We start from the raw sequence: 56,547 nt of genomic DNA, 5'->3' as shown, positions 1-56,547 counted from the left end.
GAGAGAGAGAGAGAGAGAGAGAGAGAGAGAGAGAGAGAGAGAGAGAGAGAGCCGACAATCGCTGCGCGCAATTCGCTCCTGCGCGTGTCGAGTCCCCATTGCGGCCTGCGGATTGCGAAGAACGTGACTTCACACACATGTCTTGCCGCCATCACATCATCGTCAATGTCATGCCGCTAAAAAGCGGCCCCGCAAAGTGATCGCACTTCGACATGCAGCCTCGACGAGATCAGACGCATGACGAGCGGCGTGAGCTGCAACGACCGTCCCACGAGAGGAAGCGACATGAGCGTCTCGTCCCCCATCCTTACGGCTCGCCCCTTCGACAAGGCACGTGCGGGTACCGCGAGCTTCTGGCTTGCCCTTCTGCTCGGTGCCGCAGCACCGGCGTTGGCCCAGGCTCAAACGCCGGATTCCGTCGTTGCCATCGTGAACGGCCAGAAGATTCTCGAGAGCGATATTCAAGTCGCCGACGATATCCTCGGCCGTAACCTTCTCACGCGCGAACCCCTCGAGCGCCGCGACACCCTCGTGAAGATCCTGATCGACGGCGTGCTGCTGTCTCAGGCCGCCAAGGATCGCAACATCGTGGACGAGGCGGACCTGCAGCGTCGTATGACGTTTGCGCGCAATCAGGGGCTGTCCAATCATTTCCTGACGGTCGTCGGGCAGCAAGCGGTGACCGAGGAGGCGATGCGCAAGGCCTACGAGGAAGTCGTGGTGAAGGGAGCGCCGACCGAACCGGAGCTGCATCTGCGACATATCGTCTTCATGATCGCGCCTCCCGCGGACGATGCCGCCGTGAAGGCAGCGGAGCAGAAAGCGCAGGCGGCGATTGCACGGATAAACAAGGGCGAGGACTTCGCAGTCGTGGTCGCCGACATGTCCGAAGATCCCGTGACCAAGAACCGAGGGGGCGACTACGACTGGCGCGCGCGCGGCGAGATGGGCAAGGAATACGCCGAAATTGCCTTCAAGCTGAAGAAAGGCGAGGTGTCCGCACCATTCAAGACGGCGGTCGGCTGGCACATCCTGAAGCTCGATGACATGCGGACCCGGCAGCCTGCCGCCTATGACAAGGTCCGCGACCGCCTCGCCGTTCTCGTTGCGAATGCCGCACAGCTGGAACTCGTCGACAAGATTCGTTCCGAGGCCAAGATCGAGCGCGTCGACCAGCCGCAGGGAGCGGACAAGGCAACGGTCGGCCGCAAATAGCGTGTGGCGATGACCTGCCCCATCGGCCACGCACGCCCGTCGAACAGCGCTGCGGGGCATCCACGATGACGAAGGTTCGATTGGCCATCCTGCTGCACTGTCTGTGGAGTGGGACCGCAACTGCGCAGCCCGTCATGTTCTGGTTCAACGACCCCGTTGGCCCGGATGAGACCGTCCTGGTCACCGGTGCGGATCTCGATCAGATCACATCGGCGACCGTGGCGCGGATAACGGACGTGCCGGGTCGCGGCGCCGGACAGGAAACGACCGTCCCAATTCTGCAGTCCAATCCGCTCTCCCTCAAATTCGTGGTCCCGAAGGACTTCAGCCCCGGTCTGTACCGGTTCGCACTGACGCATGCGCAAGGCGCAATCACAGGACGGATCAATCTGCCAACCGTCTACTGGAGGCAGGGAGATCTCGGCGATGATGCATCACCGGGCGGCTGGCTTCAGGTGTTCGGCCGCAACATCGTTCGCGACGCCGGACGGGTACACTTGTCGCTGATTGCGGAGGAAAACCAGGGCCGGATTGATGCTCCTTTCGTCAAAGGCGATATGTGGCGTGGCATCTTTCGCATCCCGAAGGACGTCAGACCCGGACGCTATGCACTGCGGCTCGCAAACGGCGATGGTGGTGAGAGCGAGTCCGTCGATGCGGGCGCCCTCACCGTCCGCGTTTCGGCGCCGATGACCGAGCAGGAGTATGATGTCCGGGCCTACGGCGCAAACGGAAATGGCCGTTTCGATAGTACCCGGGCGATCAAGGCTACGATCGATGCGGCAAATGAAGCTGGCGGTGGCACGGTCTATTTCCCGCGGGGGCGATATCTCGTCTCCGACATGATCAGCATTCCGCCCGGAGTGAAGCTCAGAGGAGAACGTACGGATCTCGTCAATCTCCTCTGGCCCGACTTCGAAAGCCTGCCGGCCGCCTTGATCCGCGGCACCTCGCGGTTTGCAATCGAGGATGTCACGATCTACGCCTCCAACCACCCGCATGTCATCGCCGGAGGATTCCAGTTCGGCGAGCAACAGGCACCTGGCGCCGGTGATATTGCCATCAGGCGCGTTCGCATTCGAGCCTCGGCCTTTCGGGGCCTGATGGAGCCGGACGCCGCCCTTCGTCGCATGAACGATTTTCAGCGTACCTACGCCGCCGCGGCGCCGGACAGCATTCGGTTGAGCGGCGACCGCATCGAGGTCACGGATTGCGATGTCCTGGGATCTGGACACTCACTGAGGCTGTTCAAGGCGAGCAACGCCGTCGTCACCGGCAACATCCTGATCAACGGGCGCTACGGCGCCTATTCACTGGTCGGATCGCGCCAGGTCATCTTCGAGAACAATACCGTGTCCTCGGCCGATCTTCAGGCCAGCGGTGGCGGCATCACGACCCTGTCGAAATCCGTCAGCGCCTCCGAAAACATCTTCATCGGCGGCAACACGTTCAAGGCCATCTACGGGCTCGACCGGGAAGCGATGACGACGGACGGGCCCGGCGGCTATTATTTCGGGCACGCACGGAGCACGATGCCCGATGGATTGTCGCTGCGCGACCGCCCAAATCCGTATCCCGCAAGTCTCGACTGGACGAACGCCGCCGTCATGGTGGTGAACGGCCGCGGCACCGGCCAATATGCCCGCCTCAAGGCGCGCGACGACAAGCCCGGCGGTCTGTCGATCACGCTCGATCGGCCGCTTCCGGTGCCGCTCGACGAAACCTCGGAGATCACGGTCACCCAGGCCCAGCAGAACTACCTCGTCATCGGCAATTCGTTCGAGGACACCGGTGTCGCCGCCCAGGCCTATGGAACGGCCCTGGGCCATGTCATCGCGGGCAATCGCTCGAACAGGACCAGCGGCTTCGCCGCCTTCGGTCTGTCCTACGAGCAATTCCAGCCCGTCTGGCGAACGCAGTTTCTCGGCAATCACATCCTCGAAGGCAACGTGTATCGCGCAGGCCCCGAACGTTCGGTCTTTTCCAACGAGGCTTCGATCCTGGTGCGCGGAAACCAGACCGCGACGAGCGCGAACCGCCCGCCAATGGTTCAGGCGATCGTCATCCGCGGCAATCGACTGGATCAGGATGCGCACATCGAGATCAGGGGATTTGCCCCCGCTTCGCCAGGCGTTCGCGACGTCGTCATCGAGGACAACATCACAGGCGCATCGCGCGAGGGTCTGACGATCGATCGCGGCGTCGCGTGGTGGATCGCCCGCAAGAACGAAGAGAAGCGCATCCAGAAGTAGCGCAGCCTGCGTCCGGCGCCGCCCCAGTCACCTAAATGATAAGTTCCGTTGTTAGTTACCCTCTTGCTGCCCCGCCGGTTCTCATAACAGCAACAATGCTCTCCGTCCCGTCCTGACGCATCATCGAAAGACCACCCTGATGACCGCAATCCTCGGCCTGAACCTCAACCATCCCGATGCCTCCGCGGCGCTCGTTCTCGATGGCAAAGTGGTCGCTGCCGCTGCCGAGGAACGCTTCGGCCGGCGCATCAAGCATGATCCGTCCTTTCCGCAGAATGCGATCCGCGCGGTTCTTTCCATGGGCGGCATCTCGGCAAAGGAGCTCGACTTCATAGCGGTCGCCCGCGACCCTTCGCAGAACCGGGCGGCACAGGTCTCCTATGTGCTGCGCAATCCCATCTCTGGCGGCATGGCCGCAATGGAGCACATGCGCCGCGCACGGGTCGATCTCAGCATCAGCGACATGGTCGCAGAGGCCGGCGGACAGGCCCCGGACGCGGTCAAGGCGAAGCTGGTGAATGTCGAGCATCATCTCTCGCACATTGCGAGTTCATATTACTGTTCGCCGTTCGAAAGTCTCACCGCCGGATTTTCGTATGACGGCAGCGGCGACTTCACCAGCATGATGGCCGCCCGCTGCGAGGGCACCCGCATCGAAGTAATCGACCGTGTCCACCTGCCCCACAGCCTTGGCTTCTTCTACACGGCCTGCTGCCAATTCATCGGCTTCGACGGTTTCGGCGAGGAGTACAAGGTTATGGGGCTCGCCCCCTACGGCACCGACAAATATCTGGGCGAGATGCGCGAGCTCGTCGAAACGAGGTCGGATGGCTGGTTCAAACTGACCGACGGCTACTTCGGAATGCACCGCGGCGGCGAAGGCGGCAAGATGGACGACAACCATCGCATCGATATGCTTCGCCTGTTCACCGACAAATGGACCGCCAGATTCGGTGCCCCGCGGGAGCGGAGCGCAGAAATGACGCAGCGGGAGAAGGACATCGCCCGCTCCTGCCAGATGCGGTTCGAGGAGATCTCGCTTCATTGTTTCAATCGATTGCACGACCTCGTGCCGTCCGCGCAGATTGCCTATGCCGGCGGCTGTGCACTCAACGGCGTCATGAATGCGCGTTTGCTGCGCGATACGCCATTCCAGCAGGCCTATATGCAGCCCGCTTCCGCGGATGACGGCCTCTGCGTGGGTGCGGCTCTGTGGGCCTGGCACAATGTCGCGGGCGGACGTGAGCGGTTTCACATGACTCACGCCTATTGGGGACCTGCGCACACCGACGAGACCATGCGCCGCGCGGCGGAGCAGTCTCAGTGCCCGATGCGGGAGCTGCCTGCCGGGCAGGTCCCGAAGGCGGTCGCGGCCCTGCTGAATGCCGGTCTGGTCGTGGGCTGGTACCAAGGGCGCTCCGAGTGGGGCCCGCGCGCACTCGGCAATCGCTCCATTCTCGCCGACCCGACGCGTCCTGACATGAAGGATGTGATCAATGCGAAGATCAAGCGGCGCGAGAGCTTCCGCCCGTTCGCGCCCAGCATCCTCCAGCCCGCAGTGGCGACCTATTTCGAACAGGACGTCTTCAGCCCCTTCATGATGCACGTCGTCAAGCTGCGGCCGGAGTGGCGGGAGAAGCTCCCGGCCATCACCCATGTCGATGGGACGGGCCGTCTGCAGAGCATCGCGCGCGAGACAAACCCGCTCTATTATGAGCTGATCGAAAGCTTCGGCGCGTTGTCGGGCATCCCCATCGTGCTCAACACCAGCTTCAACGAGAACGAACCGATCGTCGATACGCCGGAACAGGCGATGAGCTGCTTCCTGCGGACCGGTCTCGACGCGATTTGTCTCGGCCGCTATCTCGTGGTGAAGGCCGAGCACGCGCATCTCCTGCCCAATGCCTGAGAATGCTGTGCGGACATCACAGAAATTGATGCTCGGTCGATCTACCGTGCAACCGCCCGTCGATCAGGCGGGCAATGCCGACGTCGTCCGGTAAGCCTCATAGGCGCGCCGCAGCCCCTCCTCCAGCGAGGTCGTGGCGCGCCAGCCGAGACTGGCGAGGCGACTGACGTCGAGCAGCTTGCGCGGCGTGCCGTCCGGGCGGGCAGGATCGAAGGCGATCTCGCCGCGATAGCCGACGATTTCGGCGACGATGCGCGCAAACTCGGCGATGCTGATGTCCTCACCGGTGCCGATATTGACGAGGTCGGGAGCCGAGTAGGTCTTCATTAGATGCACGCAGGCATCTGCCATGTCGTCGACATAGAGGAACTCGCGCCGGGGCGTGCCGGTACCCCACACCACAACGCTTTTCGCGCCCGCGACCCTGGCCTCGTGGAAGCGCCGGATCAGCGCGGCGACGACATGGCTGAACTCGGGATGATAATTGTCGCCGGGGCCGTACAGATTGGTCGGCATCACGTTGATGAAGTCGCTGCCGTACTGGCTGCGATAGGCCTCCGCCATCTTGATCCCGGCGATCTTGGCGATCGCATAGGGCTCGTTGGTCGGCTCCAGCGGGCCCGTCAGCATGGAGTCCTCGCGGAGCGGCTGGGCGGCCAGCTTCGGATAGATGCAGGAGGAGCCGAGGAACATCAGCTTCTCGGCGCCGCTCTGATGCGCGGCGTGGATCACATTGGATGCGATCGCGATGTTGTCGTAGATGAACTCGGCGCGCAGCGTGTTGTTGGCGACGATGCCGCCGACTTTCGCCGCCGCGAGGAAGACGACCTGCGGCCGCAGCTTCGCGAACCAGTCGAACACGGCGGCCTGGTTGCAGAGATCGACCTCGCGCCGGTCCGCCGTCACGAGATCGACGTCCTCCCGCGCCAGTCGGCGCACCAAAGCGCTGCCGACCATGCCGCGATGGCCGGCGACGTAGACGCGTTTGCCCTTCAGCTCAAACAGTGCGCTTGCCATGGCCCGCATCCCGCTTCGCCTCGGCCAGATCGCTCGCGACCATCTCCTCGACCAGTTGCGCGAAGGTGCGCTTCGGCGTCCAGCCCAGCACCTTGCGCGCCTTGCTGGCGTCGCCGACCAGGATGTCGACCTCGGTCGGACGGAAATAGGTCGGGTCGATCTTCACGACCGTCTTGCCGCTCTTTTCGTCCACGCCGGTTTCGCCGACGCCCTTGCCGCGCCATGCGATGCGGCGGCCGACCTGCGCGAAGGCCAGTTCCACCATCTCGCGCACCGAGCGCGTCTCGCCGGTGGCGAGCACGAAATCGTCCGGCTTGTCGGCCTGCAGGATCCTGTGCATGCCCTCGACATAATCCCGGGCGTGGCCCCAGTCGCGCTTGGCCTCGAGATTGCCGAGATAGAGCGTCTCGTCCAGACCGACCTCGATGCGCGCCACGGCGCGGGTGATCTTGCGCGTCACGAAGGTCTCGCCCCGGATCGGGCTCTCGTGGTTGAACAGGATGCCGTTCGCGGCAAACATGCCGTAGGCTTCGCGGTAGTTCACCGTGATCCAGTACCCGTAGAGCTTCGCGACGCCATAGGGCGAGCGCGGATAGAACGGAGTGGTCTCCTTCTGCGGAATCTCCTGCACGAGGCCGTAAAGTTCGGACGTCGAGGCCTGGTAGAACCGCGTCTCTTTCTCCATGCCGAGGATGCGGATCGCCTCCAGCAGGCGCAGCACGCCGATGGCGTCGGCATTGGCCGTGTATTCCGGGCTTTCGAAGCTGACTGCCACATGGCTCTGGGCGGCGAGATTGTAGATCTCGGTAGGCCGGATCTGCTGCACCAGGCGGATCAGATTGGTGGAATCGGTCATGTCGCCGTAATGCATCAGGAACGGTACGTCGCCGACATGCGGGTCCTGGTAGAGATGGTCCACCCTTGCCGTGTTGAACGAGGATGAGCGCCGCTTGATGCCGTGCACGACATAGCCGACCGACAACAGATATTCGGCGAGATAGGCGCCGTCCTGTCCGGTCACGCCGGTGATGAGAGCGATCCGCTTAGTCATGTCTCACACCTCACTCCTGCAGATTCGCGATACCGGTTGCCGCGGTACCTTGGGCTTGTTTGACGCACCGATCGAGCCGGTCACCCGGCTGCGTATCAGGGTCGATTCTGCGCGCAATCGCCTCACAACGGCTCGCATGCTCAGAACTGGAAATAGATGAACTCGGCATGACCAAAGATGCCGAACAGGATGATGTAGTACGCTAGCGCAACGCCCGCGCCTGTCGAAAGCCAGCGCATTTGGCCAAGCGCCTGGAGCCGCTGCGGGCGGAACGCCAGGAGGAAATCGACCAGGAACAGGATGAGCAGCGAGACCCCTAGCATCGCCAGTTCCACGCTCGATAGCCCGAGCATCTTGAGCGTACCATAGGACATCGGACCGAACTCACCCAGGCTTCGGAACGCGATAAATGCGTTCGCAAGGCTGGTCGACCGAAAGAACACCCATCCTGCCAGCACGATCGTTATCATCCAGACCCAGCCAAGCAGCCGTCGGGCGGGCGCTCCCAACCAGAGCTCCGGCCTCACGGTCCTCGTGAATGCGCGTTCGAGCACCAGACCGATACCGTGCAGCACGCCCCAGGCCGCGAAGGTCCACGCAGCGCCGTGCCAGATGCCGCTGACGGCGAACACGATCATCAGATTGCGCGCGGTGGTCCGCTCGTTGCCGCGGCTGCCGCCGAGCGGAATGAACAGATAGTCGCGAAACCAGCTGGACAGCGAAATATGCCAGCAACGCCAGAACTCGTTCAGGCTGCTGGCAAAATACGGCTGTCGAAAGTTGATCATGAGATCGAATCCCATGATCCGGGCCGTCCCGCGGGCAATATCGGAATAGCCGGAAAAATCGCAATAGATCTGGATCGCGAACAGAACGACCGCCAGCAACTGGTAGCTTCCCGAATATTGCTCCGGATTGGCGTAGATCCCGTTGACCACCGGCGACACGACGTCGGCGATGCACATCTTCTTGAAGAGCCCGTAGCCGATCAGGAACAGGCCCGCGCTCAAATCCGGGAAGGACAACCGATGGGCCGCGCGAAACTGCGGCAGCATGTGACCGGCGCGCTCGATTGGACCGGCGATCAGCTGCGGAAAGAAGCTCACATACTGGGCGTAGGTGAGAAAGTCGCGCTCGGCCTCGACCTTGCGATAGTAGACGTCCAAGGTGTAACCGACCGACTGAAACGTGTAGAAGGAGATACCGAGAGGCAGCGCGAGCCCCAGGGCGTAGTCCGGAATGACGTAGCCGAACAGTCCGGCCGCACCGATCAAATTCGCGATCAGGAAATCCAGATACTTGACCGTCGCGAGTATGCCGAGATTGATGGACAACGCCAGGATCATTGCCGCCTTGCGGCCGCCCTCCGTCCCGGAGCGAGCCATCATCAGCGCGGTGGTGTAGTCCACCGCCGTGGTCAGTGCGAGCAAGAGCCCGAAGGACGGACGCCAGCTCATGTAGAACACGTAGCTCGCGATCAGCAACAGGATCGGCTGGGTCCGCTGCGGCAGTCCGAAAAAGAGCACGAGGAACGCCACGAAGAATGCCAGGAACTCGAAGGAATTGAAGAGCATCAGTCGAATGCTCCGCTGGCCTTCAGGAGCCTCGCCAAATCCGCGGTATAGATCGTCGCGCCCGTGGGGTTCATGTGCTGGGGATCGGCAAAGAGCGTCGGTGGATAGACGAAATAGTCCGGCCCGAGCGCGCGGACGAGTGGCCGCTCGGACAAGACAGTCATCCGCAACTGGTCAGACGGCGGGCACGGCGCCACCTCCCCCGTGCGAAACAGCGCAGGAACGAAGACCACTTGAAATCCATGCTGCCGCGCCAGTTGCTCGAGACGATCGCGAACGTGGGATCTTTCGGGAATGAAGCGCGGTTGGCTTCGCGCGGCATTGTCGGTCGGTAGCGAATAGTCCGCCGGCAGTCGGTCATTGGCATAATGGCTCTGCGACTTGATGAAGTACCAGCCCCTGTCATCGATCATGGCCGATCGTTGCGCTTCCACGTCGCGAATTGCTTCCACGAGCCGCTTCCGGTTCTGAAAGAGAAACAGCGCGGCGTCGCGAGGCAAGGTGCGGAACGGGAAAAGCGTACTCGCGAGGCGATTGTCGTCGTGCAGCAGCGCGGCAAGGCCGTCGGCTTCGGCCTTCCCATCCCAGGGGATCGTCAACAGCACGTGCGTCGGGATGTTGCCCGCCGCCAGAGCGGCCTCCAGGATGGGAAGGAAGCGCACATCACCGGGCAGTCCCAAATTGTAGGAACGGAAGTACGGACCCACCTCAGCGTCGAGTTCGCGCGGCCGGAAGGCCGAGAGGATCTTGCTGTTGCCGAACACCATGACACGATACCGGTCCAGCGGATCGAACATCGGATTCTTGACGAGCGTGTCGAACTTTGCGTCGGCAATGACCACCGAGCCCGGCCTGAGGAAAGGAAGCAGGACTTGGGCCGCCCCCAGCGCAATCCAGACTGCGCCGAAGAGCAGGACAAAGATCCCTGCTCGCCTGATCCAGGATCTCGTCTGCGCTGCACTCGAAAGATCGACTGCCCGGAACTCTCCCGAGCCGCCGAGTGCTTCCGTCACGTCAGTTGCCGGCCGTGGCAGGTTCGAGACGAGCGACAGTCTTTCGGAAGGTTGGTGCCGGCGCGGCTTGGACATTTCCGAGACAACTCGCGGGATGACGCTGTAGCAGGAGGACGCCGGGCGGTCATGACGATGGAGCGCTCGTCCCGACCTGCAGGCCGCGGATCATCGCCGCGCGACATGTTGCAGCTACGATCCGGCCCACCCCTGCCATCTGAGGCGCAGCCGATACCAAACAAACATTACAGTTTGACGATAACATTCGCTCGCAATCACATTCATTCGATGGATTGCGGTGAGGGATAACATTGGCTAGAGAAGCGCGCGTTCGCATGTGCAGCGGGGCACCGCAGCGGCAGTCGCGCGTAACTTCGGGGTAGAGCATGGCAGTGACGGTCACGACCTCCGCGGTGCCGAACGAGGCGCACGGATGCTGACGTCATTCGCGGATGTCGGCGAATTCGGACCATGCGACGTCTGCGTGGTGGGCGGCGGTCCCGTCGGCATCGCACTGGCCCTTGCCTGCGAACAGCGCGGACTTTCCGTGGTCCTACTGGAATCCGGGCGCGAGGGCTCGGACGAATTCGCCGCGGCACTCTCGTCTGACCACCTGATCGACGAACGGCGACACGCGCCGACGCAGATCGCGATCTGCCGCGGGCTCGGTGGCACGTCGCGCTGGTGGGGCGGGCGCTGCGTTCCGTTCGACGACGTCGATTTCGCGAGGCGCCCCCACGTGCCGGGCGCCGTCTGGCCAATTACGCATCGGGACATATCGTCTTGGTATGACGCGGCGGCCGATTTCTTCGGTATCGGCCCTGCCCGCTTCACGACTTCGACGGCATCACAGTCGCTCGACGGCCACGTCCGGACCGACCAGCTCGAGCGCTGGACGGCAAATATCGACGCCGGGCGCAGGAATCGCGCGCGTCTCGCGCAATCCACCCTCATCAAGGTCGTGCTGGGTGCGACCGTGACGGAATTCAAGGTGTCGGATGACGGCCGTCGCGTCGTGGAACTGACCGCCTGCGATGCAAAGCAGAGGCGCCGGATCGCGGCCCGTTCAACGGTGCTGGCTTGCGGCGGGCTGGAAACGACGCGGCTGCTGCTGTTCGCACAGCAGAATCGGCCGGGCCTGTTCGGGAGCACTCTCGGCCGTTTCTACATGGGGCACGCCTCCGGAAAGATCGCGGACGTGGTTCTCGCGGACCCTGCCACCGCTTCAGGCCACAACTTCTTTCTCGACGAGGGCGTGTACGTTCGCAGGCGCTTCACGCTTGCACGCGAAGTGCAGCAGCGCGAGAGACTCCTCAATATCGCCTTCTGGCTCGACAATCCGCCGTTCCATCAACCCGCTCACCGCAACGGCATCCTGTCGTTGGTCTGGATGGCGCTTGCCGTTCCGCCGATCGGCCGACGCCTGCTGCCGGAAGCGATACGCGCGATCCACGTCGGCCCTGCGCCACATCGCTGGAGCGACCATCTGCGCAACGTGCTGCGGTCGCCGCTGGAGACACTGCAGAATCTCGCCACCATCGTCCAGGCGCGCTTTCTTGCCAGGCCCCGGCGGCCGGGCTTCCTCATCCGAAGCGCAGAGGGCCGCTATGCGCTACATTTTCTGGCCGAACACGGACCGAACGGCAACTCCCGTGTCAGCCTTTCGGACCGCAAGGATGCGCTGGGCCTGCCCTTCCTCGACATCGACCTGCGGTTTTCGGAAGCCGACGCTCAGTCCGTCGTCCGGGCCCATGAAATCCTCGACCGATCGCTGCGAGACGCCGGTTACGGCCGCCTCGAATATCACATGCCAGCAGAGGCTCGCGTTGCCAGCGTGTTGCATCAGGCCAAGGACGGGTTCCATCAGATCGGCACAACCCGCATGGGTCTGAGCGCGGAAGACAGTGTCGTCGATGCGAACTGCCGTGTCCACGGCATCGAAAACCTCTACGTGGCGTCAAGCTCCGTGTTCGTCTCCTCCAGCCACGCGAACCCGACCTTCGCGGCGGTTGCCCTCGCGCTGAGACTGGCTGCGCACCTGTCGGAAAATGCGCGCGCCGGGGATCTTGGAGTAGCGGCATGAGACTGGTCCGTGTTCCGAGGCTGGGTCTCGAGGTTTCGGCGATCGGATTCGGTTGCGCATCGCTGGGCTCGCGCATTTCAGCGACTGAAGGCCAGCGTGCGGTTGCGCGCGCACTCGATCTGGGCATCAGCTGGTTTGACGTCGCTCCTCCCTATGGCGACGGACTCGCGGAAACGCTACTCGGCCGGTCGCTCCGGGGGCGGCGCGACAAGGTCGCGATCTGCACCAAGTTCGGTATCGCCCCTCCGCAGCTGTCGGTCACCACGAGGCTGCTCCGGCCTGCTGCCCGAAAGGCGGTTGCGGCGTTTCCCGCCCTGCGGCGGATTGCGTCAGGAGCGCGCTCGACCGGAACGCGGGCGGCGATCGACGCCGAGGCCATCGAGACGTCGGTTACCAACAGCCTGCGCGCGCTCGGCACCGACTACATCGACGTTCTTGCACTACACGACCCGACGCCGGACGAGGCCTCGAGCGACCTCGTTTTCGACAGGCTGTGCCGCCTCGTCGAGAAGGGGTACGTGCGCGCGCTGTCCGTCGCAGGCGAGCCTGCCAGTGTGATGGCAGCCGCCGACGGCGGGATGCCGATCGACATCGCCCAGTTTCGCGACACTCCGCTCGGCAACGCCGCCCCGACCCTGCTGGCACGGTTCGCGGCCCCGCCGTTGTTCGTGACGCATGGGGCACTCGATGCCGATGCCTGGCAGGCTATTGCCGGTCTTTCCGCTGACCGCGCCGGACGCGTCAGTGCCGTCGCGCGCGCATACGGGATCGACGTCTCGCAGAATGCTGCGGATCTGCTTCTGCGCTTCGCTTTCGCCAACAACCCCGACGGCATCGTTATCGTCTCGATGTTCCGGAGCGACCACATGCAGCGGAACGTGGCAGCATGCGCGGAATCGCCGGCCCCTGGGCTTGCTTCCGCTCTGCGGGAAGCGCTGACCGCAGCCCCTTCTCTTGCGGGAGCATCCTGATGCACCGTCCTGACATCGCGTCACGGCATTTCCCGGCTTGGAAACACTGAGTCATGTGCGCAATCAACGGCTCGTTTGCCTACGGCACCGATGCTTCCCCGGTCGACAGGTCCGAACTGCTGCGCGTCCGGGACGCGATGACCGCGCGCGGTCCGGACGCGTCCGGCCTCTGGTTGTCGGACGACGCGCGCGTCGGGTTTGCGCATCGGCGCCTCGCCATCATCGACCTGAGCGAAGGTGGCGCGCAACCGATGCTCGATCCCGAGACCGGCAACTGGATCTGCTTCAACGGAGAGATCTACAATCATCAATCGCTGCGGGCGCGCTTGAACAGCCAGGGTGTTGCCACGCGCACACAGTCCGACACCGAAGTTCTGCTCAAGCTCTATGCCCGGCAGGGCACCGGGATGTTTGCGGACCTGCGCGGCATGTATGCCTTCGCATTGTGGGACGCCGGGCGACGGGAGTTGCTGCTGGCCCGCGACCCCTTCGGCATCAAGCCGCTCTACGTTGCCGACAACGGCGCCACGGTCCGCTTCGCATCGCAGGTCAAGCCGTTACTCCAGACCTCGATCGACCGCAGGCCCGAACCGGCCGGCCACGCCGGCTTCCTGCTGTGGGGATCAGTACCCGAACCCTACACGCTCTATCGCGGCATCCGCGCGTTGCCACCCGGTCATTGGCAGCGTTTCGGAAACGGGCGCACGGCGCCACCGGTATGCTTTGCCAATGTGCTCGATACGCTCTGCCGTTTGCCGTCGGCTGCCGGAGGCCGCACTGAGGACGCGCTCGATCAGATCGCCGCTGCAGTGAAGGACAGCGTCGCCGCCCACATGGTCGCGGACGTACCGGTCGGCGTGTTCCTGTCGGCGGGCCTCGACTCCACGATGCTCGCGGCCTGTGCGGCGCATGGGGGTGAACTGCGCACGCTCACCCTCGGCTTCAACGAATATGCCGGCACCCCCCACGACGAGGCCGGACTGGCCGACGAAGTCGCAGGCCTGCTCAACGCGAAACATGCGCTGAACCGGATCTCCGCGCACGACTTCGAGGGCGACCGCGAGCGGTTGATCGAAGCGATGGACCAGCCGTCGATCGACGGGATCAACGTCTGGTTCGTTTCAAAGGCCGCTGCCGCGCAAGGTCTCAAGGTTGCCATCTCGGGGCTCGGCGGCGACGAACTGTTCGGATCCTATCCCAGCTTCAACCAGGTGCCGAAGCTGGTGAAGCTGATGCAACGTGCGCCAGTCAATGAGCGCGCCGGCGTTCTCTTGCGCGGTCTCGTCCAGCCATTTGCATCATTGATGCCGTCGCCGAAATATGCCGGCTTGGCCGAATACGGCCACAGCCTGGCGGGGGCCTATCTCCTCCGGCGAGCGCTTCACATGCCCTGGGAACTCGCGGGCCTGATGGACCCTGCGATGGCGAAAGACGGCTTGCAGGAACTGGCAACGGTAAAACGTCTCGAGGGGAGCATCGAGGGGCTTGACCGCGATCGGCTCGCCGTCTCTGCGCTGGAAATGCAATGGTACATGCGCAACCAGTTGCTCCGTGATGCCGATTGGGCAGGCATGGCTCACTCGCTCGAGATCCGCGTGCCACTGGTCGACCTGCACCTGCTTCGCGACTTCGTCGAGCTGCCGGACCTGGATGCTGCGAACGAAAAGCGCACCATCGTTCGCCGCGTGGCGCCGCACTTGCCGGAATCGGTACTCAACAGACCCAAGACGGGCTTTTCCGTGCCGATCCATCAATGGCTCAATCCTGGGGCGCGCCGCGGCGTCATGCAGTATCGGGACTGGGCAAAGCAGCTCTATGGACGCTTCGCGGCGGCATGAGGTCACGGTCATGAAGCTGCTGCATGTCGTCTCCTCCGTCGACCGGCGTTTTGGCGGGCCCATCGAGGGCGTGCTCCAGCGCGGCCTTCGTCTGCGGGAGATGGGTCACGAGGTCGAAGTTGCGTCGTCCGATGACCCCGGCGCTTCGCATGTCGACGCCTTTCCGCTTCCGGTGCACGCGCTGGGCCCGCCCAGGCGGGGCGGATATTATTACGCGGCGTCCCTCCGCCCCTGGCTGCGAGCCCATGCCGCCGGCTTCGACGCCGTCGTCGTCAACGGTCTCTGGCAATATCACAGCTTCGCCGCCTGGCAGGTGATGCGCGAACTGGGTCGCCCATACGTGATCTTCACTCACGGTATGCTGGACCCCTGGTTCAACCAGGCCTACCCGCTCAAACGCCTCAAGAAGTTGATCTACTGGCGGTTCGCCGAATACCGCGTGCTGCGCGACGCCGCCGCAGTCCTGTTCACCAGCCAGGAAGAGCGGCTGCTGGCGCGACATTCGTTCCGGCCGTACCAGGCTCGCGAACGCGTGGTCTCCTATGGAACACGCTTGCCCCCGCAGGACGCCGATCCGCTGCGGGAGGCCTTCCTTGCCGATCACCCCGAGTTGCGCGGCAAACGCGTGATGCTGTTCCTCGGCCGGCTTCATGCCAAGAAGGGCTGCGATCTCATGGTCGAGGCCTTTGCGCAAGTTGCCGCCGAGGAGCCGCGCCTGCATCTGCTGATGGCGGGACCAGACCAGACCGGCTGGGTCGCAGAGCTCAAGGCCCGGGCGAGAACACTTGGCCTTGCCGACAGGATTACGTGGCCAGGCATGCTGGTGGGCGATGCCAAATGGGGCGCGTTCTACGCCAGCGAAGCCTTCATGTTGCCGTCACATCAGGAGAATTTCGGCATCTCCGTTGCCGAAGCGCTCGGCTGCGGCCTGCCCGTGCTGATCTCGAACAAGGTCAATATCTGGCGGGAGGTCGTCGAAGCGCGGGCCGGGCTCGTCGCCGAGGATTCCGCCGCAGGCACGCTCGATGTTCTCAAGGCCTGGCTGGCGATGTCGCCGGATGACCGCGCTGCGATGACCCGGCGCACGCGCGCGCTGTTCCGCGAGCGCTTCAGCGTCGATCGGATGGCGACGGCGCTGATCGACGTGGTCAGCGATTTGCAGGCGGCGCCACCGCGCACCTGATCTGGCATCACTGCAGCGGAATTGGCCGGCGGTCCCTCCCTCGGGATCGAGCCGCCGACGCCTCACACTTCTCCCAATTGTTATCTGTCTTATCGTTATAGTGATAATGTCACATGGCAAATGATATCACAGACACCAAGAGGCAGACGGGAACACGCTAACGTCGGACCGGGTACCGTTTCCGCCTGCAGGCGCCATGCCCGATTGCCCAACCGGCTCGGCAGGCCGGGATTTTAGGGCCGGTCGAAGCCAGCCGCTTCGGCCGCGGAAATGAGGGCGGTCATGCGGATCTTGGTGGTAGGGATCAATTACGCTCCCGATCTGATTGGCGTTGCAAAATATACCACTGAATTCTGCGAAAGCATGGCCGCTTGGGGCCATGAGGTCCGCGTTGTCACAGGCCCGCCCTATTACCCGGATTGGAGCATCCCGCGGGAGTATCGTCGCTCATGGTATGTCCGTGAACGCGTGAACGAGGTCGACGTGATCAGGGCGCCGATCTACGTACCGGCACGACCGTCCGGGGTCAGGCGGCTGCTCCACCATGCATCTTTCCTGGTGTCGGCCGCCGGTCCACTGTTGTCGGGGGCATTGTTCTGGCGGCCCGACATCGTGTTCGTGGTCGCCCCCTCCTTGCTGTCCGCGCCGATCGCCGCTCTTGCCGCACGTTTGGCCGGCGCGGCGTCCTGGGTCCATGTCCAGGATCTCGAAGTGGATGCGGCTTTCGAAGTCGGCCTGCTGCGCGGCGGTGCCGCGCGCCGTGTCATGGCGGCCTTCGAACGCTGGATCCTGAAGGCTTTCCAGCGAGTCTCGACCATCTCACCGCAGATGATGGCGCGGCTCGAGCACAAGGGTATCGCACCGAGCAGATTGCGTGAATTCCGCAACTGGATCGATACCGGAATTGTTACACCCGGCTCCCGCCAGACGCCGCTCCGGACCGAGTTGCGGCTCGAAGCAGACGATATCGTTGCCCTCTACTCCGGGGCCATGTCGAACAAGCAGGGGCTGGAGCTAATTGTCGGAGCCGCCGCGGCCGTGAAGGATGTCCATCCGTCGCTCAAATTCGTGTTGTGCGGCAACGGACCGGCCAAACCGACGCTGATGCAGATGTCCGACGGCTTGAGTAACGTTCGTTTCCTCGATCTTCAGCCGCTCGATCGCGTCTCGGAATTGCTCAGCACGGCCGACATTCAGCTGCTGCCGCAGAAGGCCGAGATCGCCGATCTTGTGCTTCCGTCCAAGCTCGCCGGCATGCTGGCCTCGGGCCGCCCGCTCGTTGCAATGGCCAAGCCAGGCACGGGCCTTGCGACGGAAGTCGAGGGCGCAGGCCTCGTCATTGAGCCCGGCAACGCGGACGCGCTCGCAGGGGCCCTCTTGACCCTAGCGACCGATGACGCGCTCCGCGCCCGATTGGGCGCTGTTGCGCGCAGGCGAGCCGAGCAGAAATGGGACCGGGTCTCGATCATGCGCTCGCTGGAGCGCGAGTTCATGGCGCTTCCGCAATGTGCGCCCTCGCACGCGCCGCGGGTTCAACAGCCGGCGATATCGATGCGCTCGATCGAGCACGTCTCAACGGGAAGCCGGCGCCGTCCGGATGCGCCTGGCCGGCCATTCTCGCGTCAATCCATGCGTGGGCCGAACCGTGGCGCCCTGTCCGCCAAGGAGCGCCCCTGAGTTTCAGGTGCGCTCGGGGGAACCCGGCGAGGTCACGCGCGTACGCTCCAGAAAGCGATATCCGACATAGAGCGTCACAAAATTCAATATCACCTCCGCCGCCGCGAAGGCGAATACGTGGAGCAACGGAAGCAGACCATAGCTCGCAACGACGCCCACGGCTGCACCGATCGTCAACGCCCAGGCCGAAGCTGCATAGGCCCCCGCCGCGGCAAGACACTGCCAGGTCATCTGCAACAGCGCCACCGTGAGGATGGTCGGCGCAAATCCGACCATGACGATTGCAGTCCGATGCAGCGCGCCGTCCGACCAGATGGCAACCACGCCAGCAAGCAGCGTCGTACCGACGGAGAACAGTACGGCGCAGGCGAGCGTCATTTTCTGCGCGCCCATGATGCCGAAGAGTCCCTGTCTTCCTCCGCTCGCCAGTCGCTCGACGAGCCCCGGAAATTCGACACGCAGGACGAACTGCAAGACCTGCGTGGCGGCGGTGACGATCTGCTTGGCATAGACGAACACGGCCGTGGTTTCTGCACCGAGATAGGCCGCGCTCAAGACCAGTTGGACCCGCATGTTGATCTGGCCCGGCACGATCTGGAACGAAAGGGCCATGCCATCCTTGAACGCCCTTGCCAGCCCTGCGCGTGACGGCATGTGGAACTCGGGATGCCATCCTTTCCAGGTCAGGGCCGCCCATTGTGCGCAGAGCGTCAGGAGATATCCCAGCGAGAACGCACCGCCCATGATTGCGCCGGCGGCCTCGTGAGAGCGATGGGAGGCCATGAGCAGCCCGAGCGCGTTGACGACGTAGGCGATCGAGCCCGTCATCCCGCTGACCCCGCTCAGTCTCAGTCCATCGAGCAGACCGACGCCGTTGACGGACCAGAGCAGCAGGCCGGGCAGCGCGAGAAACACGTACCAACGCCCCAGCGGGTCGTCCGAGATCTCCACTGCGTAGAGCGTGGCAGCCGCGCCGACGATCAGGGCCGTCAGCATCCTGATCGTGCTGGTGTCAGCGAAGGCCTGCCACATCTTTGCGTTCGGCAGCCCGCCCGGCGACAGATGCACGACGGCGCGGGCCAGCGTGATGTTGGCACCGGCGTCGACGAGGATGATGCCTAGAATGGCAAAGGAGTAATGCGTGGCGAAGACGGCGAGCAATTCGTACTCGCCTGCGGCCAAAAGGCCGGTCTGGACGGCGAAGATGGCTCCCTGGCCCAACGCGAGTCCCGCGACCATCAGACCGACATTGGCGATCTGGCGCCATCGGCCCTGGCCGAGGCGCAGCCGTTCTGCCGGCCCGGGCCTGGCGCCCGGGATCACCCGATCTGGTTCGCCAGAGGGGTCCGCGACACTCGTTTCAAGCATGACATTCCCGAAGCGGACTGAGGGTCCGCGCACACCACCTAACCACTGCCGAGCGGAGCATCATAACCGTATGGTTTTATATTGTTACATAGCAATAACAAAACATGTGATATCATAGCTGCGCACGCCTTATGTCACAGTCCTGTTCGGTTGGGACATTACATCAGGCAACAGGCTCCAGATGACAAACCATCAGCAGCAAGAGCATGACGAAGGACAGTGAGTTGCCGAGCCTTGCCGTCATCATCCTGACGTACAACGAGGAACGTCACATTGCACGGGCGCTGGCTTCCGTTGCCGGGATCGCGAGCGAAACCATCGTCATCGACAGCTTTTCGACCGATCGCACGGTCGAGCTGGCCCGCGCCAACGGCGCGGTCGTGCTGCAGAACAAATTCGTCAATCAGGCTAAGCAATTCCAATGGGCGCTCGACAACGCGCCGATTTCGGCCACATGGATCATGCGGCTCGATGCCGATGAGGTGATCGAAGCTGACCTCGCTGCGCGTATCCGGGACGAGCTGCCCCGCCTCAACGAAGAGGTGGTTGGCGTCAACCTCAAGCGCAAGCACATCTTCCTCGGCCGCTGGATCCGCCACGGCGGCCGATATCCCCTGGTTCTGCTCAGGATCTGGCGGCGCGGCCACGGACGGGTGGAGGACCGCTGGATGGACGAGCACGTCGTCGTCTGGGGCGGCCGAACGATTACGTTCGACGGCGGCTTCGCCGACCATAACCTCAATGACCTCACGCACTTCACCGACAAGCACAACAAGTATGCCACGCGCGAGGCAATTGAGGTCATCAGCAGCCGCACCGGTCTTCGCGGGGAGGCCGCTACGTCCGTTGACAAACCGGGCTCGCGCCAGGCCGCGTTCAAACGCTGGATCAAGGAAAGGCTCTATAACCGAATTCCCTATCAGATCAGCGCGCCCTCCTACTTTCTGTATCGCGTGATCTTCCAGCTCGGATTTCTCGACGGCAAGCAGGGTCTCGTTTATCACGTCCTGCAGGGTCTCTGGTACCGGTTCCTGGTCGGCGCCAAGGTGACTGAGCTCGAAACGGCGGTTGGCCACATCAATGATCGATCGGAGCTGCGGGCGGAGCTTCGTCGCCTGACCGGGCTTGATCTGTAGGCTGGTCTACACCTTCCTGAAGTACCCGTTGACGAACATGCCCCTGTTCATGCGCGTCGAAAGGCCCAGAAATCCCTTAAGTGCAACAGACGGCAACGGCGCCAGCGGACCAAATCTCTTCTTGAACTTGCGATAGTCGAACCTGCTGACCGTCTCGCACTTGACGGTCTCGAAGCCACGGCTTTCGAAGGCTGCGACCAGCGCTCTCACAGTGAAGAAGTTCAAATGCTCGGGCGGCACGATGAACATGTCGTTTCGCCCCTGGAGGATCGACAGATAGGAGCGGAAATGCGGGATGGCGATCGCGCAGATGCCCCCCTTCCGCAGCAGAACGTTCAGGCTGCCGACGGGATCGGCATCCATTGGCAGATGCTCGAGCACCTGTGACAAAAGGACCGCGTCGTAGATGCCGGCGTTTCGGCTCGCGAAGTCGGCATTGAACGGCTCGGCACGCGCCTCGAACCCGTTCATGCGAGCATGGATCTTGCGCGATGCTTCTCCGAGCTCGATTGCATCCACAGCGAAGCCGGCCTGAACCAGCGCCCTGGAAAAGAATCCATAGCCGCAGCCGACGTCCAGCGCCTTCCGGCCCGGCGCCAGCCGCTGGAGATTGTCGGCGATCCTCTTTGCATCGACCGTGGAATTCGGAAAGTCGCGCTCTTCCCGAATGGCCTGATCATAGTGTTGCACAACGTCGCTGCTGGTGAGATTGACTTCGAGCGCGCTCTGCGTGCCCGAATAGAATTCGAACAGCTCCTGCTCGGTTGGAATCGGGAAGGCGAAAGCACCGCCGCAGTTCGAGCAGCAGAACAGCGGATAGAAGCGACCGTTATGCTTGGATTGCTTCGAGAACCAGTAACTGGGCCCGGGATGGCGGCAGAACAGGCAATTCCCGGGAGCGGCCGAGCCGTCCGGCTTCTGCAGCGGCTGTTGCGGGGCGAGCATGCGGGCGGCTCCGGTTACGAATGAAAATACGCGATCACGCCGGCCGGGAGGCCAGAATGTGCGAGGCATCGGTCCAGCTCAGCTTGAATCCGCTGCCTCTCAGAATGTCCTCGATCCGCTTCGGATCATCCGCGCGACCGCTGCGATCGAGCACGCCGAAATGCACCTCGACGAACACCTTGCGCAGGCGCCTGTTCGCCAGGGTCGCCTGCAATCCCTTCAGAACCGACAATTCATGGCCTTCGACGTCGATCTTGATCAGGTCAGGGACATCCGCCTGCCCGCTGCCGACGACATCGTCGCCAGTTCTCAACTCAACCTCGATCGCGCCCTCGGGGATGGTCTCACCCGACCGAAGCACATGCGACGTCGTTCCGTCGCCGCCGTCGCCCAGGAAGCGGCTGCGCTCCGTCTTCTCCGACAGGCCACAGCCCAGGATGGTGATATTCTGCCGCCCGGTGCAGGCCGAACGCAATCTCGGCAGGTTGGCTGCGTCGGGTTCGAACGCGAACACCTTGCCCGAGACGCCGACCCAATCCGAGAAGCTGGTCGTATAATGCCCGACATTGGCGCCGACGTCCCAGACGACGTCGCCCTGGCGGCAGGCCAGCATCAATTGCTTCGAGAAGGGGCTCTCGTAGTCCTTTGCGAAGCGACCGAGCATCCGCGGCACACCCGCCGCGCGCGCGACGCGCCGAAGTTGCAGGACATACCGATTGGACATCAACGACAAGGTCGCCTCCCCACCAAATGCGTCGCGCAGGCTCATAACAGAAACGACGCATGATGCAACGTAGCTAACGCACATGATGTTATTGCCGTTCGATGGCATTCCCATGTCATGGTGCAGGGCCGGAGCGGTCGCGGCTGTCGGCTGTCACAGTCCTGTTCAATTGGCGACATAAGGAACAGGGTCGGCCCGGCGGCCGACATCACACGGACGCTGTTTTCCAGATGCGTAACGAGGCACAGATCCTGGACCGGGCGCTTTCCCTTCATAACATGGGGGATATCGCAGGCGCCGCGAAACTCTACGAACGCATCATCAAGAAAAATCCTCACAATCTGCAGGCCGTGCATTTCCTGGGCGTGGCGGAGGCCGCGTCCGGAAATCTCGCGCGGGCCAAGCTCCTCATGAAGCAGTCCCTCGAGGTGGCGTCGACCAATGTGGACTTCATCGAGAACTATGCGGCCGTGCTGCATCGCGCCGGCGAGCATGATGAGCTCGTTCATCTGTGCCGGCATGCGCTGCCCTTTGCCCCGGCCAGCCTTGCGCTGCTGCATGCCGGCGCGGCCGGCCATCTTGCACTTGGCCAGTTCCAGGAAGCAGTCGAGCTGCTGACGCGTCTCATCAAACATCATCCCCATCATTTCCCGGCGCACGTCATGCTCGGCTCGGCTCTCGCCAAGAGCCGACACCACGACCAGGCGCTTGCGTCCTATCACCGCGCGCTCGAGCTGCAGCCGCGCTTTGCGGAGGCGCATCTCGACATCGGAACGATCCACTTCGCAAACCGGCGCCATGGCGAGGCGCTCGCCGCCTATGACCGCGCCATTGCGATACGGCCAGATCTGGTCGACGCCTGGGTCGGCAGAGGCAATGCGTTGCTGGACCTCGGACGGATCGAGGAGGCCACCGCGGCCTACGACCAGGCTGTGGCCTTGAGACCGCAACTTGCATCGGCTTGGTGCGGCAAGGGAAACGCCCTGCTCCGGTCCGGCCGGCAGCACGATGCCGTCATAGCATTCGACAACGCGATTGCTGCGGAGCCCGGTTTCGCCGAGGCGTGGGTCGGACGCGGCACGGCGGCACTGTTTCTCGGGCGGCACGACGACGCATCGGCCTCCTTCGACCGGGCCATCGCCTGCAATCCGCAGCTTGCAGGAGCGTGGCTGGGCAAGGGGCAGGTGAGCTATCAGCAGAAGCGCTACGAGGAGGCGTTGGCTGCCTGGGAAAAAGCGATTGTCTTGAATCCCGATCAGGCTGAAATCGCAGCAGCGTGTCTGCGGATCAAGATGCATCTTTGCGACTGGACCGACTTCGAAACGGGCTGCGAGACCGTGAGATCGGCGGTTCGGAACTCCCGCCTCGTGTCGCCCTTGATGCTCGTCGCCGTGCCGTCCACTCCGATCGAACAGCTGCAATGCGCGCGCTCGTGGGTGACGCATCACCATTCCGGAACGGGCCGCCTGCCCGGCCGCAACGAACGCCGGGATCAGGGCAGAATCCGGCTGGCCTATCTTTCCGCGGACTTTCATCAGCATGCGACGTCGCATTTGATCGCGGGGGTGCTCGAACACCACGACAGGGAAGTCTTCGAAGTCACGGCGATTTCAATCGGCCCGGATGATGGTTCGGAGATGCGCCGGCGGGTCGTATCCGCGTTTGACCGCTTCATCGACGCCAAGCCACTCGGGGACGCGGAAATCGCCGACATGATACACCGCCTTGAGATCGACATTCTGGTCGATCTCAAGGGGTTCACGCAGGACGCCCGGACCGGGGTTTTCGCCCGACGCCCTGCTCCGCTCCAGGTCAACTATCTCGGCTTTCCCGGCACCATGGGAGCGGAGTTCATCGACTACATCGTGGCGGACCGGCACGTCATTCCCGAAGGCGAAGCGGAGGCCTATCAGGAAAAGATCGTCTGGATGCCGGAGAGCTACCAGCCCAATGATCGCAACCGGGCCATCGCAGAGGAGGTTGGGCCGCGCGCTGTCCACGGTCTGCCTGAGGATGCCTTCGTCTTCTGCTGCTTCAACGACAATTACAAGATCACACCGGAGGCGTTCTCCGCGTGGATGCGCATCCTCGGTGCGGTCGAGGGCAGCGTGCTATGGTTGTTCGAGGACAATTCGGCGGCAGCGGGAAATTTGCGCGCCGCGGCCGCTCGACGCGGCATCGACCCGCGGCGTCTTGTCTTCGCCGGTCGCCTGCCGCCAGACGTCCATCTGGCGCGGCAGCGTTGCGCAGATCTCTTTCTCGATACGCTTCCCTATGGCGCCCATACGACGGCAAGCGACGCGCTTTGGGCCTGCCTGCCCGTTCTCACCTGCCGCGGCCAGACGTTTGCCGGTCGCGTCGGCGTCAGCCTCCTGAATGCGATACGCCTGCCGGAGCTCGTCACCGAAACGCCCGAGGCCTATGAGCGTCTCGCCATCGAGCTCGCTCACGATCGGCAGCGGCTTGCCGCGCTCAGGGCCAAGCTCGCGGTAAACCGGCTGCGGACCCCGCTCTACGATACGACCGAATACACCCGCCAGCTCGAAACAGCCTATGCTGCCATCATGCGGCGCTATCGCGCCGGATTGCCGCCCGACCATATCCGCCTGCCAGGTGAGACGTCATGTCCATGACGCTCGGTGCGACGGCGGACCGATACGTCGCCGGCGGCCGGCCGGCCGTTGCGATTCTGCTGGCATTTTGGGCCTGGTGCGGACTTTTGTGCTTCCCGATGATCGGCGTGACCGAAGACTTTGCCGACGCGCCTACCGCTTTCGGCTCGGGCGGCGGCGTCCTCCTGGGTCAGATCGCAGGGCTCGTGCTGTTCGTGGCAACGATCGCCCTCACCCGCCCGCTGCAACTCGCCTCAAGCTTCGGAAGGCTGGACCTTGCGCAAGCCGCGATCATCGTTGTCATCTATCTCTCGTTGATCCTGCAGCTGCAGGGCGACGAGCGCGCGACATTCATCGGAATATATTACACTGTCCTGCTCGTCCTGACCGCCCTGGCCCTGTCGGTCATGTGGACGCTCGCGCCGAAGGACCTCGAGAATGCGTTTGGCAACGCCTCGGTGATCTTCTGCGTATTCGGCATCTCGGCTCTCGCGATCCTCGGCCTGCCAGAGAACCGGAACGTGGGCGGCATCCAGCCGAACCTGTTCGCTGCGCCCCTGCTTATGGCCTTCATACTCAGCCAGTTCCGTCCCGGCCTCGTCAGCATCTTGGTCAGGATCGCCTGCTTCGCGATGGTGGCGCTGGTCAGCTCGCGCTTTGCGATGATCGGCTGCGTCACCGCATTCGCCGCCCACGAACTCACGTTCAGGTCTCTCACCCCGTGGAAGCTGGCGGCGCTCGGACTCGTGCTGCTGGCGATCATACCGCTATCGCCCCACATCGCGGCGATCCTCGCGCTCGACGATCCAAGCCGGAATCTGTCTTCAGGCTTCACGGGGCGGGACGAATACTGGTACGGGGCGCTCTCCACCATCACGAACCATCCGCTTGGCATCGGCTTCAAGCGCGCATTGGCCTTTGAGGCCGGCCACAACGGCTATCTCAAGACCTTGGTCGAATTCGGCGTCATCGGCGGCGGCTTGATCATGTTCCTCTTCGGATGGACCGTTGGCCGCGCCGGCGTCGAAGCCATGCGGTCCGGCGGCAGAACGGCTGGGCAGCGGCGCTTTGCCTCGGCGCATTTCGCAGGTCTGCTCGCACTCGGCTTCGGGGCCTTCTTTCAGCCGCAACTCCTCAGTCTGGGAGATGCGTTCGGGATGTCGGTGTTGCTGCTGCTGTTTCGACCCGGATCGACGCTGGGCGGTCACCGGACCTGAGCCCTGTCACTTCGGAGACCGCCGCTGGGCGGATATGCCGAGGACGACACGCATTCTTTCGGGGTTGCCGGAGACCGGCTGGACCACCAGTTCGTCGACGAAGAGGAACGGCATGCCCGCCTCCAGATCATACAGCAGCGTCTGCAGCGATGCCGACGCGAGTTCGATGTTGAAGGTCGCCGAGACAACCCCCGATTTCGCCTGTGGGCCCTGAATGTCGACCTGCGATGACAGCGTATTGCCGCTGACGCGCCTGGTCGCCGCAAGCACGCGCTGGAGCAGGATGGAGCTCGCCACCGACGCCGTCTGTCCTTCGAGAAACGGCGATCCCGTGGGGACACCGGCGTCGCTGCGCGCCTTGGTGCGAGGCACCTGATGACGGGATTCGAGGGTCTGCAGGATCTCAGCGCTCGATACCGCGGCGTCACGGCTACCCAGGATCTCAATGGTCGTCTGCACCGTCGTGAAGACGAACAGCAGGACCAGCGCGACATAGGCCGCCACGGCGGCAACCGGATAGCGGGCGAGATACGCTTCAAGTTTCGGCATATTCATCATGTGCCCGGCCCGAACTGCGGCTTGATCCTGGCCTCGATGTGAAACCGTTCGCCAGCTTCGCCGGCCGCGCGGGTGGTCGGTGCGAAGAAGCCGGCACCGGCCAGACGCGGTGACTGCTCCAGCACCTGGATCAGCGAGGCGGCATCAGCGGTCATTCCGCTGATCTGCAGCTTTGCGCCTTCGAGCCGCAGCTCGGTCGCGTGCGTATGGTCGGGCAGAAGTGCCGACAACTCCTCCAGCACCATCACTGCCGACGGCACAGTCTGCTTGCGACGGGCCAGCAATTCGAGCGCGGTGTTACCCGAAGCCTGATTGCCGCGCGCAGTCACCCGCATCTCCGTGATCCGGCGCTGAATCTGCTGCTGCTCGGCATCATAGGAGTCCGTCACGATCCCGCCCAGTCCGACCGATAGCAGGGCGAGCACGCCCGTCGAGCCCAGAACGGCGATGAGTCCCCGTCGGATACGAACTGCACCATTTCCGCCATCGACGCTGTGCCTGAGGACCATCACGCGTTCGTTCCCAGCGGCAAGCGTCGAAATCTCCACTGCCGCGGCCCCCATGTCGATGAAGGACTGGGACAATGCCATCACGGCCTTCCGCGCCGTGGCGATGACCGTCAGTTCGACATGGTCCTCCGACTTCGCCTGCGGCTGCGTCCAGCGGAAAACTGCGTCGTCCGCAGTCCAGGGTGTCAGCCTGTCGATCTGGGCGCGAATGATGCCTTCGAGGAATTCGACGGCGCGCCCCGGCAATTCCAGAGGGCGGAACACGAATCGCGACGGCAGGAGGACAATATCGACAACGGCGCCTTTCACTGCGGCCGACCACGCCTCTGGGATCGCTTCGCGGATCGCGCCGTCCGCGAGTTGAATGCGTACATCCGAAAGTTCCGTATCCTTGCTCGCCGGGCTCGCGACGCTCATCGAAAACCCGCCAGGGCTGTCCTCGCTGAGAGCAATCCGCTTGGTGTGGCGTGCGCGGTCGAGCTGCGCACTCAGCGTGCAGGCAACGCGATCGATCCACAAAGACAATGCAGTCGCGATCTGACCGGGAATACTCATTTGCCCTCCCGCGGCCGTGGCCGCCCTGCTCGTTCCGGATCGACCTCGTCCGTCCAAGCCAACACGTGGAAGGCTTTTGGATCACCTGGTTCCGACATCTGGATGACGGCTTCCGGCATCCGTTGGCGGCCGTCCTGCAACGTGATGTGCATCCGCACCCGATAGGCGTTGCTTGCCGATATCGTGGCTCCCGGCTGGCGCCCCCCGAGCGCACCTATGACGAATTCCGGATTGTCGCGTGGCAGTTCGGCACGCTGGTTGAGGAACGCCTCCAGCTTGGCAGAGGTCATGTTGGGCAGCGCCGCGACGACTTCAGGTGCGGCATCGAGCACGTTGATCTCCGCCATTCCGCTGCAGACCGTGACAAACGCTATGGTTCGCTCGACGAGCGCCGTCGGGAGGCCGAGCACCAGCCACAATTCGTCGCTGCTGCTGAACGGCGCCTGCCGCGGTACGTAGGGCAAGCCCGCCGCCCTGTAGCTCGCCAGTTCGGTGTCTTGACCATCCGGTTTCGGCGCACTGCGCCAGGCGACGACGCGCATGGCGTACATGTCGGCCGCTTCGGTCGATGCGCCGACCGCCCTGAACAGGCCAGAGAGCATCGATGCTGGCGCCATGTTGAGATTGATGCGTGCCGATTCCGACATGTATTCGACGCGGACGGTCGCATTTGCGAGGCGAAACGCAAAGTGGCCGTGGCTCGGGCGTCGTACCGTGGCAGGCCCCGACAGCTGGTAAGCGGCCAGTTCGACGCCGGCGGAGCTCAGCATCTCCCATTGCGCCGCCGCGTCGAGCGTCGAGAGCGCCCGGGCCGATTGCGCGATGTATACGGACGCAACGGTCACGAGCGCCGCCAATCCGACAAGCAGCCAAAGGGTCACGACGACGATGAATCCGTCCTCTGCCGCGACGACATCCGTCGATCGAGCGCGCCTGATGATCATCACGTCGGCCGGTTTCCGGAGCGCGGTGCCTCCTGCAGAACGGACGGATCCGGTCGCGGGGCTGCTCTGTCCACATGAATGCGTGCGGCACCCGAAATCACCGTGCCACGTTGTGCGTCCCTGACGTCGAAGCGAACTGCCGCAGGCAATTCGCCGGAACTGATCCAGCGGCTATCCCAGCTGCCATCGGGGTCCGCATAGGCAAAGCTCACGCGATAAGGCGGCCGCAACAGCACGACCGGATCGACGAACTGAATCTGGTCCGTTCGCGGATCCCCGGGCTGCAGCAGAACGAAGGGTGCGCGCATGCGCACCAACGTAAGCACGCCCTTGTCGTTGATCTCCGATATGCGGACGATCTCCAACCCGGGCCGGCTGTTTGGACCGAGCACGGACCGGACGAATGTTACCGAATGCTCAGTGCCACGAAACAGCGGCACGTTGTCCGACCTCGTGACGTAATCTGCGGCCGACAGATCTGCGGCCAAGCGATCCAGCGCAATGGCGACCTCTTCGCTGCGTTGCGCCCGGACGATGCCCCGATTCCAGCTCGGCAGCCATTGCGAAGTCACAGAAGCCAACGCCCCCATGATCAGGCCCATGAGCGCAAGCGCGACCAGCGCCTCGAACAGCGTGAATCCATCCTCGGCGCGGCGCGGCATCCGAGAGATCATCGCACCGTGCTCCTGCTCAGCAGCCGGACGGTTTCGAACGACACCACCGCCCCTCCCGGGGCCTGGATGCGCAGCTGGACGAGTTGCGGAACGAACTGCGATTCCGGCACCGGCGAAATGCCGTCCAAGAATGGCGTAATCCGCATCTGCCACCGATGGCCGGCCTGACGACCCCGGAGGTCGTCAGGCATGGGAGCACCAGCGCGCGGCAGTGTCGCGATCACGAGGCGAGCAGCATTGGCGAGTGCGGCATGCTGATCGAGTTTCAAGGCCCCGCGCGAGTTGGTTGCGACGAGCGCGCCGATCGCGGCCAACCCGACCGTTACCAGTGCCAGCGCGACGACCGCTTCGATCAGGGTGAAGCCACCCTCTCGGCGGTGCCTAGAGCAGGTTCTTGGCGACAATGTCGACTCCTCCGGTGAGCCAGTTCACGCGCACTTCGACCGCACTCCCGAGCCGGGTCAGGCGGATCGTGCCACCGCATGAGGTGCCGCTGGCGAAAAAGCTGATGGTCGAGAGCGCGGCGCGGCCGTTGCAGCGCTGCGGCAGCAGTGCGTCGAACACCACGTCATGGGGAACCTGGACGACCCAGGGGCCGGAGCCCGACCTCACGGTCCGCGAGCGCGCGTCAACTACGGCATTGACCGCACCATAGCGCACCAGCGCGGCAGTCCGGTCCGCCTTGAGCAGGGCGGCGACCTCGATTGCATAGGCCTCGAGCCGGGGCCGCGAGGTTTGCGACGGAAAGCGCGGCCACGCGACCGCCGCGAGCATTGCGACGATCGCGAGCACGCAGACCATTTCGAGCAGCGTGAAACCGGCCTCGCCGCCTTCAGTTCTGCCCCGAGACGAGATCGGCCGCCGTGCCCGTACCGCCTTCCTGACCATCGGCACCCAGGGATCGGATTTCATACGGCGCACGTTCTGCCGGCTGCTTGTAGACATAGGGATTGCCCCAGGGATCGTTAGGAACATTGCCGCCCTTCAGGTAGGGCCCATTCCAGGACGCGATACCGCTCACGGGATGCGCGAGCGCGCCGAGGCCTTCTGAACCGGTCGGGAATCGTCCGGCATCCAGATAGAACAGGTCGAGCGCACTGGCGAAGCTCTGGATCTGTATCTTGGCCGACTTGACCCGGGAGTCGCTGAGATAGTTCAGCACGCGCGGGCCGACCAGCGCCATGATCATGCCGATGATGGTGATGACGACGAGCATCTCCACCAGCGTGAATCCTTCTTCGCCACGGCGCCGCCGAGAACACCTCGGCAGAGGACACGGCACCTTCCCCAAAAAGCCGATCATGCCTAACCTCTCCTTCTCAACCGACCACTTGCGTCACAGACAACAGCGCCGTCATCACCGACACGATCAGACCGCCGACCACGACGCTGATCAGGATGATCGCCGCAGGTCCGATGATGGCGACGACGCGATCAAGCTGCCGCTGCAGCTTTTCCTCGTAGAATTCGGCGACCCGCCCCGACAACGTCGGCAGCTGTCCGGTCTCCTCGCCAAGCCGCAGCATGCGGACAGCGACCGGCGGCAGGACGGCGGACGCGGCCAGGGCTTCAGCGAGCCTTCCGCCGTGTCGCACGCGATCGGCCATGGCCGACCAGGCCGGCGCGTTGCCGGTCTCGGTCATGATGTCGATCAGGATGCGAAGCGTCGCCGTCAGCGTCACGCCGCTGCCGAGCAGAATGCCGAGGTTGCGCGAGAACAGCGCCGCGCGATGAAACTCCACAACGGTCGAAATGACGGGCAATCTCGCAACCTGGGTCACAATGCCGGCCCGCACCGACGGGCGGCGCCACGCCATCCAGCCGCCGACGACGGCGATGGCGACGATGATGCCGATTTCCAGTCCGTGACCGCGCAGGATGTCCGAAAGCGCGAGGAACACTTCGATGACCGGATCGGTCTTGGCATTGAAGTCGCGCAGCACCGCCGAGAACTGCGGCAGCACGAACGTGACGAAGAAGATCAGGACGCCGCCCGCGGCGAGCAGCACGAAAGCCGGATATTGCAGGGCACCGGTGACCTTGCGGCGCAACGCTTCGGCACGCGACCGCTCCGTCCCGATGGTTTCCAGGATATGGTCGAGCCCTCCCGACATCTCGCCGACCCTGACCAGCGCGACATACATCGGCGGAAATAAAGCGGGCTCGCGTGCCAAGGCCTCGGCAAAGCTCTCGCCGGACAGAATTGATGTCTTGATGCTGCTGATCACGGGACGCAGCCGGCCGGCATCCATGTCGTTGGCAAGCAGTTCGAGCGCATCATTGAGCCGGGCGCCCGCCTTCAGCAGCAAGGCGAGATCGCGAGTAAATATGGTGACCTCCGCAGGCCCCGGCCTGGAAAGAGCACCCGACAGCGACCATCCCTTTGTCTCGATCTCGGGATCGGCATCGATCGCGACCAGACCGAGATACTCGATACGCTGGGCCACTTCGGCACGGTTCGCGGCTGCGATCGATCCCGAGACGACCTCGCCCTTCTGAGTCAGCGCCCGGTAACGGAAGGTCGGCATCTCGTCACCTGACGGTCGTCACGCGAAGGATCTCGGCCGCGGAGGTCATGCCGGAGAGGCATTTGGCGCGTCCATCCTCGATCATGGTCGTCATTCCGTTGCGAATGGCGACCTTGTCGATGGACTCCCAATCGGACTGGTCCTCGACAAGCGCGCGGACTTCCTCGTTCATTTCCAGCACTTCGAAGACCCCGATGCGGCCGCGATATCCGACATGGCCGCAGCGCTCGCATCCGACCGGTTCGAAGATGACGTTGCCAACGGACAGGCCCACCGCCGCATAGCGCGGATCGGCGTCGAGGTCGGCGCGGGTCAGCGGCCGACTGCTCTTGCAACGGTCGCAGAGCTGCCGAACCAGGCGCTGGGCGATGACTGCGCGCAGGGTCGAGCGCAGCAGGAACGCCTCGACGCCGAGATCCAGCAGCCGCGGCACGGCTGCGGCAGCCGTCTCCGTGTGCAGCGTGGTCAGCACCAGATGGCCGGTGAGAGCGGCGTGGATCGCCACATGGGCGGTTTCGGAGTCGCGGACCTCGCCGACCATGATGACGTCGGGGTCCTGACGTACGAAAGACCGCAGGGCGTTGGCAAATGTCAGACCGATCGCGGGCTTGGCCTGGGATTGTGAAATACCCGGAATCTCGTATTCGACGGGATCCTCGATCGTCAGAATCTTCCGTGTCGGCTCATTGAGCAGCGACAGCACGGTCGCGAGCGTCGTCGTCTTGCCGCTGCCGGTCGGGCCGGTGACGATGATCATTCCGTGCGGGAGCGCCAGCATCCGCCGCAACTTGCTCTGGTCGCCCGGCAGGAAGCCGAGCTTGTCGATCGACAGCAGCGCCCGATCCCGCGGCAGCAGACGGATGACCGCGGACTCGCCGTGCTGCGTCGGCATGATTGCCACGCGCACGTCGATTTCGGAACGCGCGGCTCGGACCCGCGCGCCGCCATCCTGCGGCAACCGGCGCTCCGCGATGTTGAGGCCTGCCAGGATCTTGATCCGGGAGATTACGGCGGCCGGCGGTATGCCGTTCGGTGTCGGGACGCTGCGCAGCAGTCCGTCGACGCGCATGCGGATCGCCAGAGCGGTGCGGCCGGGCTCGATATGGATGTCGCTGGCGCGCAGTTCGACCGCCGTTTCGAACATGTCGTTGACCGCCCGCACCACCGGCGCGCCGCTGGCGAGGTCGCGGAGATTGTCGATATCGTCGTCATGGACGGCCGCGTTGGCAGCAGAGCCCGGATTCGCACGCTCCTCCTCACCGAGGCGCTGATCGAGCACGGCGGCGATGTCCTCGAACGAGGCGACCTTGACGGCGGGTTCTGTGCCCAGCACGATCCCGGCGGCCTGGACCGAGGCGCGGTCCGTCGGATCGGCGAGCACGAGCACGGGCAGGCCATCGGTGGGCTGGCAGGGAAAGACCGCCATCTCCCGCAGGAATCGCCGAGAGAACTGCTGGACCAGTGCCTGGGCTGCCATCATTTCCTGCAGGCTCGCGCGCGCAAGGCCGAAAAACGAGGCAACCTCGTCGGCGAACTCGCTCGCCGACAAATCGCTCGCCTCCCAGAGCCGCCGCAGGCCGCCTTCGAGCGGACTGGTCGGGCTTCCGGGCACATCGACGTCCGTCGTCAACCCCGCCCTCTGGCCGAGGCGAGCCGCGAACTCGCGCGCATCCGGGAAAGCCATGAACGTCTACCGAAGTCACTCTGATGGCCGCAGAGCGGCGAGCGGGCCGTTTAGCTCATTTTTACGAATGGAAATGTGACGCGATGATCAATCATGATAACCACATCTCGCATGATCAGAACCGCCCAGCCAAAGCCACTGACGTGGCAGGAGAATTCCTGCGCCTCGCCAGCCATATGATAAGCCGAGATCCACAATAACGATCGACCGAGAATTCATAACACATGAATGTCACAGGAGAGGGTTAAGCAGGCCCTCGGTCGGCTCGCCCGCCGCAACGAGAAAACCAGTGGGCAGTGCGTGAGTGAGGCAGACAGTGAGCCGAACAGCAATCCGGATCGGCTTGGTCGTCCAGTGCGCCTTCGTCTGCGTGCTGCTGGGATCATGCAACACGGTGAGCGGCGTTGCGGATGCCGATGCCAAGGACCCGGACGTGTTCGACAAGGTCCGCTCCGTCGACCTGTTGCCGCGCTATCCGAACCAGCTACCGCAGCGTGAGCTGTCGACCGGCCCCCGGGCCAAGACCGCGATCTATACCGGCGCCTCCGGCGAGGACGCGCCCGTCGCGACGTCATCGCAGAAAGCCGGCGTCAGCACCGAAAGGTTCGAGCTGAACTTCGACAATTCACCGATTGCTTCGGTCGCCAAGGTCGTGCTCGGAGACATTCTCGGCGTCGGCTATGTCATCGATCCGCGCGTCCAGGGCAATATCAGCCTGTCGTCCGGTCGTCCGATTCCGAAATCCGACGTCGTCTTCGCACTCGAGAACGCGCTGAGGATCGGCGGCATCGCGCTGGTCCGGGACGACACCGGCTACCGGCTGATGCCGCAGGCGGATGCGGTGGGAGCCGGGACCGCGGACGCGTCCGATCGCATGACGCCAGGCTACGGCATCACCGTCGTACCGCTGCAATACGTCTCGGCCCAGACCGTCATCAAGCTGGTGGAGAGCTTTGCCGCGAAGCAGGGAATGATCCGTGCCGACACCGGCCGCAACCTGATCCTGATCCAGGGCTCGGGCAGCGAGCGCCGCAATGCGGTGGACCTCGTGCTCAGCTTCGACGCCGACTTCCTCAAGGGGCAATCGGTCGGCGTCTTTCCCGTGCAGAACAGCAATCCGGGTCCGATCATCGCCGAGCTGGAGAAAATCGTCGATTCCGGCGAAGGCGGCATGACGCAGAACCTCATCAAGTTCCAGTCCATCACCAGGATGAACGCGGTGCTCGCGGTGACACGGCGGCCGGAGCTGCTGAAACGCGTGGAGACGTGGATTCGACGCCTCGACACCACCAATACCGGCCGCTCCGCCGTTCACGTCTACCGCGTCAAGTTCGGCGATTCCAAGCAGATCGCGCGCGTGCTGAACGACGTCTTCGGTGCGGGCGGGTCAGCAGGTTCGTCGACCTCGCCGCTTGATGGCGCGAGCGGGCAGATTGCACCTGGCTCCGGCATCGCGGCGAGCTCGAGCGGCGGATCGGCACTGAGCCGGCTCTCGGCGTCACCCAACCAGACGAGCGGCGGATTCGGGTCCAGTGCGGGCGGACGCTCGGCAAACAGCGCCGCGACGGATGCGTCCGCGAGCGGCCAGCAGGCCTATGGCGGATCATCGACCACACAAGGCGGCACCAGCCTGTTCGACAATGCCGGCTCCGGGCAGAATTCGGGACGCGGCGCGGGGGCCGGCAACGTGCTCGACGGCGTTCGCATTACCGCCGACAGCGTGAACAACACGCTGTTGATCTATGCGAGCCAGGAACAGTACCGCATCATCGAGCAGACCATTCGCGAGATCGATCAACCCCAGCTGCAGGTCGCGATCGATGCCACCATCGCCGAAGTGACGCTGACGGACCAGCTTCAGTATGGCGTCCAGTCGTACATCATGAGCAAGGATCTCGGCCTCAAACCCGATACCGGCTCGTTCGGCTACAATGGCGCGACATCGGTCGCCGCGGCGGCCGCCGACGTCGTGCTCCAGCGCGCCATTCCGGGGTTCAACTTCCTGGTCGGCTCGGCGCGGACGCCGCGGGCGGTGCTCAATGCGCTGCACAGCATTACCGACGTCAAGGTGCTGTCGAACCCCTCGGTCGTCGTGATCGACAATCAGATCGCGACCCTGCAGGTGGGCGACGAGATCCCGATCCAGACCGGGAGCGCGACGGTGCTGACCGGCAGCAACACCATTGCCAATACCACGGACTATCGCAGCACCGGCATCATCCTTCGCGTCGTGCCGCGGATCAATGCAAACGGCAATGTCCGCCTCGATGTCGAGCAGGAGATATCGAATCCCGTCAGCAATTCTTCCGGCTCCTCGTCGAGCTCGACCAATTCGTTGACGCCGACCGTCTCGACGCGGAAGGTGCGCAGCTCGGTCGCTGTCGCCAGCGGACAGACGGTCCTGCTGGCAGGCCTCATCAGCGACACGCAAACCAAGGCGCGCGCCGGCATCCCCGGACTGGACCAGATTCCGGGGCTCGGCGAAGTCGTGTTCGGCCAGACCGACAAGCAGGTCAAGCGGACCGAGCTGATCATCTTCATCCGGCCCCAGATCATCCGCGACGGCGCCGACGCCCATTTCGTCGCCGAGGAACTGCGCACCAAGCTGCGCGGCACGATCAACGCGATCGGACCGACGCAGAGCGCGCCGACCACCTATCGCTGACCGGCTTATGAGCCACGCCGCAGGAGCGCTCCACATGATCAGGTGCCGCACGCTTGGAGCCGTCGTCCTGGTCGGCCTCTGCGGGACAGGCATGGCCCGCGCCGATGCGCTCGGCGCCGGGACGAATGCCTTCAACCGAGGCGACTACAACACGGCCGCACGGCTTCTCCTGCCGCAGGCCGAGCGCGGCAGCGCTCGCGCGCAAGGCATGGTGGGCTTCATGTACGCGACCGGGCAAGGGCTTCCGCAGGCCCACGATGCCGCCACCTACTGGTACAGGCTTGCGGCCGAGAAAGGCGACGTAACCTCGCAATATCTGCTCGGTCTGGCCTACGACAAGGGTCAGGGCGTTCCCCAGGACGAGGTCGCCGCCTACAAATGGCTCAACCTTGCGGCCGCTCATGCCCCGAAACGGATGCGCGAGAACTTCGCCAAACTGCGCAACGCCGTCGCGTCCAAGATGAGCCGGGGCCAGATCGCCGCCGGCCAATGGCACGCGTTGCGCTGGCCGCAAGACTCGGCCTTCTGATCCCGCCAATCAGCCGACAGTCCACAGCGCCGTCTGCAGCAGCCAGCCGATCCAGATCGCGGGCGCGAAGAACAACCCGAACGGCAACCGGTCATTCCTGGGAGCATTCCGGCCCAGCATCAGGCGCCTGAGACCAAAAGCCGCCAGGGCCGACAACGCGGCGAGTTCGACTGCAATCGGCAAGACAGACCAGTCGAGCCACGCGCCGGCAACGGCCGCCAGCTTGACGTCGCCGAGCCCGATGCCATTCCGTCGCCGCAGCCGAAGATAGGCGGCGCGCAGGCCCCAAAAAGCGGCCGCGACGGCCAGCGCCCTCAGGATCGCTTCAGCGGGCCATGTCACATCGCCGTGCCCGAGGATTGCGGCGTTGACAATTCCGAGCGCAACGCCCGCGGCATTGAGTTGATCGGGGATCAGAAACATCCTCGCGTCGATCATGGCGATCGCCAGCATCAGAAGCGCCAACCCTGCGCCGAAAACGCCCGCAGCGCCCTCCCCCACCGACACGCTTGCAACTATGCCGAAGACGCCCAGACCGAGGAGCAAGGGACCGACCCCGCCGCAGACCTGACCTCCCCATCGGAGCCAGGCGCCGCGATCGGGCATGCACGGAGCTGCTACATCAGCGGCCTGGCCGACCTCAGCCTCCCCTGACGATCCACCTCTCATCACAGCATCCTCAAGCAAGCCACGTCCGTCCCCTCACGTTAGCCGAGGACCTCCTGCCTCCATGTGACGTCTGCGTGAATGTTAACGATAGTCACCTGGAGATCGATGCGGCTATGACCGAACCTGCGGGTTCGATTCAATTTTAGATAATGGCTTAGCCGGCTCTCCAGCTCTTTCTGCCAGCTTCTTCCTGCAAGGCATCGGCGGGTGGAGCATGAGCAAGAAGGGGCGACTGGAGGTCTTGGCGATCGCCGGCATGGTTGCAGCCGGCCTTACTTTGCAGCCGGCACATGCCTTCCTCGCTCGCCCTGCCCTGTTCGCGGCCATCGGCGCCGCGACGAAGCCACCGGCCGGATGGCAGCAGTTCTGCGCCGAGAACGCCGATGAATGCCGTCCAGGCACGGATCAGGTCCGCGACGTGGTGCTCACGCCCGAGAAGCTGCAGGAGCTCTATGCAGTCAACAAGTACGTCAATGATCGGGTGGTTTGGACCAGCGACGACGCACTTTACGGCAAGGCCGAACGCTGGACCCTCCCGCTTGATCGTGGCGACTGCGAGGATTTCGCTCTGCTCAAGCGCAAACTGCTCGCGAGAGCGGGCTGGCCGCAGGGTTCGCTCCTGATCACGACGGTCGAAGAGCCCGGCCCCGGCCGAGGACGCCACGCCGTTCTGACGGTCCGCACCGACCGCGGTGAGATGATCCTGGACAATCAGACGCCGGAAATCCTGTTCTGGTACGAGACGAACTATCGCTATCTATCCCGTCAAAGCGCCTCCGACCCCAACGTCTGGGTCTCCTTCGGGACCGAACAGCCCAAACCGGCGATCGCGCCCACCGAGCGCTGATCGACCTGGCCGGCATCGCCGCCGGCAGACCTCAAACTCTTCAAGACGAACAGGGCGGAGGCGGCACGAACGCCTCCGGGGATGCGCCCTGTCGTCGCACGCCCGCCGCCACAATAACACCATTTGTCCGCAATGATATAAATATATCATTAGCCATGGAATGATTCACTCATCGAATTGTACTTATATCGCGTTCAACCCATTGGCTCTCACTCAGAGGCATATATGACAACCGAATTTGTAGCGAGCGGCACGACGACAGTTTCCTCTTCCACCACCACCACCTACATCATCGTCGCCCCGGGAACCCTCGATGTCGCCAACGGCGGCGTCGTATCCGGGGCGACGGCTGTCGGCACGGGCAGCAGCATCGTGGTCGAGGCCGGCGGCACGGCCAACAACTCGACGATCGTCGGGGGAGTCCAGCTCACCTATGGTACCGCCAACGGCGCCGTGATCTCGAACGGTGGCATCCAGCACGTCTATGGCGGCACGGCAAGCGACGTCACCGTCAGTGCGGGCGGCTACCAGGATGTCATGAACGCCACGGTCACTGGAACGACCTTGGCGGGCTCCCGTCAGGTCCATGTCGGCGGCGTGACCTACTCCACCGTGATCGTCAGCGGCGGCAACGATTTCGTTGCAGCCGGCGGGACGACCTACAGCACCATCATCTCGTCCGCTGGCTTGCAGTATGTCGGCGAGAACGGCACATCGAACGGCACGCAGATCAACAATGGCGGCTACCAGTACGTTCTGGGCACCGGCAACGATACCATCGTTTTCGGCGGCGGCGTTCAGCAGGTTGCCGGCACGACCAACAACACCGTTGTCATGAGCGGCGGCATCCAGCACGTCGTGCTCAGCGGCACGGCAATCACCACGATCGTACAGGCCGGCGGCTTCCAGCAGGTCAATAGCGGAACAGTGCAAGGCAGCCAGGTCGGCGGGAGCTTGCAGGTTCTGGCGACGGGGAACTCGACCGACACGGTGGTGCTTGCCGGTGGCAACGAGTACATCGGCGCGGGCGCAACAGCCAGCGGGACGATCGTGAACGCGGGTGGCTTGCAATACATCGACGTGGGCGGCTCCGCTACCGCGACCAGCGTGAACGGCGGCTACGTCTTCGTGGCGGGAACGGCATCCGGCGCGGTCGTCACCAGCGGCGAGTTCGACGTGGCGGGCTCGGCCAGCAACACGCATCTGGCGGGAGGCATCGGCTACATCTATGCCGGCGGCGTTCAGAACGGCGTGGACTTCGCCGGTACAGCCTCGAAACTCTATCTCGAAGACGCATCGGGCCTGACCGGTACCGTCGCGAACTTCGAGGTCGGGGATCTCATCGACTTCCGCAATCTGGTGGTGTCGTCTTACGCCTTTGACGGCGCCAACCTGACACTGAACACGAGTGGCGGATCGTTCAGCTATCTGTTCTCGGGCGTCCAGGCCAATACCGAGATCAACGTGACGTCCGACGGTCAGGGCGGCACCGCGATCTCGCTGGCCCTGCTGACGCAATTCTCCAGCACGCTGGTTCCGGAATCCGGCCAGGACGGGATCACCCCTCAGGGCTCCGACGCTCAGAACACTCAACTTGTGCACGCGCAGAGCTGAGCGCTAACGTCGCGGGCCGTATCGGGGCACTCCCGGTATGGCCCATGCTGTTGACTCCAATCACGTACTTGCAGTGACGGCGCTGCGTGCATCATGCCGCTTGCCGGAAGAACAGACGATAGCCCCGTCCTTCTGAAATCGACGCGGCCGCCTGCCGAACGAAGAGCCAGTCTTTCGGGCCTTCGTCCCCGACCCTTGCCCGCAGACAACATTCAGGGCGGGGATAATGTCGCATTACGCACAGAATAGTATCATAAATTATCATAAATATATCGTTTAAACCCCTGCGCGGGTTTGGTGCGCGTTCCGGATGACCGGGCGCGCACGGAATCTCGCCCTTAAGCGCCCTGCAGCATCATTTGAGGTTATGTTATGACCACCGTCGTAAAAATAGGTGCCGAATTTCAGGTCAATAGCCAGACGACCGGCGGCCAGTGGTATCCCTCCGTCACCGGGCTTGCCAACGGTGGCTTCGTCGTCACCTGGCAGGATGGTCTCGCCGGATATAACGGCAGCGGCAGCAGTTCGCTCGGCGACACCAGCGGCTCCTCCGTCAAGGCGCAGGTCTATGCCGCCGACGGCAGCAAGGTCGGCGGGGAATTCCTCGTCAACACCCAGACCACGGGATCGCAGGCCACTCCGGTCGTGACCGGCCTCAGCAACGGCGGTTTCGTCGTTTCCTGGCAGGACCAGAACTCGACGAGCGGAGACATCAAGGCCCAGATCTACAGCGCCAGCGGCACCCCGGTCGGCGGCGAGTTTCTGATCAATACGGTCACCTCCAACAACCAGAACATGCCGGCTATCACCGGCCTGCCGAACGGCGGCTTCGTGGTCGCATGGACCAATCAGGGTTCGTCCGCGCCCGACGTCAAGGCCCAGGTCTACGACGCGAACGGCGCCAAGGTCGGCTCGGAATTCCTGGTGAACTCGACCAGCGTCTATGATCAGGAACGAACCTCGATCGCCACGCTGAGCAACGGCGACTTCGTGGTGACCTGGAACGATTTTCGCACCGGTAACTGGGAAGTTCGCGGCCAGGTCTTCCACCCCACCGCCAGCGGGGCGACCAAGGTGGGCAGCGAATTCACCGTCGACCAAGCTTACTACAACAATCGCATGGTTGCCGGCGTGACCGGGCTCGCCAACGGCAATTTCGTCATCAGCTTCGAGGATACCAGCGGAGAAATTCGCGCGCAGGTGTTCACGGCCGGCGGCGCCAAGGTCGGCTCCGAATTCCAGGTCAATACCCAGACCAGCGGCAATCAGGGCTTTTCGAGCATCACCGCCCTGACGGGTGGCGGCTTCGTCGTGACCTGGTCCGACGAAGGCACGGCGGACGGCAGCGGCTCCGGTATCAAGGCGCAGGTGTACGACGCGGCCGGGGCCAAGGTCGGCGGCGAGTACGTCGTCAATTCGCAGATCGCCAGCTATCAGTACTATCCGACGGTGGCAGCGCTCGCCAATGGCGGCTTTGTGATCAGCTGGCAGGATTTCAGCCAGACGCTCGGCGACAACTCGTCCTACGGCATCACCGCCCAGGTCTTCAACCTGTCGAACGCGCCCACCGCGCCGGCCATCGTGTCGGTGACCGACGACGTTTCTCCGAACACGGGCGTGATTGGAAACGGCGCCAGCACCAACGACACCAACCTGACGGTGCGCATCGCGACCGGCAGCAACTTCGCGGGCGACGTCATCCAGCTGTTCGACGGCCAGACCGCGCTGGGCACCGGCGTGACGCTCTCGCTCGCCGACATCGCACGCGGCTACATCGACCTTCAGACCGGCGTCCTCGGCGACGCCACCCATGCAATCACCGCCAAAGTCACAGATACTACTGGCGCGGTGAGCGATGCCGCCGCCGCGGTGAACGTCACTGTCGATACCGTTGCGCCGGTTGTCGGCATTGCCGGCGTCAGCCTCAACACCTCCAGCCTGCCCAGCTTCACCGTCAGCGGCAGCACCGAGCCTGGCCTGCAGGTCTCGGTCTATGACGGAGCGACGCTGATCGGCACCACGACGGCTGGCGGCGACGGATCCTGGAGCCTGGCCGGTGTGACGCTGGTCGAGGGCGCCAACAACCTGACCGCCAAGACCACGGACCTCGCCGGCAACACCGGCAATTCGACGGTCTTCGCAGCACCCACGCTGGTATCGACCGCTCCGGTTTCGGTCACCTCGGCGACCACCACCTCGATGGGCTACGTCGTCCTCGGCAGCGGCGTGCTCGATGTTGTCGGCGGCGGCAACGTCTCCGGCCAGATCACGATCGGCAATGGCGGCGTCGTCGATGTCCTGAACGGTGCGACGACCCAGCACACCGACATCCTGAACGGCGGCGTGCAGTATGACTACGGCAACGCCAGCGACACGATCGTTCGCGCCGGTGGTCAGCAGCACGTCTATTTCGGCGGCAACGCCGACGGGACCACGGTGGAAGCCGGCGGCTACCAGGACGTCTATTCGAGCTCGACCGTCACCAACGTTACGCTCAAGGGCCAGCAGCAGGTTCTTGCCGGTGGCAGCGCGATCGACACCACCGTCACCGGCGGCGGCTATCAGTACGTCGGCAACGGCGGCCACACTGAAGGCACCGTGATCGACACCGGCGGTCTCCAGTACGTCGACACCGGGGCCACCGCTGACGACACCGTCATCAACGGCGGCTTCCAGTTCGTCAACGGCAGTTCGAACGGTGGTTCGATCGGCGGCGGTCAATCGCAGACCGGCGGCATTGCGAACAACGTGACGGTCAAGAACGGGGGTGCCCAGCACGTCTATAACGGCGGCAGCGCCTCGGGCACGACGGTCGAGGCCGGCGCCTTCCAGGACGTCTACCACGGCGCCGTGACCGGCACGCTCCTCAGCGGCTCGCAGCAGGTCCTCGAAGGTGCCAGCGCCGACCAGACGGTGGTCCAGGCCGGCGGCAACGCTTATGTCGGCAATGGCGGCAGCGTGACCGCGACCACGGTGAATGCCGGCGGCCTCCTGTATGTCGACACCGGCGCGTCCGCTTCGGGCACGACGATCGACGGCGGCTTCGCCTGGATCGCCGGCACGGCCTTCAACACGACGATCAACGGCGGCGAACTGGACTTGACGGGCTCGGCCTCGGGCACGCATCTGGCCGGCGGCGTGGAACGCGTGCTGGCGGGCGGCGTGCAGAATGGCGTCGATTTCGCCGGCTCCGCGGCAACCCTCACGCTGGCAAATGCCGACGGCCTCACCGGCACCGTGTCGAACTTCGAAGTCGGCGACATGATCGACCTGCTCAATACGTCGGTCTCCTCGTTCACCTTCGACGGCTCGACCCTGACACTGGTCACGAATGCCGGTACCCACGCCTACCAGTTTGCCGGGGTCCAGTCCGGCACCGAGCTGAACGTCGCTGACGACGGCCACGGCGGGACGGCCATCTCGCTGTCGCTGCTCGTGCAGCAGTCGGCCAGTCTCGTTCCCGACGCAGGCACGGAGAGCAGCTTCGTGGCGCAGGACACCACCCAGCAGCAGACCACGCTGGTCAGCCACGGCTGATCCCGCGATCGGCACCGGCACAGCCGGTCCCGATTTCCGTCCGAAGCGGCGGGAGGCCTCGCGGGCCTCCCGCCGTCTTCACATCCGACGACGTGCGAGCAATAACATTGTCCGCAAGTCTCGAACGTAGTTATCAAACCGTAACATAGCAGCGTTAGCTATCGGCGGCCTGCCGCCGGCAGGCGATGTCCGATCATCCGGACCCGGTGAACTCGGATAGCTGCAGTCCATGAGTATGAACGAGACCAATGCGAGGGAGCCGGCGGCCGGCCAACCGTCCGCTGCCGCGACCCCGAGGGCTCCGGCCGATCCCGGCCTGACCGCGCTGGTCATGATGCTCCAGTTTCTCGGCGTTCCCGCCGAGCCGGAGCAGCTCCGCCATCAGCTCGGCGTCAATGTGGTCGGCATCACCGAGATGCTGCGCTCCACCAGGCAGTTCAACGTCAAGGCGCGGCTGGTGAAGACCAGGTGGGACCGTCTCGACAAGACTCCCCTGCCGGCCATCGTCCCGCTGCGCGACGGCGGCTTCCTCATCCTGGGCAAGGCCGGCGACGGCAAGGCCATCGTGCAATATCCCGGCTCGCCGCGTCCGCAGATGCTGACCAAGGCCCAGTTCGAGGTACTCTGGGACGGCCGCGTCATCCTGATGACCAAGCGGGCGGCGCTGGCCGAACTGTCGCGGCGCTTCGACATCACCTGGTTCATGGGCGCGATCAACCGCTATCGCGGCCTGCTCGGCGAGGTGCTGCTGGCTTCGTTCTTCCTGCAGATCTTCGCGCTGGTGTCGCCGCTGTTCTTCCAGGTGGTGATCGACAAGGTGCTCGTCCACCGCAGCCTCGGCACGCTGGACGTGCTGGTCGTGGGCATCGTCGCGATATCGATCTTCGAGGTCGTCCTCGGCGGCCTGCGCACCTACCTGTTCGCGCACACCACGAACCGCATCGACGTCGAACTCGGCGCGCGCCTGTTCCGCCATCTGCTGGCGCTTCCGCTGTCCTATTTCCAGGCGCGGCGCGTCGGCGACACCGTGGCACGGGTCCGTGAACTCGAGAATCTGCGCAATTTCATCACCGGCTCGGCCCTGACGCTGGTGATCGATCTGTTCTTTACCTTCGTGTTTCTCGCGCTGATGGCGTTCTACTCGCCGCTCCTGACCGCGATCGTGATCGCGTCCTTTCCGTTCTACATCGCCATCTCCGCCGGAGCCACGCCGCTGTTCCGCTATCGGCTCGACGAGAAATTTAAGCGCGGCGCCGAGAACCAGTCATTCCTGGTGGAGAGCGTCACGGGCGTCGAGGCGCTCAAGGCCATGGCCGTCGAGCCGCAGATGCAACGGCGCTGGGAAGAGCAGCTTGCGGGCTACGTCGCGTCCAGCTTCCGCGTCGTCAATCTCGGCAACGTCGCCAGCCAGGGCGTTCAGTTCGTCAGCAAGATCAACATGGCGGTGCTGCTCTATTTCGGCGCCAAGCTCGTCATCGACGGCAATCTGACCGTCGGCGAACTCGTCGCCTTCAACATGCTCTCGGGCCGCGTCACGGCACCGGTGCTGAGACTGTCCCAGCTCTGGCAGGACTTCCACCAGGCACGATTGTCGGTCGAACGGCTCGGTGACATCCTCAACACCGTGCCGGAGCCGACGCACCGGCCGGGACGCGCGGCCCTGCCGGCGATCCGCGGCGAGATCGTCTTCGAGCATGTCGGCTTCCGCTACCGGATCGACGGGCCATCCATCCTGAACGACATCAATCTGAGAATACCCGCGGGTCAGATCGTCGGGATCGTCGGCACCTCGGGATCCGGCAAGAGCACGTTGGGGAAGCTGATCCAGCGGCTCTACCTGCCCGAGTCGGGCCGCGTGCTGGTGGATGGCAACGATCTGGCCGCGGTCGACCCGACCTGGCTGCGTCGGCAGGTCGGCGTCGTGCTGCAGGAGAACATGCTGTTCAACAGCTCGGTGCGCGACAACATCGCGCTGGCGGACCCTGCCCTGCCGATGGAACGGGTCGTCGCCGCGGCGAAGCTTGCCGGCGCGCACGAGTTCATCCTCGAGCTCCAGGACGGCTATGACACGATCATCGGCGAGCGCGGCAGCACGCTGTCGGGCGGTCAGCGCCAGCGCATTGCGATCGCGCGGGCGCTGACGACCGATCCGCGGGTGCTGATCTTCGACGAAGCCACCTCCGCGCTCGATTACGAGAGCGAGCGGGTGATCCAGCAGAACATGCGCGAGATCACGGCAGGCCGTACAGTCCTGATCATCGCGCATCGGCTCTCGACCGTGCGGACAGCGGACCGCATCATCACGATCGAGCGCGGGCGCATCGTCGAGGACGGCTCGCACGACCAGTTGATCCGCAGCGGCGGACGTTATGCGACACTTCATCGTGTCCAGGCAGGCATCCATGAGGTCGGCTAGGGCGATGCTCGCCTCGCTACGCAGGCCGACGCGCACGCGCGACGAGCGGGCATTCCTTCCGGCCGCCCTCGAGATCGTGGAGACACCGCCCTCCCCGATCGGCCGCGCCATTTCCGGGACGATCTCGGCGGTCTTCCTGATCGCGCTGATTTGGGCCGGCATCGGCACGGTCAACATCATTGCCACTGCGACCGGCAAGATCGTGCCGGATGGTCGCACCAAGGTGATCCAGCCGTTCGAGACCGCCGTGGTGCGTGCCATCCACGTGCGGGATGGTCAGCGCGTCAAGGCCGGAGATCTGCTGATCGAACTCGACCCGACGATGAGCCAGGCGGAGCTCAGCCATCTCCAGAGCGACCTCGTCGCCAGCGAACTCGACATCGCTCGCCTGCGGGCGGCGCTTGCCGGTGGCGACGAAAGCAAATTCGTCCCGCCCGAACGCGCTACCCCTGAGCAGATCCGGACCGCCAAGCGGTTTCTCGCTTCGCAAACGGCCGAACAGGCGGCCAAGCTGACCACGCTGGAATGGCAGGGCACGCAAAAGAAGGCGGAGCGGGCCACCACCGAGGCCTCGATCGGCAAGATCTCCTCGTTGATCCCGATCCTCCAGCAGCGCGTCGACGTACGAAAATATCTGGTCGACCGCGAATTCGGTTCCAAGCTGCAATATCTCACCGAGATGCAGGACCTCGTCTCCTACCAGCAGGAACTGCTGGTCCAGAAGAGCCGCTTTGCCGAGGCCGACGCGGCCGTGGGCGGCATCGAAGAGACCTTGCGCCGCACGCAAGCCGAATATCAACGCGGCCTGTTCGACGAACTCGCAAAGGCCGAGCAGAAAGCAGCAGGGCTGCGCCAGGACATCGTCAAGGCCGAGCAGCGCACCAGCCTGCTGCGCCTCACCGCGCAGGAAGACGGCATCGTTCAGCAACTCGCCGTCCACTCGATCGGGGGCGTCGTCACGCCGGCACAGACGCTGATGGTTTTGGTGCCAACAAGCGGCGGCCTCGAAATCGAGGCCATGATCTCCAACCGCGACATCGGCTTCGTCCGTCCGGGCGAAGAGGCCGCGATCAAGATCGATACGTTCAGCTTCACCCGCTACGGATTGCGTCAGGGCAGGGTGCTCAGCGTCTCGCAGGACGCCATCGTCCGCAACAAGCCGCAGGAAAAGCCCGGCGAGGCGCCGACGGGCACCGAAACGGCATCCAGCGAGCCGAAGGGCCAGGAACTCGTCTATTCCGCCCGCGTCTCCCTCGACCGCCCCGAAATGGACGTCGATGGACGCACCGTCAATCTGGCGCCCGGCATGGCCGTGACCGTCGAAATCAAGACCGGTACGCGGACCATCCTGAGCTATCTGATCTCGCCGCTCATTCGCTATGGTCAGGAAAGCTTGCGGGAGCGCTGAGGCACGCGGCGATGACACGCTCGCGCGGGTGAAGAGGTCCTGTCGGATCTGGTGAGATGCATCCCCGCCCGCTACGGCGCTATGTGCGGGATCGGACCGTTGTCCAAAACGACATCGTCGACCAGGTGCGGGTCGGCGCGTTCGGCAAGCGCGCTCCCCAGCCTGGCCGGCTTCGTGAGTTATTTCAGGCTGCCCGGGCAATCTGGCTGGGGCGGGAGGGATCGAACCTCCGAATGGCGGAATCAAAATCCGCTGCCTTACCGCTTGGCTACGCCCCATCAGGCGACTGACGGAATGGCGGAAGATCGGGCTACCGCGGATTCTCTCCAGTCGCAGCCGGTCTATAGGGAGAGGCGCGGCATTTCAACCGCCTGGAGGGGCAAAATACCACAGGCCAAGGATCGGCCCGCTTCACTCTATATTGCCCCCGCAGCGATGCCGTTCCCGGCCACTGCCCCGCCTCGGACCATTGAGACCGCCCCCGTTTCGTGAGAATACGGCTGCAATATTTGTCCTCGGGAGTGAGCCATGACCTACCGCGCGCCGATTTCTGACATGCTGCTGTCGCTCAACCATGGCGCGGGCCTCAAGGCCGCGATGGAAGCCGGGCATTATGGCGATTTCGACGCCGACCTCGCCGCCGCCGTGCTGGAGGAAGCCGGCAAGTTCGCTTCGGACGTGCTGGCGCCGCTCAACAAGGTGGGCGACGAGCACGGCATCAAGCTCGACGACGGCAAGGTCACGACCGCGCCGGGCTGGCCGGACGCCTACAAGCGCTGGACCGAGGGCGGCTGGAACGCGGTGTCCGGCCCGGAAGACTTCGGCGGCCAGGGCCTGCCGCTCGCGATCAACGCCGCCTGCACCGAGATCTGGAGCGCCGCCAACGTCGCCTTCGGCCTCTGTCCGCTGCTGACGGCCTCGGCGATCGAGGCGCTGGACGCGCATGGCAGCGACGAGCTGAAGAGAATCTATCTCGCGAAGCTCGTCTCCGGCGAATGGACCGGCACGATGCAGCTGACCGAGCCGCAGGCAGGCTCCGACGTCGGCGCGCTGCGCACCCGCGCGGAGAAGCAGGCTGACGGCACCTATCGCATCACGGGGACGAAGATCTTCATCACCTATGGCGAGCACGACATGACCGACAACATCGTGCATTTCGTGCTGGCGCGCCTGCCTGATGCGCCCGCCGGCACCAAGGGTATCTCGCTCTTTCTCGTTCCCAAGTTCATGGTGAATGCCGACGGCTCACTGGGACAGCGCAACGACATCTATGCCTCCGGCGTCGAGCACAAACTCGGCATGCACGCTTCCCCGACCTGCACCATGACCATGGGCGATCACGGCGGCGCGATCGGCTTTCTCATCGGTGAAGAGAACCAGGGCATGCGCTGCATGTTCACGATGATGAACCAGGCCCGCCTCGGAGTCGGCCTGGAGGGCGTCGGCGTTGCCGACCGCGCCTACCAGCAGGCCTTGTCGTATGCGCAGGAGCGCAAGCAGGGTCGCGCGGTCGGCAAGAAAGGCGACGGCTCGGATGCGATCTTCGTGCATCCCGACGTCAAGCGCATGCTGATGCGGATGCGGGCGCAGACCGCGGCCGCGCGCACCATCTGCTATGCGACCGCGGTCGCGATCGACGTCTCGACGCGGGCCAAGGACGCGAAGGTGCGCGCCGACGCGGCAGCACGCGCGGCGCTGCTCACGCCGATGGCCAAGGCCTATTCCACCGATATCGGCAACGAGGTCGCCTATCTCGGCGTGCAGATCCATGGCGGCATGGGCTTCATCGAGGAGACCGGCGCGGCCCAGCACTACCGCGATGCCCGCATCACCGCGATATACGAGGGCACCAACGGCATCCAGGCGATCGATCTCGTCACGCGCAAGCTGGCGGCCAATGGCGGCGCGTCTGTGTGGGCATTGCTCGACGAACTCTCGGCAACCGTCAGCAAGGTCGAGGCCTCCAACGATCCCGGTTTCGGCACCACGGGTGCAAAGCTGCGCGAGGCGCTGGACGCTTTGAGGCGCACCAGCAAATGGCTCCTGGAGCGCGTTGCCTCCGCACCGAACGAGGCGCTCGCGGGAGCGACTCCCTATCTGCAGCAGTTCGGCGCGACGCTCGGCGGCTGCCTGCTCGCCTCCGAGGCGCTTGCCGCCAAAGCCGACGGTAACGCGGACGCTGCGCGCTACGTTGCGCTCGCGCGCTTCTTTGCCGAGAACATCACGGTGCAGGCGGGAGCGCTCGAGCGGACCGTGACGGAAAGCGCGGAGTCGGTCGCGGCGGCGGATGCGGTGCTGCTGGGGTAGTCGCTTCATGTGTCCGGACGCGCTGCAACGCGTCGCGCTGCTGCGCAGAGTCGGGACACAAGGCAAGGAAGCGATCGGGATGACATGAGCCCCCGTTCGGCAGCGCACCGCTGAAATAGCGCTGCGTCCGGGGGCACGAGAGGCAACCCGGCTCAGGCTACGAAGCTGCGATCTCCGCCCGTCTGCCCGGCCGCCACAGCACCACGCCCGCCGCGACGAGATCGAGCACCACACACAACGCAAAGGCCGTCGTGTAGTTGCCGGTCACGCTACGCACGAGACCGACGATGCCGGGGCCGAACGCGCTGACGATGCCGCTGATAGACGTGCCCAATCCCATCGCGGCAGCGAAGGCGGTAGCGCCGACCTCGCGCTGGATGATCAGGGGCGGGAACGTGATCATGTTGCCGATCGAGAAGCCGTAGACGCCGCAGCAGGCCAGCAGGACGGTCGGACTCGTGCTTTGGAGAAGCACGAACAGCGCCGCCGCCTGGCTCGTCATCGACGCAGCGCAGGCGAGACGCGGATCGAGCCGGTCGACGAACAGGCCGAGCGACAGGCGCCCGACCACCGCCATCGCCGCCATGATGGTCACCGCGAGCCCTGCCGCGGAGCGGCCGATCAGCGGCTCGAGAAACGTGACCTGGTGGATGATGAACCCCATCTGCGCCAGCAGCGCCATCGCGATCGGCAGCACCATGGTCCAGAACGCCGCGTTGGCGAGCAGCGCCTTGCGGGAAAGGCCTGGCGCGGCCGCGCCGCGAGCGACCGGACGTCCGCCCGATTTGAGCGACATCCCGGCGGGCCAGCTGATGAAGGTCACGACCACGGGCAGCACCAGAACCATCATCGCGAGCGTGGCCGCCAGCATCGCGGACCGGAAGCCGATGCTGCCGGTCAGCGACAGCAGCAGCGGGACGAGGATGATACCGCCGCAGGTCGCTCCGTTGAAAGCAAGGCTGAGCGCGAGCCCGCGGCGCCGCTCGAACCAGGAATTCAGCAGGGTCGCGATCACCACGGTGCCCATGCCGGTCCAGCCGACCGACATCAGCGCATAGGCGAGATAGAGCTGCCAGGGCGTCTGCATCAGTGCCAGCAGCGCGGTCGAAGCGCCGAGCGCCGACAGGCCGCACAGGATCAGGCAGCGCAGCCCAATGCGCTCGAGCAGATCGTCGGTGAAGACGACGAGCACGGATGTCAGGACGAACGAGAAGGTGCTGGCCGCGGAAATCAGCGTGCCCGGCCAGCCATGGGCGCGCTGGAGCTCGGCGAGATAGACGCCCTGGCCGTAGAGGCCGAACCCGAACATGAAGAAGGCCATCAGGAAGCAGGCCAGCACGACACGCCAACCGCGATAATGTGGGGAGGATTCGTCAATACGGGTTGCGGCAATCATCTGTCGAGCAATCAGAAAAAGAGAGAACGCGCGAGATCGTGCCCCACAACTAACGGTTTTTCAAATGAAACATTGTAGCCACTTGTTGCGCCACGCGCCATCAGCCGGTGGCGTGCGCCAATCCTTGTGCAACGCGGCGCTGAAAAGATGAGCGCATGTAGCGGCAGATGAGCCGCGCGATCGATACGGCGCAGAACGACGCCCGTTGCATGATCATCGCCGGCGTCTCCGTTCACCGGCCGCGACAACCTCGAGGGTTTCGTGCGAGCCGACACGCGTGTTAACGACGAAGCATTGTGATATCTTCGCGCGCTGCGTCTAATCTTGTCCCATGCGATACGTCTTTCCGATCCTGGCCGTCCTCGCCGCCCTCCCCGCCTCGGCCCAGACCGCGGCGCCGGTCGAGCTGCGCATCCTCGCGATCAACGATTTTCACGGCAATCTGCGTCCGCCGCCGGGCGGCATCCGCATCGAGGATCCCGAGGACAACGCCAAGAAGGTCATGGTGGCGGCCGGCGGCGCCGAATACATGGCGACGCTGGTGAAGCAGCTGCGGGAGGGGCGCAAGAACACCATCTTCGTCGCTGCCGGCGATCTGATCGGCGCGAGCCCTTTCCTGTCGGCGATGTTCCACGACGAGCCCTCGATCGAGTCGCTCTCGATGATGGGCCTTGCGATCAGCTCGGTCGGCAATCATGAATTCGACGAAGGCAAGACCGAGCTCTTGCGGATGCAGAACGGCGGCTGCCATCCGGTCGACGGCTGCCAGGGACCGCATCCCTTCACGGGCGCCAAATTCCGTTATCTCGCGGCCTCCACCATCGAGACCGCGACAGGCAAGAGCGTGCTGCCGCCCTACGAGATCCGGGATTTCGACGGCGTTCCCGTCGCCTTCATCGGGCTGACCTTGAAGGAGACCGCCGGCATCGTCTCGCCATCGGGCATTGCCGGACTCGAATTCCGCGACGAGGCCGAGACGGTGAACGCGCTCGTGCCGCAGCTGAAGGCGGCTGGCGTCGAAGCGATCGTGGTGTTGATCCACCAGGGCGGCGAGCCCGCCGGCGACTACAATGAATGCCCGGGCCTTGCGGGGCCGATCGTCGACATCGTCAAGAAATTCGATCGTGCCGTGGACGTCGTCGTCAGCGGCCACACCCACCGCGCCTATGTCTGCGACATCGACGGGCGGCTCGTCACCAGCGGCGACAAATACGGGACGCTGGTCACCGCCATCGACCTCAGGCTCGATCCGGCGACGCGCGACATCGTCAGCGCCAAAGCCGAGAACGTCATCGTCGCCAATGCTTCGCTGGCCAAGGATCCCGAGCAGACCGCATTGATCGACGCCTACGACAAGCTCTCTGCGCCGATCGCCAACCGGCCGGCCGGTTCGGTGACGCAGACGCTGTCGCGCGTGCCGAACGAGGCCGGCGAAAGCGCGCTTGGCGATATCATCGCCGACGCGCAATTGCTCGCAACCCGCGACGCGAAGGATGGCAGCGCTGTCATCGCGCTCACCAATCCCGGCGGCATCCGCACGGACATCGTCCCGAAGGAGAACGGCGCGATAACGTTCGGCGATGTCTTCGCCAGCCAGCCGTTCCGCAACCGCCTCGTCACCATGACGCTGACGGGCAGCCAGCTCAAGGACATGCTCGAGCAGCAATGGTTGGACCCAAAGCGGCCGCGGATCCTCCAGGTGTCGAACGGGTTCAGCTATACTTGGGATGCATCAAGGCCATTCGGCGAGCGCGTCATTCCTGAGAAGATGACGCTCAATGGCGGGCTGATCGAATCTGGAAGCGGCTACCGCGTCACGCTCAACGACTACCTCGCCGTCGGCGGAGACGGGTTTACCGTCGCCAAACAGGGCACGGCGCTGCAATATGGCGGCTACGACGCGGACGCGCTGTTCGCGTTCTTCAGGGCGCACGGGCCGATCGGGCCGCTGCCGCTCAACCGCATCCTGCGCGTGAATTGATCCGGATCAAACGGACGGCCCTTTGCCATTCCCGGCCAAGCGCTTAAATTGGGATTTGCATTGCGTTTTGGCGGCGGATGCGCCAACGACGTCAAAAGCCCGTATCCCATGAGGCCGACCTGATGAGCACGCTTCTCCTTTCCCACAAGGCCTGCCTCGACCATGTCACGCCGCCGGGACACCCTGAGCGGCCGGATCGTCTGCGCGCGGTGGAAGAAGCCCTGTCGCAAGAGCGCTTCCAGTTCCTGGCGCGCGAGGAGGCGCCGGAGGGCGATCTCGATCTCGTCACCCTCTGCCACAACGAGCATTACGTCACCGAGTTGCGCCACATCGCTCCGACCAGCGGTCAGGTTTACATCGACGGCGACACCTCGATGTCCCCTGGCACGTGGGAAGCGGTGATGCGCGGCGTCGGCGGAGCTGTCGCGGCGACCGAAGCCGTAATGAATGGCGAGCACCGCAACGCCTTCGTCGCGATACGCCCGCCCGGACATCACGCCGAGATCGGCAAGCCGATGGGCTTCTGCTTCTTCGACAATGTCGCCATCGCCGCGCGCCACGCGCAGCGCAAATTCGGCATCAAGCGCGCGGCCATCGTCGATTTCGACGTGCACCACGGCAACGGCACGCAGGACATCTTCTGGTCGGACCCGACCGTGATGTACTGCTCGACGCACCAGATGCCGCTGTTTCCGGGCACCGGCGCCAAGAGCGAGCGCGGCGATCACGACACCATCGTCAACGCGCCTCTCGCTTCCGAAGACGGAGGCCCCGAATTCCGCTCCGCGTTCGAGCATCTGATCCTCCCGCAGCTCGAGAAGTTCAGCCCCGAGCTGATCGTCATATCCGCCGGCTTCGACGCGCATTACCGCGACCCCCTCGCCTCGCTGAACCTGCGCGCGGAGGACTACGCCTGGGTGACGCGCAAGCTGATGGACCTCGCCGACAAGACCGCAGGCGGCCGCGTTGTTTCGGTGCTCGAGGGGGGCTATGACCTGCAAGGACTGAAAGAATCTGTTACGGCGCATGTCGGCGCCTTGATGGGCGCCTGACGACGCCCGCCACATTAAGCCCGCAAAACCCGCCTTCACTGCAAGGAAAGCGAGTCGGGCAATCGGAAACGGATATGGCCGAAAATACCCAAGTCGACGTCTCCAGGCTCACCTTCGAGCGCGCGATCGAGGAACTCGAGACGATCGTGAAGCGGCTCGAAGACGGCAAGGTGCCGCTCGAGGAATCCGTGACGATCTACGAGCGCGGTGAAGCCCTCAAGCGCCGCTGCGAGGAGCTCTTGCGCCAGGCCGAGGCGCGGGTCGACAAGATCACCACCGATGCCAGTGGTCAGCCCACAGGCACTGCGCCGCTCGACGTGCAGTAAGGAAAGGCTCCCCGATCCCTGGCCGCGCGTGCGCCTGTAAGGCGCGGCCGGCTTGCATTTTTGCATGATGACACGGCGCCTTCCCTGGCGTGACGCGGTTCCCTCGGCGGAGCCGTTGCAGCCACGCCCCGGAATCGGGGCCATCCGTGCACCAAACGATCCATTCCGCCGAGAAAGTCTGCGACGGAACCGGGCAAACCGGAACCGGTCCTTGCCCGGCCAAGGTTAACCAAACTGGCCCGCCGGTTGCACCTGCATACCCGTAGCCGGCCCTGCGGGTTGGCTTTGGCCCAAGCTTTGGTGTAAAGCTGCGCGGAGTGTGGCTTTTTGCAAGCGTTGCGTGGGCACCAAATACCGACGGCAAGCGCTTCAAACTGCTAATGAAATTGGCTTGGGACGGACGAAGCCGATCTAAGTGACAGGGATCACAGAGACTGAACCGGAGCGCACCTAAGCTTACCTAAGCTTGAAGACGGGGCTTTGGCCCATGCAGGTGGCTCCGACGGTTTGAGGACTCGCGCTGCGCCGATATTGTGCAAACCCATCGCGCACCGGAATGACCTTCCGGCGCTGACAAATTGGAAATCGCCGTGAACGCATACAGTAAGACGCCGCTTCTCGACACCATCCGGACGCCGGAAGACCTGCGCAAGCTCAAGGTCGAGCAGGTTCGCCAGGTCGCTGACGAGTTGCGGCAGGAGACCATCGATGCCGTCTCGGTGACCGGCGGTCATTTCGGCGCGGGCCTCGGCGTGGTCGAGCTCACCACCGCGATCCACTACGTATTCGATACGCCGCGCGACCGGCTGATCTGGGACGTCGGCCATCAGGCCTATCCGCACAAGATCCTCACCGGCCGGCGCGACCGCATCCGCACGCTGCGCACCGGCGGCGGTCTCTCCGGCTTCACCAAGCGCAGCGAGAGCGACTACGATCCGTTCGGCGCGGCGCATTCCTCGACCTCGATCTCCGCCGGCCTCGGCATGGCCGTCGCGCGCGACCTCTCCGGCGGCAAGAACAACGTTATCGCAGTGATCGGTGACGGTGCGATGTCGGCGGGCATGGCCTATGAAGCCATGAACAACGCGGGTGCCATGAACTCGCGCCTGATCGTCATCCTCAACGACAACGACATGTCGATTGCGCCCCCGGTCGGCGCCATGAGCGCCTATCTGTCGCGCCTCTACTCGGGCAAGACCTATCGCACCCTGCGCGAGGCGGCCAAGCAGATCAACAAGCGCCTGCCCAAGATCCTCGCCAACCGCGCCAACCGCGTCGAGGAATATTCGCGCGGCTTCATGATGGACGGCGGCACGCTGTTCGAGGAACTCGGCTTCTATTACGTCGGCCCGATCGACGGGCACAATCTCGACCACCTCCTGCCCGTACTGAAGAACGTGCGCGACATGGAGGAAGGCCCGATCCTGGTCCACGTCGTGACGCAGAAGGGCAAGGGCTACGGCCCGGCAGAAGCCTCCGCCGACAAGTATCACGCGGTCGTCAAGTTCGACGTCGCGACCGGTACCCAGGCCAAGGCCAAGCCGAACGCGCCGGCCTACCAGAACGTGTTCGGCCAGAGCCTCGTCAAGGAAGCGCAGAAGGACGACAAGATCGTCGCCATCACCGCGGCCATGCCTTCGGGCACCGGCGTAGACATCTTCAACAAGGCGTTCCCCGACCGCACCTTCGACGTCGGCATCGCCGAGCAGCACGCGGTGACCTTCGCCGCCGGTCTTGCGACCGAAGGCTACAAGCCGTTCTGTGCGATCTACTCGACCTTCCTGCAGCGCGGCTATGACCAGATCGTGCATGACGTCGCGATCCAGAGTCTGCCGGTCCGCTTCGCCATCGACCGCGCAGGCCTCGTCGGTGCCGACGGCGCGACCCATGCCGGCTCGTTCGACAACGCCTATCTCGGCTGCCTGCCCAACATGGTGATCATGGCGGCGGCCGACGAAGCCGAGCTCGTGCACATGGTGGCGACCCAGGTCGCGATCGACGACCGTCCGAGTTCGCTGCGCTACCCGCGCGGCGAAGGCCGCGGCATCGAGATGCCCGAAGTCGGCATTCCGCTCGAAATCGGCAAGGGCCGCATGATCCGGCAGGGCAGCAAGATCGCGCTGCTCTCCTTCGGCACGCGCCTCGCCGAATGCGAGAAGGCCGCCGACGAGCTCGCCGCCCTCGGCCTGTCGACCACGATCGCGGACGCGCGCTTCATGAAGCCGCTGGACACCGAGCTGGTGCTCAAGCTGGCCCGCGACCACGAAATCCTGATCACGATCGAGGAAGGCTCGATCGGCGGCTTCGGCTCGCATGTCGCGCAGTACCTGACCGATCAGGGCGTGCTCGACACCGGCATGGTCAAGTTCCGCTCGATGGTGCTGCCCGACGTGTTCCAGGACCACGACACCCCGGCCGCGATGTACGCCCGCGCCGGTCTCGACGCCAAGGGCATCGTCGCCAAGGTGTTCGAGGCGCTCGGCAAGGACGTGAAGACCGAGACGGTCAAGCTGGCCTGATGCTGGTTCACCTCTCCCGCTGACCTGTCTCTTATACACATCTGACG

General features: G+C 64.2%; 41 protein-coding genes and 1 tRNA gene. 23 read left to right on the top strand and 19 right to left on the bottom strand.

The window, feature by feature from the left end; translation table 11 throughout:
* The first annotated feature begins 285 nt into the window (after window positions 1–285).
* The 3 genes from AX729_RS06560 to AX729_RS06550 all read left to right on the top strand — a co-directional run bounded on the left by AX729_RS06560 (window position 286) and on the right by AX729_RS06550 (window position 5,376).
* Entirely contained in the window at window positions 286–1,215 is a 930-nt protein-coding gene (locus AX729_RS06560) for a peptidylprolyl isomerase (protein WP_061021279.1), read from the top strand.
* Between the two features lie 65 nt (window positions 1,216–1,280).
* A complete protein-coding gene (locus AX729_RS06555; RefSeq protein ID WP_061021258.1) occupies window positions 1,281–3,467 on the top strand; it encodes a glycosyl hydrolase family 28-related protein in 2,187 nt (728 codons plus the stop codon).
* A gap of 139 nt (window positions 3,468–3,606) precedes the next feature.
* Window positions 3,607–5,376, top strand: a complete 1,770-nt coding sequence (locus AX729_RS06550; protein WP_061021256.1) for a carbamoyltransferase family protein — start codon at window positions 3,607–3,609, stop codon at window positions 5,374–5,376.
* Window positions 5,377–5,439: 63 nt separating this feature from the next.
* Here the strand turns inward: AX729_RS06550 and fcl are convergent, their stop codons facing one another.
* From fcl to AX729_RS06530, 4 genes are all read right to left on the bottom strand, one after another.
* Window positions 5,440–6,393 (bottom strand): GDP-L-fucose synthase, encoded by a 954-nt coding sequence (gene fcl / locus AX729_RS06545; protein WP_061021255.1) that lies wholly within the window; start codon window positions 6,391–6,393, stop codon window positions 5,440–5,442.
* The gene (gene gmd, locus AX729_RS06540; protein ID WP_061021253.1) at window positions 6,374–7,444 is read right to left on the bottom strand and encodes a GDP-mannose 4,6-dehydratase; all 1,071 of its coding nucleotides are present in this window, start codon (window positions 7,442–7,444) and stop codon (window positions 6,374–6,376) included. Before gmd ends, fcl begins: the two co-directional genes overlap by 20 nt.
* Window positions 7,445–7,584: 140 nt before the next feature.
* Window positions 7,585–9,018, bottom strand: a complete 1,434-nt coding sequence (locus tag AX729_RS06535) for an MBOAT family O-acyltransferase (protein ID WP_061021251.1) — start codon at window positions 9,016–9,018, stop codon at window positions 7,585–7,587.
* Window positions 9,018–9,785: a hypothetical protein gene (locus AX729_RS06530; protein WP_156456762.1), complete on the bottom strand. Its 768-nt coding sequence runs from the start codon at window positions 9,783–9,785 to the stop codon at window positions 9,018–9,020. The genes AX729_RS06535 and AX729_RS06530 overlap by 1 nt, the downstream gene beginning before the upstream one ends.
* 676 nt (window positions 9,786–10,461) lie before the next feature.
* On the opposite strand from AX729_RS06530, the gene AX729_RS06525 reads away from it, so the two are divergent.
* The 5 genes from AX729_RS06525 (at window position 10,462) to AX729_RS06505 (ending at window position 17,780) form a co-directional block, all read left to right on the top strand.
* Complete coding sequence (locus AX729_RS06525; RefSeq protein WP_061021247.1) at window positions 10,462–12,111, top strand: FAD-dependent oxidoreductase; 1,650 nt, start codon at window positions 10,462–10,464, stop codon at window positions 12,109–12,111.
* Window positions 12,108–13,082 carry an aldo/keto reductase gene (locus tag AX729_RS06520; RefSeq protein WP_061021245.1) on the top strand — a complete coding sequence of 325 codons (975 nt, stop codon included), beginning with the start codon at window positions 12,108–12,110 and terminating at the stop codon, window positions 13,080–13,082. Before AX729_RS06525 ends, AX729_RS06520 begins: the two co-directional genes overlap by 4 nt.
* 53 nt (window positions 13,083–13,135) lie before the next feature.
* Window positions 13,136–14,920, top strand: coding sequence for an asparagine synthase (glutamine-hydrolyzing) (gene asnB / locus AX729_RS06515; protein WP_061021244.1), 1,785 nt, complete (start codon window positions 13,136–13,138; stop codon window positions 14,918–14,920).
* A 10-nt stretch (window positions 14,921–14,930) separates the two neighbouring features.
* Window positions 14,931–16,103: a glycosyltransferase gene (locus AX729_RS06510; RefSeq protein ID WP_061021277.1), complete on the top strand. Its 1,173-nt coding sequence runs from the start codon at window positions 14,931–14,933 to the stop codon at window positions 16,101–16,103.
* Window positions 16,104–16,385: 282 nt separating this feature from the next.
* Window positions 16,386–17,780 carry a WcaI family glycosyltransferase gene (locus AX729_RS06505; RefSeq protein WP_063817220.1) on the top strand — a complete coding sequence of 465 codons (1,395 nt, stop codon included), beginning with the start codon at window positions 16,386–16,388 and terminating at the stop codon, window positions 17,778–17,780.
* A 3-nt stretch (window positions 17,781–17,783) separates the two neighbouring features.
* Here the strand turns inward: AX729_RS06505 and AX729_RS06500 are convergent, their stop codons facing one another.
* Window positions 17,784–19,148, bottom strand: a complete 1,365-nt coding sequence (locus AX729_RS06500) for an MATE family efflux transporter (protein ID WP_156456761.1) — start codon at window positions 19,146–19,148, stop codon at window positions 17,784–17,786.
* 206 nt (window positions 19,149–19,354) lie between these two features.
* Here AX729_RS06500 and AX729_RS06495 point away from each other — a divergent pair, with 206 nt between their 5' ends.
* Window positions 19,355–20,284, top strand: coding sequence for a glycosyltransferase family 2 protein (locus AX729_RS06495; RefSeq protein ID WP_061021240.1), 930 nt, complete (start codon window positions 19,355–19,357; stop codon window positions 20,282–20,284).
* A gap of 6 nt (window positions 20,285–20,290) precedes the next feature.
* Here the strand turns inward: AX729_RS06495 and AX729_RS06490 are convergent, their stop codons facing one another.
* Window positions 20,291–21,229, bottom strand: coding sequence for a class I SAM-dependent methyltransferase (locus AX729_RS06490; protein WP_061021238.1), 939 nt, complete (start codon window positions 21,227–21,229; stop codon window positions 20,291–20,293).
* A gap of 34 nt (window positions 21,230–21,263) precedes the next feature.
* Window positions 21,264–21,953 (bottom strand): FkbM family methyltransferase, encoded by a 690-nt coding sequence (locus AX729_RS06485; RefSeq protein WP_245325081.1) that lies wholly within the window; start codon window positions 21,951–21,953, stop codon window positions 21,264–21,266.
* Window positions 21,954–22,183: 230 nt separating this feature from the next.
* Here AX729_RS06485 and AX729_RS06480 point away from each other — a divergent pair, with 230 nt between their 5' ends.
* The gene (locus AX729_RS06480; RefSeq protein WP_063817219.1) at window positions 22,184–24,586 is read left to right on the top strand and encodes a tetratricopeptide repeat protein; all 2,403 of its coding nucleotides are present in this window, start codon (window positions 22,184–22,186) and stop codon (window positions 24,584–24,586) included.
* Complete coding sequence (locus tag AX729_RS06475) at window positions 24,577–25,782, top strand: O-antigen ligase family protein (RefSeq protein ID WP_156456760.1); 1,206 nt, start codon at window positions 24,577–24,579, stop codon at window positions 25,780–25,782. Before AX729_RS06480 ends, AX729_RS06475 begins: the two co-directional genes overlap by 10 nt.
* A gap of 6 nt (window positions 25,783–25,788) precedes the next feature.
* Here the strand turns inward: AX729_RS06475 and gspM are convergent, their stop codons facing one another.
* The 9 genes from gspM to AX729_RS06430 are packed head-to-tail and all read right to left on the bottom strand — an operon-like array spanning window position 25,789 to window position 33,234.
* The gene (gene gspM, locus AX729_RS06470; protein ID WP_061021231.1) at window positions 25,789–26,340 is read right to left on the bottom strand and encodes a type II secretion system protein GspM; all 552 of its coding nucleotides are present in this window, start codon (window positions 26,338–26,340) and stop codon (window positions 25,789–25,791) included.
* A complete protein-coding gene (locus AX729_RS06465) occupies window positions 26,337–27,404 on the bottom strand; it encodes a PilN domain-containing protein (RefSeq protein ID WP_063817218.1) in 1,068 nt (355 codons plus the stop codon). The genes gspM and AX729_RS06465 overlap by 4 nt, the downstream gene beginning before the upstream one ends.
* Entirely contained in the window at window positions 27,401–28,348 is a 948-nt protein-coding gene (locus AX729_RS06460; RefSeq protein ID WP_061021275.1) for a type II secretion system minor pseudopilin, read from the bottom strand. The genes AX729_RS06465 and AX729_RS06460 overlap by 4 nt, the downstream gene beginning before the upstream one ends.
* Window positions 28,348–29,010 carry a PulJ/GspJ family protein gene (locus AX729_RS06455; RefSeq protein WP_245325078.1) on the bottom strand — a complete coding sequence of 221 codons (663 nt, stop codon included), beginning with the start codon at window positions 29,008–29,010 and terminating at the stop codon, window positions 28,348–28,350. Before AX729_RS06455 ends, AX729_RS06460 begins: the two co-directional genes overlap by 1 nt.
* Before the next feature lie 8 nt (window positions 29,011–29,018).
* A complete protein-coding gene (locus AX729_RS06450; protein WP_061021225.1) occupies window positions 29,019–29,426 on the bottom strand; it encodes a type II secretion system protein in 408 nt (135 codons plus the stop codon).
* Window positions 29,404–29,910: a prepilin-type N-terminal cleavage/methylation domain-containing protein gene (locus AX729_RS06445; RefSeq protein ID WP_061021224.1), complete on the bottom strand. Its 507-nt coding sequence runs from the start codon at window positions 29,908–29,910 to the stop codon at window positions 29,404–29,406. Before AX729_RS06445 ends, AX729_RS06450 begins: the two co-directional genes overlap by 23 nt.
* Window positions 29,855–30,325, bottom strand: a complete 471-nt coding sequence (gene gspG, locus AX729_RS06440; protein ID WP_061021223.1) for a type II secretion system major pseudopilin GspG — start codon at window positions 30,323–30,325, stop codon at window positions 29,855–29,857. Before gspG ends, AX729_RS06445 begins: the two co-directional genes overlap by 56 nt.
* A 16-nt stretch (window positions 30,326–30,341) precedes the next feature.
* Complete coding sequence (locus tag AX729_RS06435; protein ID WP_061021222.1) at window positions 30,342–31,550, bottom strand: type II secretion system F family protein; 1,209 nt, start codon at window positions 31,548–31,550, stop codon at window positions 30,342–30,344.
* Between the two features lie 4 nt (window positions 31,551–31,554).
* Window positions 31,555–33,234: a GspE/PulE family protein gene (locus AX729_RS06430; protein WP_082770357.1), complete on the bottom strand. Its 1,680-nt coding sequence runs from the start codon at window positions 33,232–33,234 to the stop codon at window positions 31,555–31,557.
* A 316-nt stretch (window positions 33,235–33,550) separates the two neighbouring features.
* On the opposite strand from AX729_RS06430, the gene gspD reads away from it, so the two are divergent.
* On the top strand, window positions 33,551–35,899 hold the full coding sequence (gene gspD, locus AX729_RS06425) for a type II secretion system secretin GspD (RefSeq protein WP_156456759.1): 2,349 nt from the start codon (window positions 33,551–33,553) through the stop codon (window positions 35,897–35,899).
* 34 nt (window positions 35,900–35,933) lie between these two features.
* Window positions 35,934–36,428 (top strand): tetratricopeptide repeat protein, encoded by a 495-nt coding sequence (locus AX729_RS06420; protein ID WP_061021269.1) that lies wholly within the window; start codon window positions 35,934–35,936, stop codon window positions 36,426–36,428.
* A gap of 9 nt (window positions 36,429–36,437) precedes the next feature.
* Here AX729_RS06420 and AX729_RS06415 read toward each other — a convergent pair whose 3' ends face one another.
* Window positions 36,438–36,974, bottom strand: coding sequence for a prepilin peptidase (locus AX729_RS06415; protein WP_245325076.1), 537 nt, complete (start codon window positions 36,972–36,974; stop codon window positions 36,438–36,440).
* Window positions 36,975–37,338: 364 nt separating this feature from the next.
* Between AX729_RS06415 and AX729_RS06410 the strand changes: the two genes are divergently transcribed.
* The 5 genes from AX729_RS06410 to AX729_RS06390 all read left to right on the top strand — a co-directional run bounded on the left by AX729_RS06410 (window position 37,339) and on the right by AX729_RS06390 (window position 46,919).
* Window positions 37,339–37,944 (top strand): transglutaminase-like cysteine peptidase, encoded by a 606-nt coding sequence (locus AX729_RS06410; protein ID WP_061021267.1) that lies wholly within the window; start codon window positions 37,339–37,341, stop codon window positions 37,942–37,944.
* Between the two features lie 225 nt (window positions 37,945–38,169).
* On the top strand, window positions 38,170–39,558 hold the full coding sequence (locus tag AX729_RS06405; protein WP_061021220.1) for an AIDA repeat-containing protein: 1,389 nt from the start codon (window positions 38,170–38,172) through the stop codon (window positions 39,556–39,558).
* Window positions 39,559–39,930: 372 nt separating this feature from the next.
* Complete coding sequence (locus AX729_RS06400; protein ID WP_061021215.1) at window positions 39,931–43,095, top strand: Ig-like domain-containing protein; 3,165 nt, start codon at window positions 39,931–39,933, stop codon at window positions 43,093–43,095.
* 229 nt (window positions 43,096–43,324) lie between these two features.
* Window positions 43,325–45,511 (top strand): type I secretion system permease/ATPase, encoded by a 2,187-nt coding sequence (locus AX729_RS06395; protein WP_349643752.1) that lies wholly within the window; start codon window positions 43,325–43,327, stop codon window positions 45,509–45,511.
* Window positions 45,498–46,919, top strand: coding sequence for an HlyD family type I secretion periplasmic adaptor subunit (locus tag AX729_RS06390; protein ID WP_061021214.1), 1,422 nt, complete (start codon window positions 45,498–45,500; stop codon window positions 46,917–46,919). The genes AX729_RS06395 and AX729_RS06390 overlap by 14 nt, the downstream gene beginning before the upstream one ends.
* Before the next feature lie 203 nt (window positions 46,920–47,122).
* On the opposite strand, the gene AX729_RS06385 is transcribed toward AX729_RS06390, so the two are convergent.
* Window positions 47,123–47,197: transfer RNA gene (locus tag AX729_RS06385), tRNA-Gln, on the bottom strand.
* A gap of 250 nt (window positions 47,198–47,447) precedes the next feature.
* Here AX729_RS06385 and AX729_RS06380 point away from each other — a divergent pair.
* A complete protein-coding gene (locus AX729_RS06380; protein WP_061021212.1) occupies window positions 47,448–49,226 on the top strand; it encodes an acyl-CoA dehydrogenase family protein in 1,779 nt (592 codons plus the stop codon).
* A gap of 157 nt (window positions 49,227–49,383) precedes the next feature.
* On the opposite strand, the gene AX729_RS06375 is transcribed toward AX729_RS06380, so the two are convergent.
* Window positions 49,384–50,622, bottom strand: coding sequence for an MFS transporter (locus tag AX729_RS06375; protein ID WP_061021210.1), 1,239 nt, complete (start codon window positions 50,620–50,622; stop codon window positions 49,384–49,386).
* Between the two features lie 331 nt (window positions 50,623–50,953).
* On the opposite strand from AX729_RS06375, the gene AX729_RS06370 reads away from it, so the two are divergent.
* The 4 genes from AX729_RS06370 to dxs all read left to right on the top strand — a co-directional run bounded on the left by AX729_RS06370 (window position 50,954) and on the right by dxs (window position 56,500).
* On the top strand, window positions 50,954–52,603 hold the full coding sequence (locus AX729_RS06370; RefSeq protein WP_061021209.1) for a bifunctional metallophosphatase/5'-nucleotidase: 1,650 nt from the start codon (window positions 50,954–50,956) through the stop codon (window positions 52,601–52,603).
* A gap of 122 nt (window positions 52,604–52,725) precedes the next feature.
* A complete protein-coding gene (locus AX729_RS06365; protein ID WP_061021263.1) occupies window positions 52,726–53,655 on the top strand; it encodes a histone deacetylase family protein in 930 nt (309 codons plus the stop codon).
* A gap of 74 nt (window positions 53,656–53,729) precedes the next feature.
* Window positions 53,730–53,981 carry an exodeoxyribonuclease VII small subunit gene (locus tag AX729_RS06360; protein WP_061021206.1) on the top strand — a complete coding sequence of 84 codons (252 nt, stop codon included), beginning with the start codon at window positions 53,730–53,732 and terminating at the stop codon, window positions 53,979–53,981.
* A gap of 590 nt (window positions 53,982–54,571) precedes the next feature.
* The gene (dxs, locus tag AX729_RS06355; protein ID WP_061021260.1) at window positions 54,572–56,500 is read left to right on the top strand and encodes a 1-deoxy-D-xylulose-5-phosphate synthase; all 1,929 of its coding nucleotides are present in this window, start codon (window positions 54,572–54,574) and stop codon (window positions 56,498–56,500) included.
* The last annotated feature ends 47 nt before the right edge of the window (window positions 56,501–56,547 follow it).

Source organism: Bradyrhizobium sp. CCH5-F6, from assembly GCF_001556045.1.
In the GTDB taxonomy this organism is placed as follows: domain Bacteria; phylum Pseudomonadota; class Alphaproteobacteria; order Rhizobiales; family Xanthobacteraceae; genus Bradyrhizobium.
This window is presented reverse-complemented; position numbering and strand designations above follow the sequence as displayed.

What these genes read in the sequence shown, in the direction of transcription:
- AX729_RS06505 (WP_063817220.1), top strand. Translation starts at nt 16,386, where the DNA reads ATGCGGATCTTGGTGGTAGGGATCAATTACGCTCCCGATCTGATTGGC.
- AX729_RS06520 (WP_061021245.1), top strand. Translation starts at nt 12,108, where the DNA reads ATGAGACTGGTCCGTGTTCCGAGGCTGGGTCTCGAGGTTTCGGCGATC.
- AX729_RS06405 (WP_061021220.1), top strand. Translation starts at nt 38,170, where the DNA reads ATGACAACCGAATTTGTAGCGAGCGGCACGACGACAGTTTCCTCTTCC.
- AX729_RS06375 (WP_061021210.1), bottom strand. Translation starts at nt 50,622, where the DNA reads ATGATTGCCGCAACCCGTATTGACGAATCCTCCCCACATTATCGCGGT.
- AX729_RS06530 (WP_156456762.1), bottom strand. Translation starts at nt 9,785, where the DNA reads ATGGTGTTCGGCAACAGCAAGATCCTCTCGGCCTTCCGGCCGCGCGAA.
- AX729_RS06555 (WP_061021258.1), top strand. Translation starts at nt 1,281, where the DNA reads ATGACGAAGGTTCGATTGGCCATCCTGCTGCACTGTCTGTGGAGTGGG.
- gspG (WP_061021223.1), bottom strand. Translation starts at nt 30,325, where the DNA reads ATGATCGGCTTTTTGGGGAAGGTGCCGTGTCCTCTGCCGAGGTGTTCT.
- AX729_RS06365 (WP_061021263.1), top strand. Translation starts at nt 52,726, where the DNA reads ATGAGCACGCTTCTCCTTTCCCACAAGGCCTGCCTCGACCATGTCACG.
- AX729_RS06550 (WP_061021256.1), top strand. Translation starts at nt 3,607, where the DNA reads ATGACCGCAATCCTCGGCCTGAACCTCAACCATCCCGATGCCTCCGCG.
- AX729_RS06490 (WP_061021238.1), bottom strand. Translation starts at nt 21,229, where the DNA reads ATGCTCGCCCCGCAACAGCCGCTGCAGAAGCCGGACGGCTCGGCCGCT.
- AX729_RS06500 (WP_156456761.1), bottom strand. Translation starts at nt 19,148, where the DNA reads ATGCTTGAAACGAGTGTCGCGGACCCCTCTGGCGAACCAGATCGGGTG.
- AX729_RS06485 (WP_245325081.1), bottom strand. Translation starts at nt 21,953, where the DNA reads ATGTCCAATCGGTATGTCCTGCAACTTCGGCGCGTCGCGCGCGCGGCG.
- AX729_RS06400 (WP_061021215.1), top strand. Translation starts at nt 39,931, where the DNA reads ATGACCACCGTCGTAAAAATAGGTGCCGAATTTCAGGTCAATAGCCAG.
- AX729_RS06430 (WP_082770357.1), bottom strand. Translation starts at nt 33,234, where the DNA reads ATGGCTTTCCCGGATGCGCGCGAGTTCGCGGCTCGCCTCGGCCAGAGG.
- AX729_RS06455 (WP_245325078.1), bottom strand. Translation starts at nt 29,010, where the DNA reads ATGCCGCGCCGCGCCGAGGATGGATTCACGCTGTTCGAGGCGCTGGTC.
- fcl (WP_061021255.1), bottom strand. Translation starts at nt 6,393, where the DNA reads ATGGCAAGCGCACTGTTTGAGCTGAAGGGCAAACGCGTCTACGTCGCC.
- AX729_RS06395 (WP_349643752.1), top strand. Translation starts at nt 43,325, where the DNA reads ATGAGTATGAACGAGACCAATGCGAGGGAGCCGGCGGCCGGCCAACCG.
- AX729_RS06390 (WP_061021214.1), top strand. Translation starts at nt 45,498, where the DNA reads ATGAGGTCGGCTAGGGCGATGCTCGCCTCGCTACGCAGGCCGACGCGC.
- AX729_RS06420 (WP_061021269.1), top strand. Translation starts at nt 35,934, where the DNA reads ATGATCAGGTGCCGCACGCTTGGAGCCGTCGTCCTGGTCGGCCTCTGC.
- AX729_RS06435 (WP_061021222.1), bottom strand. Translation starts at nt 31,550, where the DNA reads ATGCCGACCTTCCGTTACCGGGCGCTGACTCAGAAGGGCGAGGTCGTC.
- AX729_RS06480 (WP_063817219.1), top strand. Translation starts at nt 22,184, where the DNA reads ATGCGTAACGAGGCACAGATCCTGGACCGGGCGCTTTCCCTTCATAAC.
- AX729_RS06560 (WP_061021279.1), top strand. Translation starts at nt 286, where the DNA reads ATGAGCGTCTCGTCCCCCATCCTTACGGCTCGCCCCTTCGACAAGGCA.
- AX729_RS06445 (WP_061021224.1), bottom strand. Translation starts at nt 29,910, where the DNA reads ATGGTCAGGAAGGCGGTACGGGCACGGCGGCCGATCTCGTCTCGGGGC.
- AX729_RS06370 (WP_061021209.1), top strand. Translation starts at nt 50,954, where the DNA reads ATGCGATACGTCTTTCCGATCCTGGCCGTCCTCGCCGCCCTCCCCGCC.
- asnB (WP_061021244.1), top strand. Translation starts at nt 13,136, where the DNA reads ATGTGCGCAATCAACGGCTCGTTTGCCTACGGCACCGATGCTTCCCCG.
- AX729_RS06380 (WP_061021212.1), top strand. Translation starts at nt 47,448, where the DNA reads ATGACCTACCGCGCGCCGATTTCTGACATGCTGCTGTCGCTCAACCAT.
- AX729_RS06460 (WP_061021275.1), bottom strand. Translation starts at nt 28,348, where the DNA reads ATGATCATCAGGCGCGCTCGATCGACGGATGTCGTCGCGGCAGAGGAC.
- AX729_RS06475 (WP_156456760.1), top strand. Translation starts at nt 24,577, where the DNA reads ATGTCCATGACGCTCGGTGCGACGGCGGACCGATACGTCGCCGGCGGC.
- AX729_RS06525 (WP_061021247.1), top strand. Translation starts at nt 10,462, where the DNA reads ATGCTGACGTCATTCGCGGATGTCGGCGAATTCGGACCATGCGACGTC.
- gmd (WP_061021253.1), bottom strand. Translation starts at nt 7,444, where the DNA reads ATGACTAAGCGGATCGCTCTCATCACCGGCGTGACCGGACAGGACGGC.
- AX729_RS06360 (WP_061021206.1), top strand. Translation starts at nt 53,730, where the DNA reads ATGGCCGAAAATACCCAAGTCGACGTCTCCAGGCTCACCTTCGAGCGC.
- gspM (WP_061021231.1), bottom strand. Translation starts at nt 26,340, where the DNA reads ATGATGAATATGCCGAAACTTGAAGCGTATCTCGCCCGCTATCCGGTT.
- AX729_RS06510 (WP_061021277.1), top strand. Translation starts at nt 14,931, where the DNA reads ATGAAGCTGCTGCATGTCGTCTCCTCCGTCGACCGGCGTTTTGGCGGG.
- AX729_RS06495 (WP_061021240.1), top strand. Translation starts at nt 19,355, where the DNA reads ATGACGAAGGACAGTGAGTTGCCGAGCCTTGCCGTCATCATCCTGACG.
- AX729_RS06535 (WP_061021251.1), bottom strand. Translation starts at nt 9,018, where the DNA reads ATGCTCTTCAATTCCTTCGAGTTCCTGGCATTCTTCGTGGCGTTCCTC.
- AX729_RS06465 (WP_063817218.1), bottom strand. Translation starts at nt 27,404, where the DNA reads ATGAGTATTCCCGGTCAGATCGCGACTGCATTGTCTTTGTGGATCGAT.